Origin of the sequence: Eubacterium ruminantium (genome assembly GCF_900167085.1) — a bacterium.
In the GTDB taxonomy this organism is placed as follows: Bacteria; Bacillota; Clostridia; order Lachnospirales; family Lachnospiraceae; genus Eubacterium_Q; species Eubacterium_Q ruminantium.
This window is the reverse complement of record NZ_FUXA01000003.1, coordinates 1-57,671: the sequence shown is the minus strand read 5'-3', so window position 1 is coordinate 57,671 and position 57,671 is coordinate 1. Positions and strand designations below refer to the sequence as shown.

Here is a 57,671-nt window from a genome sequence, read left to right as displayed (position 1 = left end):
TTTCATCTATGGAACAATAGGTTTTATCGGACTTATCTTTATTGCATATATTCTAAGGCTTTGCATGTCGGATTCTCTGAGTGAAGAGAGAGATACGGAATATTTGTTCTTCCTTGATCCGAAGAGAATGACAAGGAGTCCTTTCTTCTGGGCAGCAATTTATCTGTTGGCAAATTTCATCTCATTTCTTGGCGCAAAAGATAAGACGGCTGCATGGACCGGAGAACAGGGCAGAAGACTTGGTTTAATGATGATTCTTGTTTTCGTCATTATGTTTTTTGCTGTAGGATATAAAGCGCATGTGAGTGTTGTGATATATATAGTGCTTACGGTTGTTTCGTGCATAATGTTCTACATCGGTATTGTTCAGCATTTTGGAACTGACTTTGGCGGATGGAGAAAAGATATTGTAGATAATCAGAAGACAATATTTATGTCAACCATAGGGAATATGAATACCTTCGGTGGATATATCTGCATTTTCCTTTCTATTTCGGTGGCCATTTTAATATTTGCAAATAATCCTATACTTAAATGTTTTTCGGGGATTGGACTTTTTGCGGCTGCATTCACTGTTATGACATCTAAGAGTGATAATGTTTATATCGGAACATGTGCGGCATTTATAATCCTTTTCTATTTGGCGGTTCACTATAAGAAAATCGTCGAATGGGCAGCGGCGCTTCTGGTTCTTGCATCCGGATTCTTTGCAATGTCCATCTTTAATGAGGTTAAGAAGGGCAGTAAAGGTCATCTTAACGGAATAGCGGAAATAATCGGAAATAAAAAGATAATGGGTATATTTTTCTTTGCAGCTCTTATCATTTTTGCGGCATTAATGTATGTAAGAGTTAAGAAAAATCCGGTTTATGAAAAATTTCAGAGTAAAAAGTTGATGCTGATAGTTACAGCGGCAGGATTTGTGGGAATGATCATTGTTCTCATCATTGGTTTTAATTCAGGCCATGAGTATTTTACATTTAACGACAGATGGGGCGAATTTAGAGGATTCATCTGGGATAGAACGGTGAAATCTTATAACAAAGGAAATATTTGGAATAAGTTTTTTGGATTTGGAAATGAATCTGTGAGAGATGTGGTTTCGAAGTGGTATCTTGAAGATATGCGAACCATTCCAAAGAAGATTTATGATAGCAGTCATAATGTAATCTTACAGCAGCTTCTTACAACAGGTATTGTGGGCGTTGCTGCGTATGTCGGATTTGTTGTGAGCAGTATTGTTTATATGATAAAGAATGCGGCGGAAAATCCTGCGGTTATGGCATGTATTGCCGGTGGAACAGCATATTTTGCTCAGGCTATGGTTAATCCGGAACAGCCTATAATAACACCGATTTTCTATGTGCTCTTAGCATTGGGTATAGGAGTCGCAAGAGATAAAAAAGCTGATAAGATATATCATAAAGCTACTTCAAAAAAACGTTAGAAAATGATATAATATTTAAAAGTGTGCGAAAATGCACTTAAAAGCTGATTGATCGGCTTTTTATATATAAAGTATTAAGGAGAGACATGATGGAGTTATACGAAGAGTTAGTTGCCCGTGGCCTTATTGCTCAGGTGACAAATGAAGAGGAGATTAAAAAACTTATAAATACAGGAAAAGCAACATTTTATATAGGATTTGATCCTACAGCAGACAGTCTTCACGTTGGTCATTTCATGGCGCTTTGCCTTATGAAGAGACTTCAGGAAGGCGGAAATAAGCCGATCGCTCTTGTTGGTGGTGGAACCGGTATGATCGGTGATCCTTCAGGAAGAACAGATATGAGACTTATGATGACCAAAGAAACAATCGATCATAACTGCGAATGCTTCAAGAAGCAGATGAGCCGTTTTATCGATTTCTCAGAAGGAAAAGCTCTTATGGTCAATAATGCTGACTGGCTTATGGATCTTAATTATATTGAATTTATCCGTGATATCGGATCACAGTTCAGCGTGAATAAAATGCTTGCGGCTGAGTGTTATAAGCAGAGACTTGAGAGAGGTCTTAATTTCCTTGAGTTTAACTATATGCTTATGCAGAGTTATGATTTCCTTATGCTTTACGAAAAGTACGGATGTAATCTTGAGTTCGGTGGAGACGATCAGTGGTCTAATATGCTTGGTGGTACTGAACTCATCAGAAAGAAACTTGGTAAGGATGCTCATGCCATGACAATAACACTTCTTCTTAACTCAGAAGGTAAGAAGATGGGTAAGACAGCTAAGGGTGCTGTATGGCTTGATCCAAATAAAACATCACCATTTGATTTCTACCAGTACTGGAGAAATGTTGATGATAAGGATGTTATCAAGTGTCTTAAGATGCTTACATTCCTTCCGATAGAAGAGATTCAGGCTATGGAAGTTTGGGAAGGCGCAGAGCTTAATAAGGCTAAGGAAATTCTTGCATATGAACTTACAAAACTTGTTCATGGTGAAGAGGAAGCTGAAAAGGCACAGAGTGCAGCTAAGAATATTTTCTCGGCAGGATCTTCAGAAAATATGCCTGAGACATCACTTTCCGACGAAGATTTTGTTGATGGAAAGGTTGACCTTATCGGTATTCTTGTAAAGGCCGGACTTGTTAAATCAAGAAGTGAAGGAAGAAGAGCTATCGAGCAGGGCGGCGTTGTCGTTAATGATGAAAAGATAGTTGATGTATATGCTTCATACACGAAGGATGCATTTGGTGCTGATTTCATAGTAAGAAGAGGAAAGAAGAACTTTAGAAAGATTACTCTTTAATTATTGTTTAAATGTGGGGAACGCGGGGTGAAATAATGCCAATAATTATTATTACCGTCATTGCTGTGGTGGTATATGTTATTTACAGAAAATTTAACCCTAAAAATGTGCAGCATGCTGTTTATGATGTTAATGAAATTCCGGTATATAACAGTACCAGAACGGGTCCTGTAAGGAACAATGAAAATGGTGATTCCGATGATAAAGAGTCAGGAAATGATACGACTGCCGGATCATCGGGAAAGTCTTATTCATCATTTAACAATGCTACGCTGGAAATAAATGGATTTGTGGTTCGTGATGCTGAACCAAAGCAGGTTTCGGCTGCTCAGCTTCTGAGAAACAAGGAAGCGGAAAACTCTTCGGAGTATTGGGCAGAGGTGGCAAGGCGTGAAGCTGCTGCCGCGGCACGAGCTGATCAAACCAGGGGGACTGTTGGAATTCCGGCTACAGAAACCGGGAATCTCATCAGTTATGCTCAAAAGGAGTTTAATTTTGAGGGCGTAGAGACGGATATGTTCACCGGGAATCAGATTCATCCTTTTGAGGATACATCCTCATATAAGTCTGATTCGCCTGAAGGTGGATGGTCTGACGCTGATAGTTTTGCAGGCACTGTAGTTCTTCCTGAAAACCATAATATGGTTGAAGAAGAAAATAAAAAAGAGCCGGAAACTCCGGTTTATACAATGGAAGAGAGAGCGACTAATAAGGCGGAAGATATGGCGAAAAAAGCTAAGAAAAAACTCGGGAATTTAAAGGACAGTATTCTTATTGGGGTTTTCAAGAAAAATGAAGTGAACTTTGGGGTTGATGTAAATACCGAAGGTACTATCATCAGAAAACCATTTGTTCTTAAGAAACCATTATCCATTCTTGCTGTTTCGGATAATCCCGATGATATTGAGAAATTAAGGACGATGGCAGAATCTGCCGGAGCAAAGATTGATTTTGTTGAAAATGGAATGAAATGCCTCGATACAGTTAAAGGCAGTGAATATGACATACTTTTCATTCCGAGATATATGCCGAGAATGGACGGTATTCAGACTATTAAAAATCTGAATAATATGCCTATGAATCGATGCTATAACTCGAAAGTATACGTTATTATCTCCGAAGGCTTTGAAGAGAATGAGAATGAAGAAGTTCTTAAAGCTAAGGGATTCACAGGCGTTATAAGAAAACCTTTTGGTAAGTATGTTTTTAATAATCTTCTTATCAAGAATTCTGAAGAGTCAGCCCTTCCTGATGATATTGAACTTGTGAAGATCATCAAAGCTGTTGCTGTTCAGGAAGAGAAGCTTCAGATTGGTGGAGTTCTTCTTAGTAAAGGTCTTGAAACCTTTGGTGGAAATATCAAGAATTACAGGCGCGCGGCTTGCAAGTTCTGCAGAGATTTTGAGAAGGATTCATCGGCGCTGCTTAGAACACTCAATGAAGAAGATCAAAATGGTTATATGAATACAGCGAGAGATCTCAGAGATAAGGTTGATGGTCTTGGGGCTGCTTATCTTGCTGATATGTTCGATGATCATGTAAATATAGCAAAGGAAGATTCGCTTGAAGTCGCTGCTATGAACTGGCGTAATCTTGTTCAGAAGTGGCGTGAAGTTACTGACAGTTTTGAAATATGGCTTGGCATTCATGAGACAGGTGCTAAGTATGAATATCCTACAGGAACAAACGGCATTCTCATATGTGACAGAGATTTAAAGGCTATGCTTTATAAGGCTCTTGTTTCAATGGATCAGGGAAATATCACATCAGAAGCCAGAGATATTCTGGAAACTGCCGCTGATTATGATATGAGTGATGAGAAGAGAAAGATGCTTTATGATATACTTCATAACATCAATCAGAAGAAGTTCCAGAATGTTAAATCAATAACCAGAAAGTTTGTTCAAACATTGTCATCATAGGATGGCATGCCTGAACAGATGATTTAATCATCAAATTCAATATTTTCAGGAAAGATTTTATGAATCTTTTTCCTGACACGTTCATATCTGCCGGAAGTAATATCAGGAGATGAGGGCATAGAGTATTTGAACTCGTGCTGCTCTGACACATATTCTTCCGGCAGATATTTCATTATATGCTCAAAGAGATTGATGTCATAAATATTGGATAGGATGGCTATCATTTCAGGTGTCGGATGAGTTCTGCCTGTTTCATAACTACTGTATGTTTGTCTCGAAATGTGAAGCACGGCGGCAACTTCTTTCTGTGTGAGATTTCTGGCAACTCGGGCTTTCCTTAGGATTTCACCCCAAAATATAAGATTATCCATGTATTTTTCTCCTTTTACTCCTTTTTTTTGATTGAAATTTATGTTAACATATAAAATTAGAATTAAAGCATTTTGGGATCGAAATGTACAAAAATCGGATCGAATTCTGTGAAAAATTGATTATTAACGAATTATATCCTGTTAAAAATACATATTTCCGGATTGAATCCGGGAAAAAGTAAGATCGATTTTTCAAATGGAAAATTATCGGTCACAGGAGTCTGGAAAAAGGAGAATATTATGAGCCGCGCTGATAAATTATTTATAGATATGTGTACTGACATCATTGAGAATGGATATAGCACTGAAGGAGAAAAGGTCAGGCCGAAATGGGAAGACGGAACTCTTGCATATACCATAAAAAAATTCGGTGTGGTCAACAGATATGATCTTGCGGAAGAATTCCCGGCAATTACTTTAAGAAAAACATATATTAAATCGGCTATTGATGAAATATTATGGATATGGCAGAAAAAGTCCAATAATATCCATGATCTTAATAGCGAGATATGGAATGAATGGGCTGATCCGGATGGCTCTATTGGTAAGGCTTACGGTTATCAGCTTGGAATTAAGCATCAGTACAAAGAAGGCATGTTTGATCAGGTTGACAGAGTGATCTATGACCTTAAGAATAATCCTTACAGCAGAAGAATCATGACCAATATGTATGTTCATCAGGATCTTCATGAGATGAATCTTTATCCGTGTGCATACAGCATGACATTTAATGTTACGGGAGACCGCCTTAATGCTGTTCTTAATCAGAGATCTCAGGACGTTCTTGCGGCGAATAACTGGAATGTTGTTCAGTATAGCGCCCTTCTTATGATGATAGCGCAGGTTACGGGATTTAAACCGGGTGAGCTGGTTCATGTCATTGCGGATGCACATATTTATGACAGACATATTCCTATCGTTAAGGAACTCATAAAGAGAGAAACATATCCGGCGCCAAAGGTAACACTTAATCCGGATATCAAGGATTTCTACGAATTTACAGTTAAAGATTTCACTATAGAAGATTATGTTACAGGACCTCAGGTAAAAGATATACCTATAGCTGTATAATCTTATAAATCAGTTTGACGGAGGATGAAAAATGAAAGCAATAGTTGCTGTTGATAACAATTGGGCAATCGGTTTTGAAAATGACCTTTTGGTAAGAATCCCAAGCGATCAGAAGAGGTTCAGAACCATAACCACAGGGCATGTGGTTGTACTCGGAAGAAAGACATTGGATGGATTTCCAAATGGACTTCCGCTGAAAAACAGAACCAATATCATACTTTCTAAAAATCCGAATTTTAAAGTGAAGGATGCAATCGTTGTTGATGGCATTGATTCTCTTAAAGAAGTGCTGAAAGATTATGATGATGATATCTTTGTTATCGGTGGTGCTAGTGTCTATAAAATGCTTATAGACTACTGTGATGAGGCATTTGTAACAAAGCTTGATTATGAATATCAGGCGGATGCTTATTTCCCTAATCTAGACGAACTTCCGGGCTGGGAAATGGTAGAGGAGAGCGAGGAAGAAACATGCTTCAGTATTGAATATACTTACCAGAGATATGTTAATAAAACTCCTCAAAGATTAGTATAAACGGGTTGGTTTTTTGACTGAAATATGATATAATAATTTATCGTTTGCAGATATGAGTTGAAGGGTCTGCCGGCGTTGGAATTGAAGCTTTATATGATTTGGGGAGGGAAGTAAATGGCAGATCTGTTACTTACAACCGGTGATAATTTTGAAGGGTATGAAATAACCGATTACCTGGGCTTTGTAGTAGGTCAAGCGGTTTATCAATCAAGTTTTATAAAAGGTATTGCAGCTGATATACCGGGATCTGAAAATCAGGATCTTGGCGATCTTAACGATTGCGATGATGAGGTTAAGAAAAATCTCATTAAGAATGCAAAGTCAAAAAGAGCAAATGCCATCATTGGTATCGAGATGAAATATGCTCAGCTTGCATCAGGTTCATTTGCTGTGCTTATGACAGGTACAGCTGTAAGAATCAAGAAGAAAGAAAATGTGATACCGGATGTTCACAAAGAATTATTTGTAACGAATTATTATACGAGACTTGTCCCTAGACCTGTTAAGGTAGTGGCAGAATGCAGAAATGATGATGTAAATCTTTCGGTATGGTTTTACAATTATAATCTTGACGATATAAATGCTGTAAGAGCTGATATAGAACTTACAAACTTATATGATGAAAAACTTGTTATAAAGGGTGTGGATCTGGTGATTGATAAGGGCAACATTTCCCTCATCAAATCAGATTATGTACCATGCGATCTTTCGGCAAATGATATTAAGCTTTTGAAAGATGCAAAAGTAATTATCAATAAATATGTTACACCGCGAGGTGTATTTGCTTGTAATGACAGTCCGATCAATGTATCGATGAGCACAAGAAGACTTGAGGCGCTTAAAGCTAAGAGAGGTATTGATGCTGTAGAAAAATATAGAACTGACGGAATGATCTGGACTTGCAACTGTGGTCATGTTAATGAAGCCGGCAATACTGAATGTATCGTCTGTGGTCGTAAGCAGGATGATATCAGACTTAATACCAAGTTTGATTACGAGAAGATGATCGAAGAGATGAAGGAAAAAGAATATGTCAATGAACTTAAAGATGTGCTCATGAGTTACATCAAAGATATTGATACTAAGTACAGACTTCAGCTTCTCGAAATTATGGAATCAGGGCAGATATACGAAAGAACTCGAGGCAACATGAAGGATAGTGTTATCGAGAAAGTTGAGAAGGTTTTCGAAGATAATTAATAATAAAGACTTGATATGAGGTGATTCTAAGTGGGTTCAGGATTAAGCATGGCCAGCGTAAATAAAATAAAAGAACTGGCTGCGGCTCGCAACTATGATGTTGCAGTCGATATCTTGGATGCGCAGGATCTTGAGAAGTCACTCAATCCACAGTTTGTCAGAACTTGCGGAGAGATATATGAAAATGTAGGCCGTTATGCTGATGCCAGAAAACAATATGTAAGAGCGCATATTATGGCGGACGGTAACAGCAAAGTTTTGCAATCTCTTGTGGTTTTGTATTTAAAAAGAGGCTTTAAAGATCTTGCTCAAAAATATTATGAACATTATATTTTCATCGAGAGCAGTTCCCAGAGAAAGATCGATGACCTTACCTATATTATGAAAAAAGCAGATAAGGCTCCATACGAGGAGCTTTATGACCTTCTCTATCCATACTACAGAGACAATATGGATGAGGATTGGAGCTTTGAACTGATTCTGTTATGTCTGCTTATGGATAAGGATGACATAGATGTTGTTATTTCAGACTATATGGCAACATTTAAGACAAGTAAGAATATAGATATTCTTTACGAAGTTATCCAGAATAGGGTTAAGATTGCTAAGTATTTCGATATTTTTAATGCGGAAGAAACGGAAGATGATGATCCGGAAGAGGAAGAGGTAAGAAAGATTGAAGCTGCACAGCTTGAGAAAGATTACCTTGTCAGAAATCCTAAGGATCCGGAAATACTTCTCATGGTAGATGACCAGTTTGCGGAGTTGTCTAATAAGCAAAAACGTAAGTATCGTAAGAAGAATCTCAAAGAGGTTCTTGGCAATAAAAAAGATGCTGATTCCAATCAAACATCAGAAGACGGTGAACCAGTAGAAGGTGAAAATGCAGTTACGAGTGCTGCAGAAAACCTTAAAAAAGGATTTAAGAGGATGATTAAGCGAACATTGAAGCGTGATGAATCATCCGATGAAAATACAGAAGAATCAGAAGCATCCGAATCAGAGGAAGGAAAAGCTTCCGAAAAGTCGAAGGAAGATATTTCTGAGAAGAAAAATGAATCAGAGAAGACCGGTGAGGCTTCGCCAGAAAGTGATGATGAAGTCAAAACAGGACCTGTTGGTGAAGTGTTTGCAAAGACGGCAGTTTATACTGATGAGATGGCAGGTGCGATAGTCTTTGAAGAAGCTGAAAAAGCAAAACAATTAGCTGAAAAAGCCAAGAGTGCTAAGAAATCCGAGAAAGATAAAAAAGCACAAGAAGATAAGGCTGAAGAAAAGAGAGAAAAAAAGACTAAAGAAAAGACTAAAGAAAAGACTGAAGAAAAGGCCGAAGAAAAGGTTGAAAATACAGCTGAAAATTCAGGGAAAGCCGGCCAAGAAGAGTCCAAGTCAGAAGATGATTCTTCGGGCGATGAATCTTGGAAGAAGGCATTTGAAGAAGTATATAGTCAGGTTATGGGCAAGTCTCTTGGTGAAGAGATTTATCCTGATAAAGAATCCGGCGAGAAAATATCCGGTGCTGAATATATAGATGATGCTGAAGTGAGACTTAAAGAAGAAGCTGAAGCACGTCTTCGTGAAGAGGCAAGACTTCGAGAAGAAGCAATGCTTCAAAGACTGGAAGCGGAGGCGAGAGCCCGCGAAGAAGAAAGACTCCGTGAGGAAGCACGTCTCAGAGCGGAAGCAGAAGCAAGAGCCCGCGAAGAAGAGAGACTCCGTGAGGAAGCACGTCTCAGAGCGGAAGCAGAAGCAAGAGCTCGCGAAGAAGAGAGACTCCGTGAGGAAGCACGTCTCAGAGCGGAAGCAGAAGCAAGAGCTCGCGAAGAAGAGAGACTCCGTGAGGAAGCACGTCTCAGAGCGGAAGCAGAAGCAAGAGCCCGCGAAGAAGAAAGACTCCGCGAGGAGGCTCGTATTCGTGAAGAGGAAGAAAGGGCTCGTGAAGAGGCTGAAATCCAGGCAGAGGTACAGAGACGATATGAAGCTCTTATTAATGCCGGACTGAATATTGAAGACAACTCTGAAGAAGAGGAAGATTATTCCGATGCAGAGTTTTATGAAGAATATACCGGAACATCTAAAACTGAGATGATTTCGGATGATGAAGAAACTGATGATACATTATATTCCGGCAAGTCATATGATGGAAATGTTGAGGATTCCGATGAAGAATCCTTGGATGATCATATAACAAAGGAAAGTATCTTTAAGGTGGGTGATGAAAGCACTGAAGAGGAATTAAGTTCTGACAGAGAGAGCATTTTCAAAGTTGGAAATGATTCCGATGAAACAGTGGATGATATTAAATCTGAGGATTTAAATGAATCGGCTGAAGAATCCGGCGATAACAACACAAGCTCTGACGATATGAGAGACTATTTCGCTAAATTCGTTGCTATCATGAACAGACAAGAAAATGATGATGACGATTCAGAAGAAAGTAGTGAGTTGGGTGAGACTGAAGATTACTTAAAAGAGCAAGTTGTAAAACAGGATACTGTAAGTTCTGCCGAAGAAAATGAAAATACTAATGAAAACTATGGAAATACTGAATCAGTAAGTGATGAGGAACCGGTTGAAAATGACGGTGCTGAATCAGAGGTTCAGGATGAGAGAAACTATGAAAGTGATAGCTCAGCTGCTGAAGAAACAGGTGAGTCAGAAGAAGAACAAGGTGACGAAGAGAGCATGAGGGAATTGAAACCTGAAACAAATATTGACGATCTTATTTCGTATGATTTTGATGATGGATTTGCTCCGGAATCCGATTCCATAGCGGAACTTGATGATGAAGGAAGTCTTGATTTTGCAAATCCATTTGACAGCATTAATGCTTATAAAAAGGATGAGGAAGAGAAGAAGATTTCCGAATCTGAAAGTTCTGATAAGTCGTTTGATGATCTTAGGATTGGACTTGAGATTGATAATGTTGATAAATCAACATCATATTATGAGCCTGATGAACAAGAAGAAGACATCAGAGATGTTATAGAAGACGAAGATAGTATCCTTGAGAAGATTAAGGCTGCAGCGCTTTATAATACTGCAAGTATTGAACTTGAGTATGGCGATGACGAAAAAGACGAAGACGAATCCGAAGAAGTAAATAGTTTGGATGAAGATCAGGAATCTGCTGCCTCTGAAGATTATTCATCAGAAGCAAGTCATGAATCTGAAGAAGGAACATCAGAGGAGTATAGTACAGAAACAAGTTATTCATCAGATGCAAGTTATGCATCGAAAGATGGAACAACAGAAGAATATGCTTCAGAGACAAGCTACTCATCAGATGCAAGTTATGCATCAGAAGATAGCGCAACAGAAGAATATGCTTCAGAGACAAGCTACTCATCAGATGCAAGTTATGCATCAGAAGATAGCACAACAGAAGAATATGCTTCAGAGACAAGCTATTCATCAGATGCAAGTTATGCATCGGAAGATAGCACAACAGAAGAATATGCTTCAGAGACAAGCTACTCATCAGATGCAAGTTATGCATCAGAAGATAGCACAACAGAAGAATATGCTTCAGAGACAAGCTATTCATCAGATGTAAGTTATGCATCAGAAGAATATGCACAGGAAGAAAAGAGTTATACATCTGAACCTGTAACAGAATATGATTCGCATAAATCGGATGTAACAGAGAATGCTGATCATGTAGATGATAATAAATTTGAGAGTTCTGTTGGAAAGGTTGACAGATTATTTGAAGCCTCGGCTGATTCGGATGAGGTAAAAGATGATTACGATTCAAGTGCTGGCCTGAATGGATTATATTCCGGCGGGTCAAATGGATTTTTCAGTGATAGAAACGGTAAGTCGTTTGATGCGGATTCAAGTGATAGTTACAGCTATCAGGGAGATGGAACATCTATTGGTATATCGGGATTTGATGGAATCCTGAAGGCATCACCTAAGGGTGACGATTATCCGGAATTCAGTTCATCTTTATTCCCTGGTCTTGGCAGGGGAACTGTTGAAATCAAAAATGATTTTGATGAGGTTGCTAAGAAGGAAAGCGAAAAGCTTGATGAACAGCTGAAAAAAGAAGAAGAAATGCAAAAACAGGCAGAGGAACTGCTTGCATCACTTGGAATTAAACTGTAATTGGTATCATATAGATCAGAAGGAGGTAACTTAGGTGGCGATCGATCAAAGAGAGGCCCTGATTGAGGCAATCAGGAAACAGGTTGAAAAAGAAAGGGCAGAAAAGGCGGCGAAGCTTAAAAAAGAGCAGGAATCTATGATGTTTGCGAAGGGCGGAGCGGCTGTTAAAGAAAAGAAAGAGTCATCAAAGCAGAAGTTTAAAACTCTTTCGGCAGAAGATCTTGCACGTATCGAAGAGAAAAAGAGAAAGAAACGTGCGGAAGCAATGGGTATGACACTTGAGGAGTATGAGAGAAATATGAATGCTCCGCTTGAGCCTGAACCGGCACCGGAAGAGAAGGAAGCAGCAGAAGAAGCTGAAATGATGAGCAAGATAGCCGAAAAGGCTAAGGCAGATGCCAAGGCTAAGGCTGAAGAAGAGGCTAAGGGCGGAATTGGTCTTAAGACTAAGCTCGATGGTGGTCTCGGACAATATAAAGAAAGTGGCGACGGTCTTGGTAAGATTGGCGGAGGCGGACTCAACGCTGACATCGACGTTAAGGTTGTCGATGATTCTAACAATAAATTCTCTTCTGATGGTACTAGAACCATAAGTGGAAATAAATCCGGATGGGTTGCATCTGAAGATGGAACTAGGAAGAAAGAAGAACTTGATAGTATTCTTCCGGAGAATAGAACTACACCTACAAGCGATGTTAATACAATGTATGACATTGATGATGAGGATACACAGTTCGAAGATCAGCTTAAGAGTAATAATTACGAAGCTGCATTTGATAATAAGACTGTTGAAGATATCATTCCGGATGAACCTAAGAAGAAGGCTGAAGAGAAGAAGGATGATAAGATTAGTGCAGCAGATGCTGCAGCTGAAGCAGCTAAGAAGGCAACTTCAGGTATTGAACGTGCTGAGGCTGAGAGACAGCGTATAGAAGCTGCAAGACAGAAAGCAGCAGCTAAGAAGAAGGCTGAAGACGAAGCTAAGAAGGCAGAGGAAAAGGCTAAAGCTGAAGCAGAAGCTAAGGAAAGAGAAAGACTCCTTAAGGAAGCTGAAGAGAAGAGGAAAGCTGCAGAAGAAGCCAGACTCAAGAAGAAAGCTGAAGACGAAGCAAATAGAAAGGCTCTTGAAGAGAAACGTAAGAAGGCTGCAGAGGAAGCAAGAAGGAAGACTGCAGAAAAGGCACGTAAGAGAGCAAGAGAAGAAGCTGATAAAGAGATCGAAGAAGCACGTAAGAAGGTCGAGTCAGCTAATAAAGCTATCGAAGAAGCAAGAAAGAATGAAGCAGAAGCAACTAAGAATCTTGGAGGCATGCTTAAGGGTATTGATGATGAGATCAACATCCTTTCAGCTGAAGAGTCAGGTATAGATGCTGAAGCTGATATCACAGCTAAGAAGCTTGCAGAAGCTAAGAATAGATATGAAGCTGAGAAGAAGGCTGCTGCAGAAGCAGAAGCTAAGTTAAAGGCAGAAGCAGAAGCTAAGGCAAAGGCGGAAGCGGAGGCAAGAGCTAAGGCAGAGGCTGAAGCAAAGGCTAAGGCAGAGGCTGAAGCAAAGGCAGAAGCAGAAGCTGAACGTAAGCTTGAAGAAGAAATAGCTAAGAAGCATGCTGAAGAAGATAAGAAGATTGCGGCTGATGAAGCTTTATATGAGAAGGTTATAAAAGAAGGTAAGGCTAAGGCTGAAGAAGTTAAGAAGAATATTGCAGATTCTGAGAAGAAGATTGCTGACAGTGAGAAGGCTATTGCTGAACTCCAGAAGACTATCGCTGCTCAGAAGAAAGCTATCGAAGATGCTAAGAGTGCTGACGCTGAAACAGCTAAGGCTGTTGACGCAGCAGAGAAGAAACTCGAAGAGTCTAAGAATAAGAAGGAATTCCTTTCAAAGAAGCGTGCTGAAGAAGCAGCTAAGAGAAAGGCAGATGCTGAAGCAAAAGCTAAAGAAAGAGCTGCACAGAGAATCAAAGCAGCTGAAGCAGCTAAGATGGCTTCTGAAGATAGTACTAAGAAAGTATCTGATGAAGAAACAAAGCTTAAGGCTGCAAATGCCGCTAAGATTAAGGCTATAGAAGAAGAGTTAAAGAAACTCGCTACAGAATCAGTTAAACTTGCTGATCAGGCTTCGAAGAAGAAAGAAGAGCTGAAGGCTAAGAAGAAAGCTGCTGAAGATAAGAAGAAGGCAGCTCAGAAGAATGCAGAAGATAAGGTTGCTGAGTTCAAGAAGAAAGCTGCTGAAGCTATGAAGATTCTTGATGAAGCAAAGGTTGCTCTTACAGCTGCTGAGAAGAAGGCTGAAGAAGCAGAAAATGCAAGTATGGATCTTACAAGAGTAGTTGGAGGAAGCGGACTTCCACTTGCTGCATACTATCTTGAGAAATACACAGCTACTGAAATCGGTCAGGAAATCATCGATGCATTTAATGAAGTTGCCGATAACCCAACAGACAGAGACCTTGTAATCCTTGGTCGTCAGGGATTCGGTTCTATCGGAGTCGGAGAAGATTTCGCGCGAAGCTTCTATGATATGGGAATCTGCAATTCTAAGAATATTGCTAAGATTAAGGCTCAGGCTCTTAATAAGCTTGATATGACAAAGCTTGAAGGTGCTATGAAGAAGCTTGAAGGTGGATGTATGGTCATCGAAAACGGCGGTCTTTTAACACCATCAAGACTTGAAGAAGTAATAGCATTATCAAAGGCTGACAAGCATGATGTAGTTATCATACTTACAGGTGAATTTGATTCTGTTTCAAAACTCCTTGTTAAGTCAGATGTTATCGAGTCTGAATTTACTAACCTTATTCAGCTTAACATGATCGATAATGATGACATGGTTGGTATCGGTAAAGGATACTGCGTACAGAGAGGATACTCAATCGCTGAAGATCTTGAGAGCAAGTTAAGTAATATATTCCTTGCAATGGAGACAGGAAATATCGACAGACTTATGAAGACTGTTGATGATGCGATTGCTAAGTGTGACGAAAGAGAGAAGGCGAGCGGAAACGAGAAGAAACTTCTTCTTGTTGGAGACTTTGCTTAAAAATAAGAAATCATTTATTGAAAAAGAGTACGCCGACACGTATAATGGATGTGCCGGCGTTTTCTTTATGCTTTTTTAGATAAAAACGCCTTATTAAGGATAATTCTAAGAGGATTTCATAATGTATAGAATAGATATAGGTATAGATCTTGGTACCTCTAATGTGCGCATATTTATGAGGGACAAAGGTGTTGTTGTTGAACAGCCTTCATATGTTGCATACGAAGAAAAGACCAAGAATATTATAGCGGTAGGAGCTAAAGCAAAGAGAATGCTTGGCAAAACTCCGGAGGGAATCTGTGTTGGAAAACCTATTCAGCATGGTGTTATTTCGGATTACAGTCTGGCCGAGAGAATGATCAAAGCATTCGTTAAAAATGGACTTACCAAGAGAAAAATCTGGGGACGTCCGAATATTTGCGTATGCATTCCGGCCGGAGTAACCGAAGTAGAAAGAAGAGCTGTGGAAGATGCGGTTGTAAGAACCGGTGCGAAGCAGGTTTTTATTCTGGAATCGGCTATGGCAGCAGCTATTGGTGCGGATATGGACATAGTTGAAACTTATGGCCATATGATAGTGGATATCGGTGGAGGAACAACAGATATAGCTGTTATCTCAGCCGGTGGTATCGCTGAAGGAATGTCACTTAAATGTGGTGGTGACGATTTCACAGAAGTTCTTATAAGATATGTAAGAAGAAAATACAATGTCGAACTCGGGATTTTATCTGCTGAAGAAGCGAAAGAAGCGGTGGGTTCGGTTATGAAGAGAAAAAATGATATTTATATAGAAGTTAAAGGTAAGAATCTTCTTACCGGACTTCCTGAAACTATCAAACTTTCCGCTGATGAAACAGTTGAAGCATTTGAAGAAGTCAGTGGTCAGATCATAAATGCGATCAATTCTGTTCTTGAAACTGCACCGCCTGAGCTTATAAATGATATTTCCAAAGAAGGCATTATGCTTACAGGTGGAGGAAGTCATATCGCAGGTATGCAGAAACTTATAGCGACAAGATCGCAGATAAAAGTAGTTGCAAGCGAAGATTCTGAAAGCATGGTTGCGCTTGGTACAGGGCTTGCTGGTAAGTACATTATGGTACAGGAAGAAATCAGAAAGAGTCAGATGGAAGAGGAATAAGCAATTAGTTATTGCTTGCGAATAGATATCATTTGTGTTATGATTCAAAAAGGCTTGTCGGCTCATTCCGCAAGTATATATTTTTGTGAAAATCTATACTTATCACGGGGTTTGACGACTGAATTATAAAGTATACTTTTTAACGGAGGATTTATTATGGCAAAGAAAGTAGTTATAGCTAGTGCATGCCGTACAGCTATCGGAACAATGGGTGGAACACTTAGTACTACACCTGCAGCAACACTTGGTTCAATTGTTATCAAGGAAGCTCTCTCAAGAGCTGGAGTAGCTCCAACAGAAGTTGATCATGTATATATGGGATGCGTTATCCAGGCTGGTCTTGGACAGAACGTAGCTCGTCAGGCAGCTCTTAATGCCGGACTTCCAATCGAAGTACCTGCAGTTACAATGAACGTTGTTTGTGGTTCCGGTCTTCACTGCGTTAACGCAGCAGCTTCTATGATCCAGAACGGTGATGCTGATGTAGTTATAGCAGGTGGTATGGAAAATATGTCTATGGCTCCTTATGCTATTCCTCAGGGACGTTACGGATATAGAATGAACAATGGTGTACTCGTTGATACAATGATCAAGGATGCTCTTTGGGATGCATTTAATGATTATCATATGATCAAGACTGCTGACAACATCTGCGAGCAGTGGGGTCTTACAAGAGAAGAACTCGATGAGTTTGCAGCAGCTTCACAGAACAAGGCTGTAGCAGCTCAGGAAGCAGGCGCTTTCGATAAGGAAATCGTTCCTGTTGAAGTTAAGCAGAAGAAAGCAGTTATCACATTCGCAAAGGATGAGGGTCCTCGTCCTGGAACAACAGTAGAAACACTTGCTAAGCTTCGTACAATCAATCCTGATGGATTCGTTACAGCTGGTAACGCTTCAGGTATCAATGATGGTGCAGCAGCAGTTGTACTTATGAGCGAAGAGAAGGCTAAGGAACTTGGTGTTAAGCCTATGGCAACATTCGTAGCAGGAGCACTTGCAGGTGTTGATCCTTCAATCATGGGTATCGGTCCTGTAGCAGCTACAAAGAAAGTTATGGCTAAGACAGGTCTTACAATCGATGATTTCGATGTTTATGAAGCAAATGAAGCTTTCGCAGCTCAGTCAGTAGCAGTAGGAAAGGATCTTGGATTCGATCTTAATAAGCTTAATCCAAACGGTGGTGCTATCGCACTTGGACATCCGGTTGGTGCATCAGGATGCCGTATCCTTGTTACACTTGTACATGAGATGGAAGCACGTAATCTTAAGAGAGGTCTTGCTACACTTTGCATCGGCGGTGGTATGGGCTGTGCAACAGTTATCGAGAGAGACTAATTAACAGGAGGAAACAACGTGGAATTTATTACATATGAGCAGGAAGGCTTTGTAGGAATTATCACAATTAACAGACCTAAGGCTCTTAATGCACTTAACAGCCAGGTTTTAGATGAATTATCAGAAGTATTTGATAATGTTGATCTTGCAACAGTTAGAGCGCTTGTTCTTACAGGTGCCGGAGATAAATCATTTGTTGCCGGTGCAGATATCGGAGAGATGTCTACACTTACTAAGGCAGAAGGTGAAGCATTCGGTAAGAAGGGAAATGATGTTTTCCTTAAGATCGAGAACTTCCCAATTCCTGTTATTGCAGCAATCAATGGATTCGCTCTTGGTGGCGGATGCGAGATTTCTATGAGCTGTGATATCAGAATCTGTTCTGACAATGCTGTATTCGGACAGCCTGAAGTTGGTCTTGGAATCACACCTGGATTCGGTGGAACACAGAGACTTGCAAGAACAGTTGGTATCGGAATGGCTAAGCAGCTTATCTATACAGCAAGAAATATCAAAGCTGATGAAGCACTTCGTATCGGTCTTGTAAATGCAGTTTATTCTGCAGTTACAGATGAAGCAGGAAATGTTACAGCAACTGCACAGGAAAATCTCCTTGCACAGGCTAAGAAGCTTGCAAGCATCATCGCTGCAAATGCTCCAATCGCTGTACGTAACTGCAAGAAGGCAATCAATGATGGTATTGCTCTTGATATTGAGAAGGCTGTTGAAGTAGAAGAGAAGCTTTTTGGTGATTGCTTCGAATCATACGATCAGACAGAAGGAATGGCTAACTTCTTACGTAAGAAGGATGATCCTGCTAAGGTTAAGGTTGTTGCATTCCAGAATAAATAAGTATTTAATGTGAGAAACTGCTACGGCAGTTTCTCGGTAAAATGATATATTATTAGGAGGATATAAAAATGGTAGTAGGTGTAATCGGTGCCGGAACAATGGGTTCAGGTATTGCACAGGCTTTCGCTATGACAGACGGATATGAAGTACGTCTCGTTGACATCAAGCAGGAATTTGCTGATGGAGGAAAGGCAAAGATCGAAAAGAATATTAAGTTCCTTGTTGGTAAGGAAAAGATCACTGCTGAAAAGGGTGAGGAAATCCTTGGAAAGATCAAGACAGGACTTAAGGATATTTGTACAGATTGTGATCTCGTAATCGAGGTTGCTCCTGAAAATATGGAAATCAAGAAGAACACATTTAAGGAACTTCAGGCTATTGTTCCTGCAACATGTAAGTTTGCTTCAAATACATCATCTCTTTCAATCACAGAGATTGGTGCAGGTCTTGACAGAGAGATCATCGGTATGCATTTCTTCAACCCAGCTGACAGAATGAAGCTTGTTGAAGTTATCGCTGGTGAGAACACATCAGATGCTTATGTTGAAGAGATCAAGAAGATTGCTACAGAGATCGGTAAGACACCTGTTCAGGTAAATGAAGCTCCTGGTTTCGTTGTTAACAGAATTCTTATCCCAATGATCAATGAAGCGGTTGGTATCTACGCTGAAGGTATTGCTACAGTTGAAGATATCGATACAGCTATGATGCTCGGTGCATCTCATCCAATGGGACCTCTTGCACTTGGTGATCTTGTAGGTCTTGATATCGTACTTGCTATCATGGAAGTACTTCAGTCTGAGACTGGTGATTCTAAGTATCGTCCTCATCCACTTCTTCGTAAGATGGTTCGTGCAGGTAAGCTTGGACGTAAGACAGGTAAGGGATTCTACGACTATTCAAAATAACATAATGTAATTAATAGACGGCAAAGTGGATTATTTATGATTCACTTTGTTGTCATGTAATAATATATAAATGGAGGATAAATTCATGGATTTTACACTCAGTAAACAGCATGAAATGGCAAGAACTCTTTTCAGTGAGTTCGCTGAGAAAGAAGTAAAGCCTCTCGCTCAGGAAGTTGATGAGACAGAAAAGTTTCCTAGAGAGACTGTTGAGAAGATGGCTAAAGCAGGATTCCTTGGAATTCCGGTTCCAAAGGAACTTGGTGGACAGGGTTGTGATGTTCTTACATACGCTATGTGCGTAGAAGAGCTTTCAAAGGTTTGCGGTACTACAGGTGTTATCGTTTCCGCACATACATCACTTTGCGTTGATCCTATTGTTACTTATGGTACACCAGAGCAGAAGGCTAAGTATGTTCCTGATCTTGCTTCAGGAAAGAAGCTTGGTGCTTTCGGTCTTACAGAGCCGGGTGCAGGTACAGATGCTCAGGGTCAGCAGACAAAGGCTGTTCTTGATGGAGAAGAGTGGGTTCTTAACGGATCTAAGTGCTTCATCACAAACGGTAAGGAAGCAGACGTTTATATTGTTATCGCTGTAACAGGTACTGTTGAAAAGCGTGGCAAGACAATGAAGGAAATTTCAGCATTTATCGTTGAAAAAGGAACTCCTGGGTTCACATTCGGAACAAAGGAGAAGAAGATGGGTATCCGTGGTTCATCAACATATGAACTTATTTTCCAGGATTGCCGTATTCCAAAGGATAACCTCCTTGGACAGAAGGGTAAGGGCTTCAATATAGCTATGCATACTCTTGATGGTGGACGTATCGGTATCGCTGCACAGGCTCTTGGTCTTGCAGAAGGTGCTCTTGAGAGAACAATTGCATACGTTCAGGAAAGAAAGCAGTTCGGACGTGCAATCGGAGCATTCCAGAATACACAGTTCCAGCTTGCTGATATGGCTACTAAGGTTGAAGCTGCTAAGATGCTTGTTTACAAGGCAGCTAAGGCTAAGGATCAGTTCAATGCAGACGGAAAGACTTCTTACAGCGTAGAAGCAGCTATGGCTAAGCTTTACGCAGCAGAAGTTGCTATGGAAGTAACTACTAAGGCAGTTCAGCTTCACGGTGGATATGGTTACATCAGAGAGTACGATGTAGAGCGTATGATGCGTGATGCTAAGATTACAGAGATCTACGAAGGAACAAGTGAAGTTCAGCGTATGGTTATCTCTGCTAACTTACTTAAATAAGGAGGGTACAAGTCGTGAAAATTATAGTTTGTGTAAAACAGGTACCTGATACAAAGGGCGGAGTTAAGTTTAAAGCGGACGGAACACTTGATAGAGGAGCTATGCTTACAATCATGAACCCAGACGACAAGGCAGGTCTTGAGGCTGCACTTCGTCTTAAGGATCAGTATGGAGCAGAAGTTACAGTAGTAACAATGGGTCTTCCAAAGGCAGCAGATGTTCTTCGTGAAGCACTTGCTATGGGTGCTGATAAGGGCGTTCTTGTTACAGATAGAGTTCTTGGTGGAGCTGATACATGGGCTACATCACAGACACTTGCAGGTGCAATCAGAAATCTTGATTATGATCTTATCATCACAGGTCGTCAGGCTATCGATGGTGATACAGCTCAGGTTGGACCACAGATTTCAGAGCACCTCAACATTCCTGTAATTTCATATGCACAGGAAATCAAAATCGAAGGTGATTCAGTAGTAGTTAAGCGTCAGTATGACGATAGATATCATATGCTTAAAGCTAAGATGCCATGTCTTGTAACAGCTCTTTCTGAATTAAATGAGCCACGTTACATGACTCCTGGTGGAATCTTTGATGCATGCAAGGATGATGCTCCTATCACAACTTGGGGTAGAGCAGATCTTAAGGATGTACTTGATGAGAACCTTGGTCTTAAGGGTTCACCTACACAGATCGCTAAGGCTTCTGACAAGGTTAAGAAGGGTGCTGGTGAGAAGGTTGTTCTTGAAACACCTGATGAGTCAGCAGATTACATCGTTGCAAAGCTTGCAGAGAAGTTCGTTATATAGTTAATAGATTAGGAGGATAACAGTAATGGCATTAGAAGAATATAAGGGCGTATTTATTTTTGCTCAGCAGGTTGATAATGAAATTAGCAACATTGCATTCGAATTGCTTGGTAAGGGTAAAGATCTTGCAGCAGATCTCGGAACAGAAGTAACAGCTGTTCTTGTAGGTTCAGGCGTTAAGGGTCTTGCTGATCAGCTTGCTGAGTATGGTGCAGATAGAGTAATCGTTGTTGATGATCCGGAACTTAAAGAGTACAGAACAGAGCCATATACACATGCAATTGCATCTGTAATTGACAAGTTCAAGCCGGATGTATTCCTTATCGGAGCTACAGCTATCGGACGTGATCTTGGTCCTCGTGTTTGTGCACGTGTTCATACAGGTCTTACAGCCGATTGTACATCTCTTGATATCGGTGATTTCCCACTTGTTGCAATCCCTGGAAGAGAGCAGAAGCACAATCAGCTTCTTATGACTCGTCCTGCATTCGGTGGAAATACAATCGCTACAATCGCTTGTCCAGACTTCAGACCACAGATGGCAACAGTTCGTCCTGGTGTTATGCAGAAAAAGGAAAAGGTTGCAGGAGCTAAGGCAGTAGTTGAAGAGTTCAACCCTGGATTTACTCCAAATGCAAATTATGTAGAGATTCTTGAAATCGTTAAGGAAGTTTCTGACGTTGTTGATATTCAGGATGCTAAGATCCTTGTATCAGGCGGACGTGGAGTTGGTTCTGCAGAGAACTTCAAGCTTCTTGAGGATCTTGCAGCAGCTATCGGCGGTGAAGTTTCATGCTCACGTGCTGTAGTTGATTCAGGATGGAAGCCAAAGGAACTTCAGGTTGGTCAGACAGGTAAGACAGTTCGTCCACATGTATACTTTGCAATCGGTATTTCAGGTGCTATCCAGCACGTTGCAGGTATGGAAGAATCTGATATCATCATTGCTATCAACAAAGATGAGACAGCTCCTATCTTTGATGTAGCTGATTATGGTGTAGTTGGTGATCTTAACAAGATCGTTCCACTTCTTACAAAGCAGATCCTTGCAGCTAAGGCTTCAAAGGCTGAAAACTAATATAATCTCGAATTATATATTTTTAAGCAGCGCTGATTATTCAGCGCTGTTTTTTGTGAAGAAAAATAAGTGAATTTAAGTGCTTTTTAATTTCAATAAATTGACAGATATGATATAATTTTATTGGATAAAACCTTAAAGTTAAGGCTTTATTTATAATGAAATGACTTTAGGAGGTAAGTTTTAGTGATCGGAATTATTGGCGCTATGGATAAAGAGATTGATGATCTTAAAAGTGTAATGAAAGATGTCTCTGAGGAGAAGATATCCGGAATGACATTTTATAAAGGTGCATTAAGCGGGAAGGACGTAGTACTTGTAAGATCCGGTATTGGTAAAGTAAATGCAGCTATGTGCACAGAAGCACTTATCATAAAATATAATGTTGAATGTGTTATCAATACAGGTATTGCAGGAAGTCTTAACAGCAAGATCGATATAGGTGATGTCGTTCTTTCCACAGATTCTCTTGAACATGATATGGATGTATCAGGTCTTGGATATGATAAAGGAGTTGTGCCTGATCAGGAATGTTCTATATATCCGGCAGCTGATAACATCAGAAAAATTGCAAAAGAAGCCTGTGAAGCCGTTAATCCTGATATCAAAGTATTTGAAGGACGAGTTGTAAGCGGAGATAAATTTGTATCTGACAAGGAGACAAAGGACTTCCTTGTAAATACATTTAACGGTATGTGCACCGAGATGGAGGGTGCGTCTATAGCACACACAGCTTATTTGAATAATGTGCCATATCTGGTTATAAGAGCGATTTCTGATAAGGCAGATGATTCTGCTGATATGGATTATCCTTCATTCCAGAAGAAGGCAATCATTCATTCTGTACGACTTGTTGAAGAAATGATGCGCAGGATGTAATTATATTTGAACAATAAGGGCGTTTTGCTGATTGTTTCATGGGTGAAGCATGGAAGATAAGCAAATATTTGTAAATGTAAATAAAGAGGGAAAAATGGAACTTAAGAAAATAGCTAGTTTTACAGTTGATCATACCAAACTTCTTCCGGGAATATATGTTTCCCGTAAAGATTATATAGGACAGGAAGTTATTACAACATTTGATATAAGGATGACAAGACCGAACGTTGAACCGGCACTTAATACATCTGATATTCATTGTATAGAGCATCTTGCTGCAACATTTCTTAGAAATCATCCTGTTTGGGCGGAGAAGACAATTTATTTTGGACCTATGGGTTGCAGAACAGGATTCTATGTAATATTTGCCGGAGATCTTGAGTCGAAAGATATAGTCGGAATAATGACAGAAATGTTCGAATTTGTGCGAGATTTCAAAGGTGAGGTTCCGGGACAGTCGGCTCATGATTGTGGAAATTATCTTGACATTAATCTTAATATCGCAAAATATGATGCTAAAAAGTATCTTGATGAAGTGCTTTACAATATTTCGGAAGAAAGATTGGTATACCCTAAGTGATGTTTTTGAAAGGGTGATTAAATGAAAAAAATAGGAACACTTAGCATTTCACTTGCGCTCATGATGGGGCTTGCAACCGGGAATATTCCTGCAGTACAAGGGAACAATCAGTATACACAGGGGCAGGCTTATGATGAAGAGAGTGTTGTATCAGAAGAAAGTACAGAAAGTGACGAAGTGATAGAAAACACAGAAGACACAGAAAGTACTGAAACAGACGGAGCAACATATGGCGCGGATGGAAACGATAGTGACGATCTTATTGAAGTGGAAGACTTTTCTGATAAAGTCTATATAGAAGACGGATTCGTAAAGAACAATATCATGGCTATTGATAATAGGGATGATGTTGTGGTAGAGACAGATGAAAAGCTTCCGGAGAGTAAAAGGATTTATTCGGCAGAAATAGCAGAAGATTCAGAGGTGGATGTTGATGTGAATAAGGCATCATCAATTCCGGATAAATTTACTCTCGGAAAACTTTCGGGGATCAGATATCAGGGGCAATACGGTGTGTGCTGGGCATATTGTGCCAATACATGTCTTGAAACAGCATATCTGAATCAAGGTCTCGGAGATTCTATCAATTATTCGGAATATCAGCTTCTGTATGCAACGTTTCATGGTGAAAAAGATAAGTTTGTTTCGAGTGTAAATCCATGGTATGACCAGGGTGGATTTAATTATATGGCAATCGGAACTCTGGCAATGAACAGGGCTATGGCGCTGGATAGCAAATATCCGTTTGATACAAGCAAAACCTTAACGAAGGAAGATATAGGAACCGGAGTCAATAATATCAAAGAAGCAGTTCTTCTTCCGGATTTCCCTGAGGATTACAGTAATTATGCGGGAGATCAGTGGTTTGCTGTTATAAATAATATCAAGAAAGAGATAAATAACGGTCACGCAATTGGAATTGCACTTGATGCATCAACAAGTAAATATGATTCGAGTAAAAAGTCATATTATACTTCATGGAATGGTGGAGACAAACCTGGAACAAACCATGAGGCGGTTATAGTAGGATGGGATGATTCAAAGATAACATCTGCCGGAAGTAATAAGCCGGGTGCATTCTATATACATAATAGCTGGAGTACAAATCATGGTGAAAATGGATATGACTGGATATCATATTACGATGCCTCACTCAGCAGTCCGGGATATTATACAGTAAGTTCGGATCCTGTAGATAACGAAGAGTGTGTATATTCGCATTCTGAAGCAGGTTGGATGGGCAAAGGTCTTTCCATGAGTAAAAATACATTTGAAGGCGTAAATGTATTTGTTGCTGAAGAGGAGTTCACCATCAATAAAATCGGTTTCTATACCAATTATGAAGCTGATTACGTAATAGACTTTATTACGGATATTCCTTCAAATAATAATTTTCATATGGGTGCTACCAGAGGAACTGTTTCCGGACATGTTGATAATGCAGGCTTTTATAAAGTTGATTATGATCATGGATTTACAGTTAAAAAAGGTGAAAAATTCGCAATAAGCATCAATCTGAAAGATATGAATGGTAAAAACCGTATTTTCTTCGAAGGCGGTAACAGAAGTCTTAGCAGTGACGGCCTTTCAAGAGTTACGACTATTTCAAGCGGAGAATCATTTATATTTGCCAATAATACATGGATAGATTGTTCAGATGTTTTTGGTAATTTCAATCTTGGACAAGATTTCAGAAATATCTGTGTATATGCTTATGGTAAGAAAGCTTCATCCTCGAATAGTGAGCAGGGTGGAACACAGCCACCTGTGATTTCAGGAGTTTCAGCAAAAGAGGCAACACTTTATAATCCGGGTAATATCGCATTTTATATTTGTGACGGTAAGAAATATGCTGATGCCGAATGTACTAAAGAATTAAAAGATTCGGATATAGTTACTTATCTTTTTGATAAGGATCTTGTCGGACCTGCAAAATACAACGGAAATATTTACTATGTTAAAAACGGTATTGTTGATAAAACCTTTGAAGGTATAGTGAAATATAACAACCTGTATTATGCATTTAAAGAAGGTGTTATAGATAAGTCCAAGAAAGGTGTTATCTTCACCAATAAAACATATATACTTTTTAGGGATGGTGCACAGCGTTCTGATTATTCGGGTCTCTCAGCTTATAATGATAAATTTCTTTTTATGAAAGAGGGACATTTTTATAAATATACCGGATTCTCAAAGAGAAATGATTCATATTATTATGTAAAAGAAGGCGTTACGGGAAAAGCCACAGGATTCAGAAAAGGAAAAATCAATAAGGTTGATGCGTGGTGGTATATCAAAAACGGAACAGCATTTCTTACAAGTAATGGATTTTTCAAGGGAACAGTAGAGGGTAAGTCCGGATGGTGGTATGTTAAGAATGGTAAAGTCATTACAACTACAACAGGATATGTCAAAGGAACTGTAGACGGAGTGAGTGGCTGGTGGTACGTGACAAACGGAAAAGTCAGTACAGGAAAGTCGGGAATATTCAAAGGTACTGTTAACGGCAAGACAGGAAAATGGTATGTCAAAGCCGGAAGAGTACAGTTGGAATATTCAGGAACAAGAATAATCAGCAATAGTAAATTCGTCATCAAAAATGGTCTTGTTCAGTAGCATTTTCAAGGATTTTGGGCTGCATATTTTACTGATTGATTAATACATATTAATATGATACAATGCTATGCAGATTGCGCTTTACTATGGAAAAATTTATTCCGAAAGCGAAAAAAGAGAAAATAATGTGTAGAAAGATTACACATCAGGAGGAAAGAAAAATGAGTTTAACAGCAGAAAAATTAGACGGTAATATGGCTAATCTTACTATTACGGTACCAGCAGAAGATTTCAGCAAGGCAATGATTGATGCTTATAAGAAAAATAAGAGCAAGTTCTCTGCACCTGGTTTCCGTAAGGGAAAGGTTCCTATGAATTATATTGAGAAAGTATACGGCGAAGGCGTTTTCTATGAAGATGCAGCTAATGACCTTATCAATAAAGTTTATCCTGAAGAGATCGAAAACTGTGATCTTGATATCGTATCTAACCCTGAAATCGATATCGTACAGATCGGTAAAGGAAAAGATTTCATTTTCTCTGCAAAGGTTGCTACAAAGCCACCTGTTAAGCTCTCTGAGTATAAGGGTGTAGAGATTGAGAAGGTAAATGCAGAAGTTACTGATGAAGATGTAGAGAAAGAGATTGAAAAGACTCGTAAGGAAAATGCGCGTAAAGTAGATATCACAGATAGAGCAGCAAAGCTTAATGACGAAGTTAATATCAACTTCGAAGGTTTTGTTGATGGCGAAGCATTCCCTGGAGGAAAGGGTGAGGATTACAAGCTCGTTCTTGGATCACACAGCTTCATTGATACATTTGAAGATCAGATAGTTGGTAAGAATATCGGTGATGAGTTCGATGTAAATGTTACATTCCCTGAAGAATATCAAGAGGCATCTCTCGCAGGTAAGCCGGCTGTATTTAAGTGTAAGCTCAATTCAATCACAGAAGAAGTTCTTCCTGAACTTGATGATGATTTTGCAAGCGACGTTTCAGAATTCGAAACAGTAGCAGAATATAAGGAAGATGTTAAGAAGACTCTTGAAGTAAAGAAGAAAGATGCAGCTGAGAAGGAAAAGGAATCTAAGGTTCTTGAGAAGCTCATCGAGTCATGTGAAATTGATGTACCTGAAGCTATGCTCAGATACAATCAGGAGAAGATGCTTGGTGATTTCGAGCAGCGTCTTGCATATCAGGGACTTAAGCTTGAGCAGTATCTCCAGATTACAAAGCAGACTAAGGAAGATATGCTTGAGCAGGTTAAGCCTGAAGCTTTAAGAAGAATCAAGTCTAGCCTTATCATCGAAGAGATCGCTAAGACAGAAAATATCGAAGTTTCTGACGAAGAAGTAGATAAGGAAATCGAAAAGACTGCAAGCATGTATCAGCTTGATGTTGAGAAGTTTAAAGAACTTGCAGGTGAGAAGGAGATAGAGGCAATAAGAATGGATGTCAAGATGAACAAGGCAATCAAGCTTATTGCAGCTGAATGTAAGGAGGTATAAGAATGCCATTAGTACCTACAGTCATTGAGACTAGTAGTAGAGGAGAAAGAGCATATGATATATATTCTCGTCTTCTCAAAGAAAGAATTATTTTCCTTGGGGATGAGGTAAATGATGTAACAGCAAGCCTTGTAGTTGCACAGTTACTTTTCCTTGAGTCTGAAGATTCAACAAAGGATATTAATTTCTATATAAATAGTCCTGGTGGTTCAGTTACAGCAGGAATGGCTATTTATGATACAATGAATTATGTGAAATGTGATGTTTCTACAATATGTGTAGGAATGGCAGCTTCTATGGGTGCATTTCTTCTTGCGGGTGGAGCAAAGGGTAAGAGATTTGCTCTTCCAAATGCAGAGATTATGATCCATCAGCCACTTGGCGGAGCTCAGGGTCAGGCAACTGATATTAAGATTACAGCTGATCATATAATCAGAACACGTACAAAACTCAATACTATCCTCAGTGAGGCTACCGGAAGATCACTTGAAGAGATTGAAAGAGATACAGAAAGAGATAACTGGAAGACTGCAGAAGAGGCACTTGAGTATGGTCTGATTGACAAGATAGTTACAAACAGAAAGTAAGAGGTGGTTGAATGGCTACTCATACAGAAGAAAAAGGAAAGTTAAGATGTTCCTTCTGTAATAAATCTCAGGATCAGGTAAAAAGACTTATTGCAGGTCCTAATGTATATATTTGTGACGAATGTGTAAGTATATGCCAGGACATAATTGATGAAGAGTTTTCAGATATCGATTCTTCAGAAGTAAATCTTATGAAGCCGAAGGAAATCAAGGCATTTCTTGACGAATATGTTATCGGACAGGAATCAGCCAAGAGAGCACTTTCAGTAGCGGTTTATAATCACTATAAGAGAGTTCTTTCAGACAAGAGTCTTGATATTGAACTTCAGAAAAGTAATATCGTTATGGCAGGACCTACAGGTTCAGGTAAGACATATCTTGCACAGACACTTGCAAAACTTTTAAATGTACCTTTTGCAATTGCAGATGCAACAACTCTTACTGAAGCTGGTTATGTAGGTGAAGATGTTGAGAATATTCTTCTCAAACTCATTCAGGCTGCTGATTATGATATTGAAAGAGCAGAAAAAGGTATCATCTATATAGATGAGATTGATAAGATCACCAAGAAGTCTGAGAATGTTTCTATAACAAGAGATGTTTCAGGTGAAGGTGTACAGCAGGCGCTCCTTAAGATAATCGAAGGTACTGTCGCATCTGTTCCTCCTCAGGGTGGACGTAAACATCCTCATCAGGAATTTATCCAGATCGATACTACTAATATCTTATTTATCTGCGGTGGTGCATTTGATGGTCTTGATAAAGTTATCGAGAGCAGAATCGGTAAGAAATCAATTGGTTTCAATGCTGAAATCGATTCTAAGAATTCAGACGATGAGAATGAGCTTCTTAAGCAGGTAGAACCTCAGGATCTTGTTAAGTATGGTATTATTCCGGAGTTTGTAGGACGTGTTCCGGTTATAGTAACACTTGACCAGCTTGATGAGGAAGCTCTTGTAAAGATACTTACAGAGCCTAAGAGTGCGATAATCAAGCAGTATCAGAGACTCTTTGAGTTAGATGATGTTGAGCTTGAATTCGAAGAAGATGCACTTATTGAGATTGCTAAACTTGCTATGGAAAGAAATACAGGAGCAAGAGGTCTTCGTGCAATCATCGAAAAAACAATGACAAATATTATGTATGAACTTCCGTCAGATGAGTTTGCTGAGAAGTGTATCATCACAAAGGATGTTATCATCGGTGACAGTGAGCCGGAAGTAATACGTAATGAAACAAGCAAAGCGAAGAGAAGTACCTCTTCAAACAAGAAAATGATAGTAGCGGATAATGGTATAGCATAATGATCATAAAAAGTTCCCAACTTGAATCGGTTTGCGGTATAACAAGCAAACTTCCGGAGAATCTTTTGCCGGAAATAGCATTTGCAGGAAAGTCAAACGTTGGCAAGTCCTCATTAATTAATGCGCTTCTTAACAGAAAGAATCTGGCAAGAACTTCTTCGCAACCGGGAAAAACTCAGACCATTAATTTTTATAACATAAATGAAGCACTTTACTTTGTTGATCTTCCGGGATATGGCTATGCAGCCGTATCAAGGGAGATTAAGGCAAAGTGGGGTAAGATGATTGAAAAATATCTTAAAAAGTCAGAAAAGCTGGTTATGGTATTCCTTCTTGTGGATATCAGACATGATCCTTCTGAGAATGATAAGCTTATGTATGACTGGATAGTATCTAATGGTTATGAACCTGTCATTATTGCTACAAAACTTGATAAGATCAAAAGAAGTGAGCTTGATAAAAAGCTCAAAGCTATACGCATAAAGCTGGGCGGAAATGATATTAAGATTATTCCGTTTTCAGCAACAACTAAAAAAGGTCGAGATGAAATCCTCGACCTGATTGAAAGTCTTATATAATATTTTATTATTTGTCTTCGTTGGTAAAAAGTTCGTTGATCAAGTATGAATATACATCAGCGCTCTTTTCACGCCAACTATCGCATATTGATGTGGCCAGACTTTTCGTCGGAACACTAAGTTTAAGATCAAGAACTATATCTTTACGTTCTTTGATGATACATTCAACGGTATATTCCTGATTATCATTAAAAAAATAATCCGAATAAATCTGAGATTCATTTTTAAGATTTATTCTTTGTTCTGCAAAATAATCCAGAATGTCCTGCTTAATTGCTATAGGCAGACGATTTTCAAAATATGACAAAGCCTCTTCACCGGCATTTGTTATCTTATAATGTGTTGTATCTCGAATGACGTTTCTGGAGATAAATCCTGCATCAATTAGCTCACTCAAAGATTCATGAATATTAAAAGGGTTATTGGTATAGCCCTTATCCAATATAAAATCATTTAACTGAGTATTAGTAAGCATATATTCATCTATACGGTCAAGCATATATAAAATTATTAATTTGTATAAAAATAGACCTTCCATAATGAACTCCTGTGTAATTTTTTGCAATGTTATATTTGCAGTACGGTATAAAGAATACGATAAAATAAGTAAAAATGCAATAAAGAAACGATCAAAGAAAGGGAAACGAATGGATTACAGTAAGCTGAAAATAGGCGAACTGAAAGAAATCGCCAAAGAAAAAGGATTAAGAAATATTTCAGCGCTGAAGAAAGGTGAACTTGTAGAACTTCTAGCAAATGTAGACCAGATGATCAATCGTCCGGTAGCAAAAAAACAGCCGGAAAATGAAAATGCAAGTTTGGACGTAACTAAGGCTGAAAAAGCTGCAAAAGAAAAGAATGAGGATAAGTCTGAGAAGAAGAGCAATCCTGAAAAAATCCAAAAGGTCGAGAAAGTAGCCGGTAAAAATTCTAAGCAGAATACTGAAGATAAAAACGCCGGTAAAGCTACCAAGCCTGCAAAAAAGGCTGACGGAGCGAAAGGTGCAAAGAAGCCTGCTGTTAAAAAATCAGATAACGCAAGCGGGAATAACAGCGGCAATAAGAAGAATGCAGACAGAAGAGCAAAGGATTCAAAGCAGGGTGATCCTAAAAATCAGAATCAGGTAGAAAAGTCTTCTGATAAGAAGATGAAATCTGATATTCAGGCTAAATCCGATATTCAGGCTAAATCCGACAATAAGAATAATGAAAGTAAGCAGGGCCAGAAGCAGGCTCAAAAACCGACTCAAAAGCAGGCTAAGAAGGTTGTGCAGAAACCGGAAGCCAGAAGAGCTCCGGCTAAGAGCGAAAATGAAGTGAATGAGCAGGTTGATTCAGCAAATGCAGCAGCTGAGGTAAAGGCAGCTGACATACAGGCTGAAGAGAATAATGCTATGAAGGTTTATGATGGCCAGGAATACAATGCAAACCTTGCAAGTGGTGAATATACCGTCGGAATCTTAGAAGTCCTTCCCGAGGGCTATGGATTCATCAGAAGTGATAATTATCTTCCGGGAGAGAAGGATATTTATATAGCGCCTGCCCAGATCAGAAGATTTGGTCTTAAGACAGGAGACGTTATAAGAGGTCCTATTAAGCAGAAGATGGGTCAGAATGAAAAGTTCAGAGCGCTTCTTTACATTGAAGCAGTAAATGGAATGTTCCCATCTCAGCTTTCTTCGAGAATGAATTTCGAAGATATGACACCGATATTCCCAAATGAAAGAATCAATCTTGATTACAATAATGCACCTGTTTCACTTAGAATAGTTGATCTTTTTTCACCTATCGGAAAAGGCCAGAGAGGTATGATCGTATCACCTCCAAAAGCAGGTAAGACAACTCTTCTTAAACAGATTGCAAAGAGAATAAGCGTTGCATATCCGGATATGAACCTTCTGGTTCTTCTCATTGATGAAAGACCTGAGGAAGTAACAGATATCAGGGAATCTATAGAGGGACCAAATGCAGAAGTTATTTATTCTACTTTTGATGAACTTCCTGAACATCATAAAAAGGTATCCGAAATGGTTATTGAAAGAGCTAAGAGACTGGTTGAAAGTAAGAAGGATGTTGTAATACTTATTGACAGTATTACAAGGCTTTCAAGAGCTTATAACCTTACAGTTCCACCAAGTGGTAGAACTCTTTCGGGTGGTCTTGATCCTGCAGCTCTTCATATGCCTAAGAAATTCTTTGGAGCAGCCAGAAATATGCGTGAAGGCGGAAGTCTTACAATACTTGCAACTGCCTTGATAGATACAGGAAGCCGTATGGATGATGTTGTATTCGAGGAATTCAAAGGAACAGGTAACATGGAACTTGTTCTTGATAGAAATCTTTCTGAGAAGAGAGTGTTCCCTGCAATAGATATAGCTAAGTCAGGAACAAGAAAAGACGATCTTCTTCTTTCAAAAGAAGAGCAGGAAGTTCTTGACGCAATCCATGCTCAGTTAAGAGGACTTAAGAGCGACGAAGTAACCGAGGATATAGTAAAGATATTCTCTAAAACAAGAAATAACAGAGAATTTCTCGAATATTGCCGTAAAATATTTATCAGACGATAGATTGGGCGCGAGAAATTTTGACAATAATCATATTCAATTCCTAATTTGGGGTTGTGTTATCCGGCGTTAGATAATATAATAACCGATAGGGGTATAGAATGACTGGCTTTATTGTTTCGAAGGTTAGAGTATTGTTTTGAAACAAGTTTGCTGATAATAATGATATACGAGGGGCTGCCTTGACCGAATACGTCAAGGTAGCCTTGTTGTGTATATTCTCATTCTAACTCTCAGGATATAACTGTCTTATTTAAAAGTAAATAAAGGAGGGATGCATAAAGGCCTGATATGTACTTTCGGTCCAAGTTTTATTCATTCAAAATGAGTAGCAGGATATTTACGGGATATATATATTGATAAAGTCTTCGCATTGTAAAGATAATGCGATGAAATGATGTATCATGCATATAAGCAGTACGGAAAATTTGACGAGTGTACATGCCCAAAGTGTATAGATATAAATACAATAACAATACTATAAAAAACTAAAAAACTATTACGAAAAACTACACTACAAAATTTAAATGCACAAATTATAAAAACCAAAGCAGGATATTGTAATATTGTGAATTCAAAAATTTACTATGAGAAATGAAAATGTAATACTATGAAAATAAGACGTTGAACACCGTTGACGCGTGATTAAACCGCAGCAAACGTTATTTGGTTATATCCTTATGATCGTAAGGATAAGATTAAATCACTATTTTGAAATATAATAACTGGATATATATAAATGAAACGGGCTTGCACACGGCCGGATTTCATTTAAAAACTCCGGAGGTTTATCCTTACGGGGGTATTTAAGCATAATCATTTAAAGTATTTACCGGATCATATACAAAGTTTCTTTAGCAGTATTCTGGGCTGCTTAAGATTACGGTGTATAAAATGCGGTTCTGCGATAATTGGTGGTGTTTGAATACTTTTAATGTAAATGTCATAAGCCTGATTTCTTTTCTGCCCCCTCGGAAAAGGATCGGTTTGTGGCATTTATTTTTTGCAAATATCAAATAGAAAAAACTCTTGAAAAGGCTTTACTTATATGATATCATTTGAAATGTTGCTGGTATGGGATCGAGGTACAGCATAGTCGGATTTTAGGAAACCGGCTAAGGCGGTATAGTGTCTCATATACGTTAATATTAAAGGAGAAAAGAAATGAGAGAAGGAATCCATCCGGATTATTATCAGGCAAAGGTTGTTTGCAACTGTGGTAATGAGTTTGTAACTGGATCAACAAAGGAAGAAATTCACGTTGAAATCTGCTCAAAGTGCCATTCATTCTACACAGGACAGCAGAAGAGCATTAAGGCTCGTGGCCGTATCGATAAGTTCAATAAGAAGTACGGTGTTCAGTAGTATATATTGTTTTATAAAAATGTGGCAGTCCGGCAGTAAGCCTGATTGCCGCATTTTTGTTAACGAAGAGTTAGTGAACAGTTAACGTGGGGAAGTTGAGACAGAAAGGAACTTTTTATGAAAGAGGTTCATATAGGCGGACAGGCTGTACTTGAAGGCGTCATGATGAAGGGACCTGATAGTTATGCCTTATCTGTAAGAAAACCGGATAATGAGATAGCGGTAACTGTAACTGAATATAAATCATTTGGAAGTAAGTCCGTTTTATTCAGAATTCCGATCATAAGAGGGGTTGTTAATTTCATAGAATCGCTTTATATCGGAATGGGTACTTTGATGAAGTCAGCAGAATATGATGATACTGACGCCATTGAAGAAGAAAAATGGGCCAAGGAAAAGCTCGAAGAAGCCGAGGAATTAAGGAAAGCAGGAAAGACACAAAAGGCTGAAAAAATTGAAAAGAAGGTCGAGAAAAGAAAGGCTGATCTGGAGAAAGATAAAGCAAAAGAGGGAACTTCAAGCGAACTTATTTTAACACTTATCATTTCACTTGGATTTGCAATAGCTGTATTTATGCTTCTTCCTACATTTGTTGCCGGTCTTCTTTATAAAGTGACGGATAACAGCATTCTTGTAAACCTTTGCGAAGGTGTTCTGAGACTCGCTATATTTATTACATATGTCTGGGCAATCTCTAAAATGAAGGAGATTAAAAGGACGTATATGTATCACGGAGCCGAGCATAAGACCATAAATTGTCTCGAAGCAGGTGACGAGCTTACACCGGAAAATGTTCTGAAGCATACAAGATTTCACAGAAGATGTGGAACAAGTTTTCTTTTTATTGTAATGTTCATCAGTATCATTTTATTTATGTTTATAAGAACCAAGCTGCTTTGGCTTAGGATTTTATCAAGACTTCTTCTGATACCGGTGATAGCAGGACTTTCTTATGAAGTTATAAGATACGCAGGAAGCCATGAAAATGCATTTGCCAGGGCGCTTAGTCAGCCTGGATTCTGGGTTCAAAGGCTTACAACAAAAGAACCTGATAAGGATATGTGCGAGGTGGCTATTAAATCTGTTGAAGCAGTTATTGATTGGCGCGAGTATATCAGTTGTGTCAACAATAATTCATTTGAGAAATAATATTAGAACCATATTTAGTTTGTGTAAAGAACTCGTTTAAATAACGAATAAATACTTGAAACCGTTCGTAAGGAATAATGAAATAAACATTTGAGAAGTGTATATGAAGATAAAAGAATTGCAGATAGAAGGGGCGAAGATCCTTCGGGAAAATAATATCGACAATGCTGTATTTGACAGTAAAGAACTTCTTAAATATGTATTTGAACTAAACGAGACAGACCTTTTTCTAAGGACCTTCGATGAGGCGGCTCCTGAAAAAGAGAAAATGTATCTTCAGTATATTGCCCAAAGAAGTACGCATTATCCGCTTCAGTATATAACACACTCAGCGGGATTTATGCATTTTGATTTCTTTGTGGACGAAGGAGTTTTAATACCTAGACAGGATACGGAAATACTCGTTGAAGAAGCACTTAAATACGTATCAGAGCATTATGGAAAAAATCCTGTAAAGGTTCTTGATATGTGCACAGGTTCGGGATGCATAGGCCTAAGTTTTCAGCTGGAGAGAAAAGCCGAAGGATGTAATGACGAGGTTTATCTTGTTGATATTTCAGAGAAAGCACTGAAGATTGCCGAGAAAAATAAAAGTAAACTTGGAGCTGACGCAACGATAATTCAGTCGGATTTATATTCTGCACTTGATAATTCTCTGAAATTTGATATTATTTTAAGCAATCCGCCTTATATCAGAAGGGATGTTATTCCGACGCTTATGGAAGAAGTAAAGGATTATGAACCGATGCTTGCTTTGGACGGAGATGAGGACGGACTTAAGTTTTACAGAAAGATTATAGAAAATGCACCGGATCATCTTAATCCGGGTGGAAGTATATATTTGGAGATTGGATTTGATCAATATGAAGACACGAGGAAACTTCTTGTAGATAATCATTTTACAGACATAAGATTATATAAAGACTTGGCAGGGCTTGACAGAGTGGTCTATGGACGACTTGCGGAAAGTTAGCCGGGCTTAAACTTACAGAATGTGTGTTAAAATATTAGATTTAGATAAAGGGAGAATAACATGTTTGATAAATTAGATGATCTTGTAGAAAAGTTAAATGAGATATTAAAGGAGCTTTCTGATCCTTCAGTTGTAAATGATCAGGCAAGATATAGAAAGCTTATGAAGGAGCAGAGTGATATCGCTCCTATCGTTGAGAAATATAATGAATATAAGCAGGCAAAGCAGGATGTTGCTGACAGTCTTGAGATAATTGACCTTGAGTCTGATGAAGAAATGAAGGAAATGGCTAAGGAAGAGCTTGCAGATGCAAAGAAGCGTGTTGAAGCATGTGAGCAGGAACTTAAAATACTTCTCCTTCCTAAGGATCCTAACGATGACAAGAACGTTGTTGTTGAAATCAGAGCAGGTGCAGGTGGAGACGAGGCTGCGCTCTTTGCTGCAGAGCTTTTCAGAATGTATCAGCATTATGCAGAAAGTAACAGATGGAAGATAGAAGTTATCGACAGTAATGAAAGTGGTATCGGTGGTCTTAAGGAAATCATTTTCAATATTATCGGTAAAGGCGCATATTCAAAGCTTAAATATGAAAGCGGTGTTCACCGTGTACAGCGTGTACCTGAGACTGAATCAGGCGGACGTATTCATACATCAACAGCTACAGTTGCTATCATGCCTGAGGCTGAAGAAGTTGACGTTGTAATCGATGAGAAAGATATTCGTATCGATGTTATGCGTGCTTCAGGAAATGGTGGTCAGTGTGTCAATACAACTGACTCGGCTGTTCGTCTTACACATATTCCTACTGGAATCGTTATTTACAGCCAGACAGAGAAATCTCAGATTCAGAACCGTGCTAAAGCATTTGCACTTCTTCGTACAAAACTTTATGATATCGAGCAGCAGAAGGCACATGATGCAGAAGCAGAAGCAAGAAGAAGCCAGATTGGTACAGGAGATCGTTCTGAGAAGATCAGAACATACAACTTCCCACAGAGCCGTGTAACAGATCATAGAATCAAGCTTACACTATACAGACTTGAAGAGATCATGAATGGTGACATTCAGGAAATTATTGATAGTCTTACAGCAGCAGATCAGGCAGCAAAGCTTGCAAATGTTGAAGAAAAGCAGTAAGAAGAATTAACATATAAGAACTATAAGAGAACTATAAGAGAACTATAAAAGAACTATAAAAGTGAATTATACGGATTGTCACCTTGTAGGTAAAATAAGGTTGACAATAGCGGGGCTGTATTATAATATAGTCTTCGGGCAGCATATTGGGAGAAGTAGAGATTACTTTCATTGCCTAATATGCTGCTTTTGTTTTACCAAATGTATGCCGCTTGATGCCAAATGGTACCTATGACACCTGCGTCATATAATAAATATATCAAAGGAGGAATATCTATAATGGATAAAATATTTTTGACGATCGCACTTATTGTCTACCTTGTTGTACTGATCGTTATTGGGATTATAGATATCAAAAAAACAAAAGACTTTTCAAACTTTGCTGTAGCAGGAAAGAAGCAGACTTCATTTGTGGTAATACTATCACTTCTTGCGACGATCATCGGCGCTTCAACAACCATGGGAATTACAACTACTGTTTACAATATTGGATTTCCGGGTATATGGTGGCTGCTTTTCGGAGCAATAGGATTATTTCTTCAATCAGTATTTATTTCAAAAAAATTCAGAAGTTTAAATGCAGACACTCTGCCTCACGCAGCAGGAATTATGCTCGGCAGACCGGCAGAAATCATAATAGCACTTATCATTGTCGTTTCATGGATCGGAGTTATCGCAGGCCAGCTTGTTGCAATGAATGGTGTAATTTCATTTATTACAGGAAAGAGCAGTAAGACTGTATTTATAATAGTTTCTGTTGCTGTAATTCTTTATACAACAATCGGCGGACAGATGTCAGTTGTTAAAACAGATGTGATCCAGTTCTTCATAATAGTGCTCGGCGTAATCACATGTTTCATTTATCTTTATTTCTTTGCAGATGGAAATACCGGAATGATATTCGATAAAGTTGAGTTGTTAAATAATAGCTATAAACCAATCAATTTGGTCACTCAATTTTTTATAATAGGCGGTGTATATTTCCTTGGTCCTGATATTATGTCCAGAAACCTTTTATCGAAGGACAGTAAAACTGCAAAACGTTCGGCACTGCTTGGTGGATGTGTGCTCGTTGGATATTCACTTATAATCGTGTTAATAGGTATGTGGATTAAATGTAATATCTCGCCTGAAGAGTTAAATAACATGAATGCACTTATGTACATTATCCAGTCTAAGATTCCTTCAGTAGTTGGCGTTGTACTTTCGCTTGGTCTTGTTTCGGCAATCCTTTCATCCATAGATACATGCGTTATAAATGCATCATCGATACTTGTAAAAGATATATTTAGAAAAGACAGTGTAAAGCTTATAAGAATAGTGATAATCTTTATGGGTGGTCTTGCCCTCGCCTTTGCACTTATGGGAAATGGAGACATCATAACATTTTTAAGCAATGCTTATTCTGTATATACTCCTGGCGTTATCTTCCCACTTCTTATAGCTATACTTTGCTATAAAAAGAAAATGATCCATGTTGGAATCTGGGTTGCGGCAGTAATATGCGGAGGAGCATTCGGATTCATAGGTTCTTACTTCCCGAAGGTTGTTTCCGGCCTGAATCTTCCGGATTTCCTTGCAAATAATTTTGCATTGATAGGAATGTTTGTTTCGCTTGCTGTAGCACTTTTATCAGTGAGATGGAAGCAGCAGGATATTAATGAAAATCATTGATATTATTATGATATAGCTATCGGTCACAATAGAGAAGATACAAAAACTAAAAGAAGCAACCGCTCGTCACAAGGTTGCTTCTTTTAGTTTGCTATAATTTAAAACTTTGAAAAGTCATAATCTCTAAAGACTTTATCAATGTCTCTTACGATATTTGCATCGATTTCATTCTTTTCCGCACAAGAATTCATGATTGCGATAATCTTATCATGAGGATAAGCTTCTTTGTAGATACGTTCCTCAGCGAGAGCTTGATAAATATCGCAGCATGTCATAAGTCTTTCTTCGTGTGAGAGTACATCGCCGGTGAGGTGGAAAGGATAACCTGTTCCGTTCAGCTTCTCATGGTGATGAGATGCCCAAACAGCTATATCTTTCATTCCTTTGATATCTTTAAGAATGCTGTATGTATAATAAGCGTGGCTCTTCATTTTTTCAAATTCCTGGTCGCTCAGTCTGTCAGGCTTATCAAGGATATCGATAGAAACCATGAGCTTTCCGATATCGTGAAGAGCACCTGCAAGATAGTACTTTGAGACCTTGTCATCAGGGAAGTTGTAATATTCAGCCATTACCTTTGCTTTCTGTGCAACACCGATTGAATGACGGCATGTATAGTGAGATTTGAAATCAACTATACGAGCAAGAAGTGTGGCAAGGTTATCAACTTCACTGTATGAATATTCGTCATCATGACGTTTGATTGAACTTCTAAGGAAAGAGTTGATATTTGCAAATGAAAGAAGACCTAAAACCTTTGGTTTAAATATCTTCAAAAATGCAGCTGAAACATCAACAGAGAAGAGCATTCCTGAATTAGCTCTTACATAATCACAGATTTCCTGATGATTTTCCTTGGAAATAGTAGTTAAGTCGCAATGTGTATCAACATTATTTGCAAGATGAATAATCTGAGCCTTAATAGGCGTATTCTCATAATGTCTTCCAAATGGACCTGAACCGTCTGCATTTTCATTATGGAATAAAATGACATCTCTGTTATTGGTTCTGAATGGAAGAAGAGAAGTGTTCTTCTCACCGATAGTTGAACAGCGGATGTTGTAATCTTCATCGCTGTAACCGATGCCATTATTATATATCTTATACTGATTCTCTTCCTGAATAACTTCAGTCAGGGCGTTATCATGAAGAACAGCAAAAGCAGCAAGGTCAATGAGTTTCTTATCATCAAGCCCCATTTCCTTGCCTATCAAAATAGATAATGCAGCAATACGCTTACTATGACCAACGGTAACAACAACGTTCCTATGATCCTTATAACTGAATCTAACATTGTCAGCACGAAGAATACTTGTTTCTCCGATAGTGCTGATACCGTTGTTACGTATTCTTTCATAATATTCCGCCTCTGTTGCATCAAACGCAAAAGAAACAGCATATAAAATTTCATTTAAATTAATTCTCATCTTTTTGAACACATCCTTATTCACTAATAATACAATAACCTGTGTGAACTGTAAAGAATTCTAGTTATAAAAAAAAATAGATGTTTTTAGTGTATAATGCTCATTTTTTTGCAAAATTAACACAAAAAAATGGGAAATTTATTTTCTCCTTGACAATATCTTGTATTTGAACCATACTACATAAAGATAATAACGGTGCGTGGCTCAGCTTGGTAGAGCGCTGTTCGGGCGCGGAGGGTGCTGGTGCCCGGTGGGCACCGTTTAGCACCGACCGAGCCGGGAGGCGAGACCGCTGGTGCCCGGTGGGCACCGTTTAGCACCGACCGAGCCGGGAGGCGAGAACGTGGGTTCATCGGTTGAAAAAAATAGTAAATAATGTAACAAAAATAATAACGGTGCGTGGCTCAGCTTGGTAGAGCGCTGCGTTCGGGACGCAGAGGTCGTGGGTTCGAATCCCGTCGCACCGATACGAAAAGGAATGCTTTGGCATTCCTTTTTTTGTGCTGATATATTAAAATTGAAACTGAGTTCTCATTGTGACAAAAGTGCGTTCAGACGCAGAGGGTGCTGGTGCCCGGTGGGCACCGTTTAGCACCGACCGAGCCGGGAGGCGAGACCGTGGGTTCGAATCCCGTCGCACCGATACGAAAAGGGATGCGATTGCATCCCTTTTTTTATCTGTATACGTTATAAAATTTATTATTCAGACATTTCAACTACATTTAATTCCTCAATACTGATATTTATGTATTGTGAAACTATTGAATGATGGTTTTACCTAAATCACCTCACGCCCCATTTCTTTTAGCATCTTTCTGTCGTACTTAATAGTTGAGCCCGAAGTTGTGAGCATATTTCCTGTTATAGTTGCGGCAGCACCAAAATGAAATGCATTTTCGCCGTTTCCTTTCATTAGAACTCTACCGGCAGCAAGACGGATATTTGATGTTGGATTGATATACTTGAAGATAGCGATAGTACGTAGGATTTCTTCCTCAGTCAGTATGCGATTGTTATGTAAAGGTGTTCCCGGAATTGGAGTAAGACTGTTGATCGGGATTGAAGAAATTCCAAGCTCAGAAAGTGTTAATGCCATATCAATTCGGTCTTCCCATGTTTCGCCCATTCCTATAATTCCACCGGAACATACATAAAGACCTGCAGCCTTAGCTCTTTTTATATTTTCAATCTTGTCATCAAATGAATGAGAAGTGCATATTTGTGGGAAAAATCTTCTGGATGTTTCAATATTATTGTGATAACTTGTTACACCCGCTGCTTTAAGTTCCTTAAACTGCTCAAGTGTCAGGAAACCGAGAGAAGTGCAGAGGTCGAGTGTAAGCTCTTTACTCATACGTTTATAGCATTTTATGATACGCTCAAAATCCTCGGGTTTCGGACTTCTTCCCGCTGTAACTATAGCAAAACGGTCAACGCCTTCTTCCTGGTTAGATCGTGCTTCTTCGACGATTCGATCCTCATCCAAAAGGTCATATACTTCACAGTTGGTATCGTTATGTGCCGACTGGGCGCAGAATTTGCAATTTTCACTGCATTTTCCGCTTTTACCATTGATGATGGTGCATAGATCGACCTTTGCTCCGCTGAAATGTTCTCTAATCATATCGGCACCTTTGCCGAGTTCCTCCAGATTACAAGTGATAAAAAATGAAAGGTCGTCATCCTTATTAAGTCGGCGACCACTTATAATTTCCTTTGCAAGTTCAATAAGATTTTTTTGTTCTGACATATGTTGATGCTCCTTACTTCCGGCGCTGATTTTTGTGTGAAATACAGATAAATAGCTGCGCCATAAATATTCGTTCGGGAATTATCATAGAAAAATGATTGAAAATGATTTCTTCAAATCCGAAACAAAAATAATTATAAATTCATCAAAACAAAAAGTCAACCTTTGAATTAATAAAGGTTGACAATGAAATGCCGATAATCAAAAACTATCAACAATAAAAGTAGTTATTTAAAACAACAAGCAAAATTTTATATGATCATTTTTCTGATTTAATAGTACAGACAGAATAGATATAATCATCAAAAGACTCTGTAATTACTGCCACATCATCCGGAAGATCCAGAACATTTATTTTTGTAATGTCGCAGACAAGGCCTGTTCCGGTGCATTTTGTATAAGCTTCCTTTTTGGTCCAGATGGTAAAGAAGCGTTTATTTATTTCATTTTGATCGAAATCATTTATATAATTAATTTCTTCAGGATGAAATACAGTAGACATGACCTGAAGAGGTGCAGCAGTTACTTTTTCTATATCCACGCCGATTTTTTCATTTGTAACAATTCCGGCTAACACCGCATTTTCAGTATGAGATAAGCTGAAGTCGATAATTCCCGCGTCAGGATGACAGTGGGCTTTAAGAAATGGTTTATGCCCCGGAGTCATATCGAATTCAAGAATTTCTGCAGGGCAGTTAAGGAGTTCGGATATTCCGAGCTTAACAAGAAGAGCACCGTTAAGGGATAAAATCTTATCCTTATCAAACTTGTAACGATTGATCTTTGACTTTCTTTCGGCTGATATATATGTCATAAGTTTTTCATGAGCAGGCAGCCAAGTGTCGCCTGTATTTTTCATAAGATATAATTTTTCCGTGTTTGGATAATTCATAATGCCGCTCCGTTTATCATTTCCTAGTTAAAGTATAATTATATAAATAGAAATGTCAATTTATGAAAATATGTATTAAATACATTCCTGATCCGCAGAAAATTTTTGTCTGTTTTATCAATAATATGGATATTTTTGATGTTAAAAATCATCATTTGTAGTATAATCTTTCTATGGGGTACTTTATTTGTTTGGGATTCATTTGATTGTTCGGGGGAGGCATAGATGACTACAGACAAAATAAAACGGGTTACATATATTATTAATACAGTCATTTTGTTGATGGTCATTTTTCTTATGACGTTCTTTATTATCTTTAAAGCAACGTTTATGATCTATTTCAGCATACCAACCATGCTTGTGTATATTGCGGGTTATTTTCTTGTTTTTAAAGACCGGCTTGATATATATGTTATCATGGTTTATTTCTGGCTGACTATCTATATGAGCGTTTCTACAATATGCATGGGAAATGAATACGGCTTCGAGTTGTACACCATGTCAATGATCCCGATTATTTTTATGTTAGAATATATTGCATTTAAGATTAAGAGAGCGAAAGTTAAAGCTTTTCCATTCAGTATAGCCATAGTAGTTATATATATGGTCAGTACATTTTATGTATTTCATTTCGGTTCGGTTTATGAAGTCGAAAAAAACGCTGCTAAAATTCTTTGGATATGCAATAGTTTAATAGTACTTTCATTCCTTATCTTTTATTCATCATTTTCTGTAAGAAATATCATCGAGTCTGAAAAGCGGCTTAATTACATGGCTAATCTTGATAATCTGACAAAACTTTATAACAGACATTATATGATGGATAAGCTTGAAAATATAGAATCAGCTGAAAATACTGCATTTCTTGCCATGATAGATATTGATGATTTTAAACAAATAAATGATATTTACGGCCATAATGCAGGTGACTATGTACTTGTTCATATTGCAGATATAATGCGAAGTGTCTGCAAGAAATGTACTGTTTCCAGGTGGGGAGGAGAAGAGTTCCTCATTCTTTATGAAGATAAGATAGATAAAGAGAAGAATGTTTTTGAGAAACTTAGGAAAGCTGTCGATTCCGAAAAGTTTGTATTTGATGATCAGGATATCAAGGTTACAGTAACTATCGGACTTGCGGAAAAGACAAGTGATGAATCTATAGAAAAATGGGTTCAGGCTGCAGATGAAAAACTCTATAGTGGCAAGAAATCAGGTAAAAATAAAGTTGTTATCTAATAGCTTTGTTCATTTTAACAGGGTGGAAAAGGTGTGGATACTGATTTCGGAAAACCGGCCAAATATATGCACAAGATTGAGAAGGCTCCGTTCTGGGGAGCAAGAAAACTTATAAGGGTTTCGGCTGAGGTTTCCGGAGTTGTTATAAATGAAAACGGTCAGGCACTTGACGAGAGTGACAGACCTATACCGGGGCTTTATTGTGTAGGAAATCTCGGAGGACCTTTCTATGGAGGAAATGATTATCCGTTCCATCAGACAGGGCTTTCACTTGGCAGATGCTACACATTCGGTATGATTGCTGCAAAACATGCTTTAGGAGCATTATGATCATTCGCCGGCTGGATTTATATATTTAGTTCCGGTTGATCAGGAGCATGGGTTTTCTTACGGACTGATAATTTAATATGGAGGTGGTTGCATGAATGTATTTACAACGGACAAAATTCGTAACGTTGTTCTGCTTGGTCATGGGGGATCGGGCAAAACATCACTTGTCGAAGCTATTGCTTATCTTGCGGGTATGACAAAACGTATGGGCAGTATTGATAGTGGAAATACTCTCAGTGATTATGACAAAGAAGAGATTAAGAGGAAGATTTCTCTTAAGACATCGGTCATTCCTATTCCTTGGGAAGGATATAAGATAAATATTCTCGATACTCCGGGATATCAGGATTATATCGGTGAGGTTGAAGAAGCTATTTCTGTTGCCGATGCCGCAATCATTGTTGTTTCAGGAAAATCCGGCATAGAGACGGGAACAAAGCGTGCGTGGGATTTATGTGAAACAAGAAATCTTCCGAGAATGGTATTCGTTACCGAAATGGATGATGACAAAGCAAGCTTCAGAGAAGTAGTACAAAACCTCCAGGAAATGTATGGGAAGAGGATAGCTCCATTCCACCTTCCTATCAGAGAAAATGAGCAGTTTGTAGGATATGTTAATGTAATTCAGAAGAAAGCCAAGAGATGGAATGATAAAGGTACGGTAGATAAATCTGATGTACCTGATTATTCATATGAAAATCTTGGTATATGCAGAGATGTTCTTGTTGAATCTGTCGCAGAGACCAGTGATGAATTCATGGAGAGATATTTTAATGGGGAGGAATTCTCTGAAAATGAGATCCGACAGGCACTTCGTGTAGGAGTGACTGATGGTTCGGTTGTTCCTGTTCTTATGGGCTCCAATACATTAGCCAGAGGAATGTATACTCTTATGGCTGATATAATTAAGTATTTCCCTAGTCCTGACAGATGTAAATGCGCCGGAATCAATACTATCAGCAATGATGTATTTGAAGCTGATTATGATTTCGCAAAACCGAAGTCGGCTTATATTTTCAAAACCATAGCAGATCCTTATCTTGGAAAATATTCACTTATTAAAGTTAATTCGGGAGTCATTAAAACAGATGATGTTCTGTATAACTATCACCGTGATATGGAAGAAAAGATAGGAAAGCTGTATGTAATCAGTGGAAATAAAGTTGAAGAAGTAGAAGAACTTCATGCAGGAGACATTGGGGCATTGGCAAAACTCGGCGTCAGTCTTACCACAGATTCTTTATCAACAAGGAAGAATCCGGTAACTTTTATCAGAGCAGCCATATCGAAGCCTTATGTTTACAGACAGTATAAAGCGGTAAAAAAAGGGGATGAGGATAAAATTTCACAGGCACTTTCAAAGATGCTGATGGAAGACCTTACCCTTAGAAATGTTAATGACAGTGAAAATGGCCAGACTCTTTTATATGGAATAAGTACTCAGCATCTTGAGACAGTTCAAAGTATTCTTCAGGAAAAATACAAGGTGGATATTGAACTTATGAGACCTCGTATAGCCTTCAAAGAAACAATCAGGAAAAAGGTTGATACGGAATATAAATATAAGAAACAGTCAGGCGGCCACGGACAGTACGGACATGTAAAACTTGTTATAGAACCTTCAGGGGAAATGGACAAAACATATATTTTCGAGCAGACAGTTGTAGGAGGGGCAGTTCCGAAAAACTATTTCCCTGCGGTAGAGAAAGGTATTATGGAAGCTGTTAAAAGCGGACCATTGGCAAAATATCCTGTTATCGGTGTTAAGGTAACTTTATATGATGGAAGTTATCATACAGTCGATTCATCCGAACTTGCTTTTAAAGTTGCAACAGAGCAGGCGTTTAAAACGGGATTTATGGATGCATCCCCTGTTCTTCTTGAACCGATTGCTTCATTAAAAGTAATTGTACCTGAGGCATATACGGGAGATGTAATGGGAGATCTGAATAAGAGAAGAGCCAGAGTTATGGGAATGAATCCGGTCGAGGATGGCAGCAATGAAATCCTTGCGGACATTCCGTATGCAGAGCTTTATGAATATGATACCAGACTTTATTCTATGACCAGCGGATGTGGCACATTTTCATACGAATTCGCACGTTATGAGCAGGCACCTGATGACGTTGCGGCTAAGGAAATTGAGGGCTCGAAAGAGTAATATTGAGACTTGCACCGGAAATAATTTGCTTAAAAAGACCATTGGATGTATTTCACAAAAACAAATATCATTTTCGTTAAGTAATACGAATTGACACATTTAGTAAATTTGAATACTCTTTAGTTATAGTCGTATAGTAGGTAATTTTATGGTTTATTACGAGAGGTAATATTATGAATGGTTTATGCAGAATGGCAGATGTATCCATGGGTGCAAATAAGGAGGAACTCAATGCACTTAAGACAAAAGGTCTGGATACTATACTCACTACAGTAAGTATATCAACTGACGGATGTGAAGGGCTTGAATCTGTAGCAGGTTATGGAAGCGATATTATGTCCATTGGTCTTAAGTGGTGTATTAAACTTGATATGGAAGGTTTATATCAGAGCGTTTTAAGTGAAGTTGGCGCAGACAGCAGAATGTTTATCAGAAAGGCTGAAAGAGCAAGCTTTGAAAATGTTCATAAGCTTTTTTCAAGAGTTAAAGAAGTTGGTGCCGTTCCGGAATTTGTAATGATTAATATTGATATTTACGCCGAACTCGGTGGATTATCATTAAGATTTGAAGAGCAGACAAGAGTTATAAATGCAGTTATAAATGCAGTTAAGGCAGCATGTCCTAATTGTAAAGTAATATTCAGCACTAAGGACAGTACTGATAATGAGAAGGCAAAGAAGTGGTTTAATCGATACCAGGTTGCCGGAGGAAAGGGATTTGATATTATCTCTTTATCATATGAGCTCAACTCTGAAACCTTCTATGATCTTAGCTGTAATATGAGTGATCTTTCAAGAAGATTTGATGCATTTATCATTGTTGATATTTCAAGTCAGGATGATGTATCTTCGTCAGATATCGGTCTTGCAGATCTTGATAGCGCAATTTCGATTGTTCCTATGGATAAAGGTTTTGGTACAATTTATTCAGATAAGCTTCTTGACGTTGTTGGTCAGGTTGCTTAAAAACATAGGATATTTAAATAGTCCTCAACATTTTTAAAAAGGCGCATGTGCAGTTTTCTGTACATGCGTCATTTTTTTTTAACCAAATCGATTAAATTGTCTAATAAAATCGGCTGTTCAGAGGTCTATCGAGGGTTGTTATTTCATCTTGTTCTGTTATAATTTTACGTAGGGTTTTGGAGAAGTTGGAACGAGAATCTTTACTTGAAACGAGAGGACATATGAATAGAGAAGTTTTGGATGGTTATACATTTGCAAACATGCTCAGGTCTGGCGCGGCTTCACTTAGGACTAATAAAGAAGAAGTTAATTCACTTAATGTTTTTCCGATTCCTGATGGTGACACAGGCGATAATATGTTTATGACTATAGAGTCTGGTGTTACTGAAGTTTGTTCGGGCGATGAAATGTCGATAGAAGAAGTTGCTTCAAGAGCAGCCAGAGGAATGCTCCTGGGAGCCAGAGGTAATTCCGGGGTTATATTATCGCGCATTTTTGCCGGCGTTAATCGTGGCTTAAAAGGCTGCGATAAGATTAATATCAATGATTTCGCGGAAGCGTTGAAATGTGGTGTGGAAGAATCTTATAAGGCTGTTTCGGTGCCTGTAGAAGGAACTATCCTCACTGTCTATAGGGATGCGGTAAGATATGCATCCGGTAAAATCACAGATAAAAGTACATTTGAAGATTATTTTGATGATATTTTAGAGGAAACTCGTAACTCACTTGAAAGAACACCTGACCTTCTTCCTGTTTTAAAGGAAGCCGGTGTTGTTGATAGTGGAGGAGCAGGAATCTTATATATCGTTGAAGGAATGAGGGATTTTCTGAAAGGGGATATCTCTGCTGATACGGACAATGAGCCTGAATCAGACAGCGGTACGACTAAGAAGAATATAGATCTCTCTCTTTTTGGTGAGGAAACAGACCTTATTTACGGATACTGCACTGAATTCCTTCTTAGAGTTCAGAGTAAGAGAAATGATAAGGAATTTTTTGATATGGATGAACTTATCGATTATCTGAATTGTGTCGGAGATTCCGTTGTATGTTTCAGAGATGGTTCGATAGTTAAGGTTCATGTTCACACCAAGAGGCCGGGTGATGTATTCAACCATTGTCAGAAATACGGAGAATTCCTTATGGTTAAAGTTGAAAATATGACCTTGCAGCATCATGGAAATGTTAGCAAACAAAGCCGTGAGCTTAAGAATAAGGTCAGAAAGAAATATGGAATAGTAACAGTGGCAGCGGGAAAAGGAGTGAAAGAACTATTTTCTTCTCTGGGATGTGATACCGTAGTTGATGGAGGACAGAGCATGAATCCGTCAGCAGAAGATTTTATAAAAGCATTTGAAGAAATAAATGCGGATAATATTTTTGTATTTCCTAATAATTCAAATATTATCCTTACGGCAAAGCAGGCGGCTATGTTATATGAAGCATCGAATATAATCGTTATCCCAACCAAGACTATTGGAGAAGGATATGCTTCTATTTCTATGATAGATTACAATTATGAAAATCCGACGAAGATTGAAAAGGAACTCACAGAGGTCGCTGAGGGGGTAAAGACCGGGATGATTTCCAAAGCAAACAGAGCATCTTCGAAGGATGGGATTAATATAAAAAATGGAGACTATATAGGTTTTTGTGATGATAAAGTACTTATAGATGATCCGACAAGGTCTTCTGCAGTAATGGAACTTGCAAAGATTCTAAATGCAGGAGATTGGGATGTAGTACTTTTGATCGCCGGTGACGAAGCAGATGCGGATGAAGCCAATATGCTTAAGGAGAATCTGCAGGAGAGCTTTCCTTCGACAGAAGTTATATTGATTGATGGAAAACAGCCGGTATACGACTATATGCTTGTGTTGATGTAAGTTACAAAGGAGGGTTAAATGTTAGTTTTATTTACGGATACAGATACAGATATCACACCGGAAGAAGCGAAAGAGTATGAGTATACGCTTATTAGTATGCCGTATTGCATTGACGGAAAGACATTTTTTCCGTATGTGGATTATCCGGAATTTAAACCTCATGAATTCTATGAGCAGTTGAGAAATGGAGTTCTTCCGACAACAAGTGCAATTACCAAAGAAAAATATATTGAATATTTTGAACCAGTATTTGCTGAAGGAAATGACATTTTATATGTTCATTTTTCAAGAGCAATGTCATCAACTTTCGATGCCATGGATAAGGCAGTGTGGGAGCTGAAGAAAAAGTATCCGAAAAGAAGATTCTATGAGATCGATACAAAGGGGATTACCATAGGCAGCCTTAACATAGTTAAGGAGGTTGGTGAATTATATCTAAAAGGAAAATCCATAGATTATATTCTCGATTGGGCTGATAAAGAAGTGGAGCATTTTGCGGTTTATTTCTTTGCGGATGATCTGAAGTTCTTTAAGAAGAGCGGACGAGTATCGGGAGTAGCAGGAACTATGGGAACACTTTTAGGTGTACGTCCTATAATTCATATGGATGATAAAGGTAAGATGGTAAGCATAGGTAAAGAAAAGGGAAGGACAAATGCATTGGCAAGGCTCCTTCAGTATGTCAGAGAACTCGGAGATGTTTACGGACATAGAGTCATAGTGGCACATGCAGATGCACCTGAACTTGCCGAAAGACTGGCGGAAATGCTTAGAAAAGAATATGGAAATGACATGATTCTCGAGATTACAAATGTTAATCCTACAGCAGGCAGTCATTGCGGACCGAATACCGTTGGCGTGAGTTTTTACGCAAAACATAGATAAAAGATTTATTTGTTGGGAAGATATAGATATTGGAACTGATAGGTTAAATCTGGGGGAGACCGGGATTTCGGAAAATAGATCCGGAACCGGGGAAGGGATTATTTTTTAATGATTGAGATTAAAGAAGTCAGGACTAAAAAAGATCAGAAGATGTTTCTGGATTTCCCATTAAGGATGTATAAGGGAAACAAATATTTTGTTCCACCATTATATGCAGATGAGAAGAAAATTTTCAGTAAAGACTATGTCTACTATGAAACATGTGAAGTCGTTTATTATCTTGCATTCAAAAATGGAAAGATTGCAGGAAGAATATCCGGAATTCTTCAAAAAGCAAGTAATGAAAAAAGAAATGAAAAAAGGATCAGATTCACAAGATTTGATTCCATAAATGATATCAAAGTCGCGAAGGCTTTATTTGATGCAGTAGAAAAATGGGGAAAGTCTAAAGGAATGGACACTATCTGCGGACCGCTCGGGTTTTCAGACCTGGAGAGAGAAGGTCTTCTTATAGAAGGATTCAATGAACTTTCTACATTTGAAGAGCAGTATAACTTTGAATATTACGGAAAACTGATTGAAAAATGTGGCTATAAGAAAGAGGTTGATTGGGTAGAGAGTAAAATCTATCCGCCTGAAAAAGATGATGGTTCCCTTCGTAAAATGGCCGATTTTATCATGAAAAGATACAATCTTCATTTTGGTCCTGCGAAGGATACCGAGGATTTTATCAATAGATATTCTGAGCAGTTTTTCGCTCTTCTGGATGTGGCTTATTATGATATTTATGGAACAGTTCCGTTTACGGAAGGCACCAAAAAGATGCTTTTGGATAACTTCAAAATGGTTATAGACATTAATCATGTTGCAGTTGTTCTTGATGAGAATGACAAGGTGGTTTGTCTTGGACTTTGTTTTCCATCTCTCGCAAGGGCTGTCCAGAAATCATATGGACACTTAACACCTGCAGCGGCATTAAGACTTATAAGAGCTATTAAACATCCGAAAATTCTGGATCTTGGACTTATTGCCGTTGATCCTGAATATTTAAATAGAGGCGTAAATGCCATAATTACAGCCGAACTTTTGAGAATGCTTAAAGAGGACGGCATTAAATATGCTGAAACAAATTTAAATCTTGAAAATAATTATGCCATCCAAAATCAGTGGAAGAGATTTAAAGCAGTACAGCATAAAAGAAGAAGATCATATGTCAAAAAATTGACTGATGTATAAATACGGCAGCATTTGGAGGAACTATGAAGATAATTGTAGATTGTATGGGAGGAGACAATAGCCCTGATGCGAATGTCGAAGGCGCTATACTCGCCCTCAGAAAATTCTCTGATTTATCGGTAATACTCACAGGTGATGAAACCGGTATAAAAAATATTTTAGATAAAAGAAATCAAAATATGGACAGAATAGAAATAGTTTCTGCTCCAACAGTTATCACAGGCGATGACAAACCTACGGATGCGATAAGACTGAAAAGAGACAGCTCCATGATGAAGGGGATAAAACTTCTTAGAGAAAATGATGATATAAGTGCAATCATTTCAACCGGAGCTACCGGAGCGCTTGTTGCAGCGGCGACTCTAAGGATAGGAAGAATAGATGGGGTCAGACGCCCTGCATTTTGCCCGATCCTGCCAACTATGAAGGGCGGTATCGTCGGAATATGCGATAGCGGTGCCAATCCAACTGTTACCAAGGAACTGCTCGTTCAATTTGCCATCATGGGAAGTAGATATCTCGAGTCGGCATATAAGATCAAAAATCCAAGAGTCGGACTTCTGAATATAGGAACAGAAGCTGAAAAAGGCGATGACTTAAGAAGAGAAACATATGAAATATTATCCGGAATGAAAGATATTAATTTTGCCGGAAATATGGAAGCAAGAGATTTGCTCTCAGGAGACTTTGACCTGGTTGTCTGCGATGGTTTTTCCGGAAATGTACTCGTTAAATCTGTAGAAGGAACGGCAATGCTTCTTATGAAGAAGATAAAAGACGACATTTATTCCCGTAGAAGATATAAAATTGGTGCTTTATTCATGAAACAAATGTTCAAAGAAGAGAAGGAATTCATGAATTACCAGAATTACGGCGGTAGTGTAATGCTCGGTACCGAGAAGATAGTTGTAAAAGGACACGGCAGCAGCGACCGAAAGGCTGTATATAAATGTATAGCTCAGGCTTACCGAATGGAAAAGAGCGGTCTTAATAAGAAGATTTCAAAATCAATTGCTGAGTCTTGTATAGATGATACAGATAGTTAAATTATAAATATATAAGGATGATTATGAAAAAGACTTTATATGTTACAGACCTTGATGGAACACTACTTAATACACATGATAGAGTAAGTGATTTCAGTATCAGGACAATAAATGAAATGGTAGATAAGGGAATGATATTTACCTATGCAACAGCAAGATCGCTTGTGTCTGCCTCGAAGGTTACAGAAGGGCTTAATGCAAATATCCCGGTTATAGCGTATAACGGAGCATTTATATTTCAACCATCAACCGGAGAGATTCTTTCAAAAGAAGATTTTAATGATGAAGAAAGAAGCTACGTTAAAGAGATTCTGGTAAAGCACGGGATAAGTCCTATGGTTTATGCATTTGTGGACGGAGTTGAAAAAGTGTCTTGGATCCCGGCAAATGAAAATGATGGCGTGAAGCGTTATTTGAGTTCGAGAAAAGGTGATAAGAGATTTAGAAGTGTAGAAGATATCGAATCATTATATTCGGGGGATATGTTCTACTTTACATGCATAGGAGAAAAGGAAGAACTCCAGCCAATTTATGACATCTTTTCAAAAGATGATAGATACAGATGTACAATTCAGCAGGAATTATATCGACCGGAATACTGGTGCGAAATCATGCCTGCTCTAGCATCAAAGTCACATGCTATAAAGAAATATAAGGAAATGTGGGGATGCGATAAGGTAATCTCCTTCGGGGATGCTATTAATGATATTCCTATGTTTGAAATGTCAGATGAATGCTACGCAGTAGAAAATGCAGTGCCGGAATTAAAGAAAGTTGCTAACGGTATTATAGCAAGCAATGAAAATGATGGCGTAGCTAAATGGTTACTCGAACACGTATCCTTATAATCGAACCGGTTTTTCCTTAGACATAATATCCGGTTTTAAAAAAGAATTTTCATAAGGGTTTGAGTGTAGTAGATCATCTAACAAATAATGATCCGTAGGTTTTAAAAAAGAATTTTCACAAGGGTTTGAGTGGAAGAATTTTGTAAAACAGAAGGATTTTGTAATAAATTAAATATGATAACAAGATAAAAAAACAAGAAAATACAAGATAAAAAAATAAGAAAATGCAAGAGAAAAAATAAGATTAGATGCGATAAAAGAAAGATAAATGGAATTAAATGAGAAAGAACAAGAAATAGTGTTCAATAGTGTTAATAGTTTAGGTTAAAAAATGGAAAAAAGAAATAAAAGGGTAAACTAAAAATATGAGTCATATAAATATTAGAGAAAAGACACAAAAAATATAAGCAGGGAGATTTACTATGTTTGAAGAAGTTAAAAAGATTCTCATTAAACAACTGAAATTAAAGGATGTGGATGTGCGTCCCGAATCAAAGATTAAAGATGACTTAGGGGCAGATTCTATTGATATCCTTCAGCTTCTCATGACAATTGAAGAAGAACATGGAATCGTAATTCCTGATGAAGAGCTTGCTCGCTTTGAAAAAGTTCAGGACATCGTAGATTATCTTGAAAAGCACAATAAATAAAATCACAGAATTAATAGAACGAAAAACAAAAAATTATAATCAAAGTACCAAACCAAAAACAGGAATAGAACAAACAAAAAAATAAAAAGAATCAGTAGTAACACAGAGATAAAAGAAATGATAAATAGATTAAAAAAAGATTGGGCTTATCGTGGCTTTAAAATCGGAATGATCACGCAGCATGAATATAGGCATATATTTCTGCTTCTGTTCTGGCCATTTTATATAGTGACATTTTTTGCGATTGGAAAGCTTGCGATGAGTGATTTCCATGTTATTCATTGCGGGCTTGATGATATCATACCGTTTTGCGAATATTTTGTAATACCATATGCATTCTGGTATCCATTCTGGATCTGTATGCTTGCATATACATTTTTCTTTGAAGTTCCGGTATTCAAAAAAGCCATGAAATATTTCATGATCACGTTTTCTATTTCCCTCGTAATTTATGCAGTCTGGCATACAGGTCATAACATGTGGCCGACGACATTTCCAAGGGAAAATGTATGCACCTGGCTGGTTAGACGGATCTACGCAGCGGACTACAATACAAATATTTGTCCGTCGGATCACGTGATAGGAGCATTTGCGGTTGTATTCATCGCAAAGGAAACAAAAAGATTTTCAAAGATGAGCAGATGGATTGTTATTCTGGCAATAGCCATTCTTATAACAATATCAATATGTTTTGTGAAGCAGCATTCTGCCCTTGATATCCTCGGCGCAGTCCCTGTGATATTGATAGGATATATTTTTGCTTTTAAGAGTAAAAAATAAGTATGAAAATAGCAAGTGATTTGGTATAATATAAAGCAGTGACAAATCCGTTTACATTTATACGGGATGACACTCAAATACGAGAATGATTGTTTTATAATACAATTTTAAGGAGGACTAAAATGAAGGTATTTAAATGTGCAAAATGTGGGAATATTATTACATACCTCAACAAGCTTGGATGTGATGTTCAGTGTTGTGGAGAAACTATGATCGAACTTATTCCAAATACATCAGACGGAGCAGGTGAGAAGCATGTACCTGTTGTTAATGTAAATGGAAATACAGTTGAAGTTAAGGTTGGTTCAGTGGAACATCCTATGTTGGAAGTTCATTATATTCAGTGGATAGCTCTTGAAACTACAGAAGGAATCCAGATTAAGAAGCTTAAGCCTGAGACAAAGCCTGAAGCTGTTTTCGCACTTGCTGATGGTGAAAAGCCTGTAGCAGCTTACGAATATTGCAATCTTCATGGACTTTGGAAGACAGATATATAAAATCATATTTTAACTAAGTCAATTATTTTGGCCCGCTCTACATAATAGAGTGGGCTTTTAAAATTTGTCATATGATAACTCTTGAAAAAACAAACACCCCGAAGCATAATACTATATGCTATATTTTGTTTTGATCAGGATGGTTGTGTAATATATAACAATATATGGAAAAATATATATGACAGCGTTGAGAAAAATATATGGTAGTATCGAGAAATGTATATATGGCAGCCTCTGTAAATATACGTATGACAACATTGGGAAATATATATATGTCATCATCTGAGAATGAAAATGACATCGTTGGGGAATATATGTCAGCATCTGAGAATGAATATGACATCGTTGGGGAATATATGTCAGCATCGAGAAATGAATATATGGAAGCATTAGGAAATATATATATGACAGCGTTGAGAAAAATATATGGTAGTATTTGGAAATGAATATATATGACAACATCAGGAAATGAATATGTATGACAGAATAAAGTATTATAAATAAGAAAAATGTCATACAACAAATATATTATATGAAAAATGAGGAACATCATGAATTTCAAATTAGAGTGGAAGAAGATTATTATATGTTTTATAGCAGTGTCCGGTATGGGCTTTTTTCTGTCGTTTTTAATTCTGTGTAATCTGGGAACGGACCCATGCACATTTATGAACCGATCAATCGCAGCAAAAGTTGGGCTCAGCTTTGGCAATATGCAATTTATCGCCAATCTGATAATGTTTATAATAGTATTGATCTTTTCAAGAAAACTGATAGGAATAGGAACTTTGTTCAATATGGTTCTTATAGGATACTATGCCGACTTTTTCTGTTGGTTATGGAAAATGATTCTTCCACAGAATACATTTACAAATGATCTCAGCAGATGGATCATTTTTTTCATTGCTATTTTTGCATTTATAATTTGCGCCGCTGTATATATAAATACAAATACAGGCGTTGCTCCTTATGACGGTCTGCCAATAATTATTTCGGATAAGATCAGAAATAAATTTGCATCATTTCCTAGAACGCTTGTCAGAATGATTTGGGATGCCCTTGTAATAGTAGTAGGTATCCTTATGGGAAGTACACCTGTGATAGGCGTAATTCTTATGGCAGTATTCCTGGGACCCGCAATCACATTTGTCGGAAAAATATTTGGGAAGAATTAAACTAACAATAGGGGAGCGTATTATACTCACCATAAACATCATAGAAGATAATAAATAGAATTTTGCATAAACAATTGAAATATATTTTTATGCAAAATTTTTTTTGAAATAAATGATAATATCACAATAAAATCAGGAAACTATTCAAGAAAATAAAATGCATAAACCACGCATTTTAGCCATTTGCAAGGGAACGAAAAGTTCTTGAAAAAATTTTTAAAAAAATTGCAAAATATGTGTTGACAAAGTGGGTACCTGGTGGTAATCTATAGAAGCTGTCGCTGATACAGACAACTTGAAAACACACAAAACACTAACGTTGAAGCGACTTTTATAATGCACATTAACAACTTAACAACATGACAACCCCGAAGATTCTTTTAAGACATTTTACTTATTCTAAATAAGAATAAGAGAGATGAAAATCTCAAAAGATATTCGGATTTGAACGAAATCCAAACACAGTAAGTTTTAGGACAGGATTTTTAAGCTAACGTTTAAAATACTGACTAAGGACGAACAAAATTTTTATTGAGAGTTCGATCCTGGCTCAGGATGAACGCTGGCGGCGTGCTTAACACATGCAAGTCGAACGGAGTACTTCTCCCGAGACTGAGGAAGCTTGCTTCTGAAGAATCATTTGAAGTACTTAGTGGCGGACGGGTGAGTAACGCG

Annotated in this window: 47 protein-coding genes, 1 tRNA gene and 1 rRNA gene (1 of these 49 running past the window's edge); 44 read left to right on the top strand and 5 right to left on the bottom strand. The window is 38.2% G+C overall.

What is annotated here, in order from left to right:
- The 3 genes from B5D25_RS00255 to B5D25_RS00245 all read left to right on the top strand — a co-directional run.
- On the top strand, nucleotides 1–1,447 hold the 3' portion of the coding sequence (locus tag B5D25_RS00255) for an O-antigen ligase family protein (RefSeq protein WP_078785746.1). The gene continues 152 nt to the left of window position 1, outside the view; only the last 1,447 of its 1,599 coding nucleotides appear in the window; its start codon lies beyond the left edge, outside the window; its stop codon occupies nucleotides 1,445–1,447.
- Between the two features lie 89 nt (nucleotides 1,448–1,536).
- A complete protein-coding gene (gene tyrS / locus B5D25_RS00250) occupies nucleotides 1,537–2,754 on the top strand; it encodes a tyrosine--tRNA ligase (protein ID WP_078785745.1) in 1,218 nt (405 codons plus the stop codon).
- 35 nt (nucleotides 2,755–2,789) lie between these two features.
- Nucleotides 2,790–4,676 (top strand): response regulator, encoded by a 1,887-nt coding sequence (locus tag B5D25_RS00245; protein ID WP_159444038.1) that lies wholly within the window; start codon nucleotides 2,790–2,792, stop codon nucleotides 4,674–4,676.
- A 23-nt stretch (nucleotides 4,677–4,699) separates the two neighbouring features.
- On the opposite strand, the gene B5D25_RS00240 is transcribed toward B5D25_RS00245, so the two are convergent.
- Entirely contained in the window at nucleotides 4,700–5,047 is a 348-nt protein-coding gene (locus tag B5D25_RS00240) for a helix-turn-helix domain-containing protein (RefSeq protein ID WP_078785743.1), read from the bottom strand.
- A 240-nt stretch (nucleotides 5,048–5,287) separates the two neighbouring features.
- Between B5D25_RS00240 and thyA the strand changes: the two genes are divergently transcribed.
- The 19 genes from thyA to yihA all read left to right on the top strand — a co-directional run bounded on the left by thyA (nucleotide 5,288) and on the right by yihA (nucleotide 30,367).
- Nucleotides 5,288–6,118 (top strand): thymidylate synthase, encoded by an 831-nt coding sequence (gene thyA, locus B5D25_RS00235; protein ID WP_078785742.1) that lies wholly within the window; start codon nucleotides 5,288–5,290, stop codon nucleotides 6,116–6,118.
- 31 nt (nucleotides 6,119–6,149) lie between these two features.
- Nucleotides 6,150–6,653 carry a dihydrofolate reductase gene (locus tag B5D25_RS00230; protein ID WP_078785741.1) on the top strand — a complete coding sequence of 168 codons (504 nt, stop codon included), beginning with the start codon at nucleotides 6,150–6,152 and terminating at the stop codon, nucleotides 6,651–6,653.
- Between the two features lie 114 nt (nucleotides 6,654–6,767).
- Nucleotides 6,768–7,853 carry a heavy metal-binding domain-containing protein gene (locus B5D25_RS00225; protein WP_078785740.1) on the top strand — a complete coding sequence of 362 codons (1,086 nt, stop codon included), beginning with the start codon at nucleotides 6,768–6,770 and terminating at the stop codon, nucleotides 7,851–7,853.
- A gap of 30 nt (nucleotides 7,854–7,883) precedes the next feature.
- The gene (locus B5D25_RS00220) at nucleotides 7,884–11,963 is read left to right on the top strand and encodes a tetratricopeptide repeat protein (RefSeq protein ID WP_078785739.1); all 4,080 of its coding nucleotides are present in this window, start codon (nucleotides 7,884–7,886) and stop codon (nucleotides 11,961–11,963) included.
- Nucleotides 11,964–11,997: 34 nt separating this feature from the next.
- On the top strand, nucleotides 11,998–15,003 hold the full coding sequence (locus B5D25_RS00215) for a hypothetical protein (RefSeq protein ID WP_078785738.1): 3,006 nt from the start codon (nucleotides 11,998–12,000) through the stop codon (nucleotides 15,001–15,003).
- Nucleotides 15,004–15,124: 121 nt separating this feature from the next.
- The gene (gene mreB / locus B5D25_RS00210; protein WP_078785737.1) at nucleotides 15,125–16,144 is read left to right on the top strand and encodes a rod shape-determining protein; all 1,020 of its coding nucleotides are present in this window, start codon (nucleotides 15,125–15,127) and stop codon (nucleotides 16,142–16,144) included.
- Between the two features lie 156 nt (nucleotides 16,145–16,300).
- Nucleotides 16,301–17,479 carry an acetyl-CoA C-acetyltransferase gene (locus B5D25_RS00205; protein ID WP_078785736.1) on the top strand — a complete coding sequence of 393 codons (1,179 nt, stop codon included), beginning with the start codon at nucleotides 16,301–16,303 and terminating at the stop codon, nucleotides 17,477–17,479.
- Nucleotides 17,480–17,497: 18 nt separating this feature from the next.
- A complete protein-coding gene (locus B5D25_RS00200; protein ID WP_078785735.1) occupies nucleotides 17,498–18,331 on the top strand; it encodes an enoyl-CoA hydratase-related protein in 834 nt (277 codons plus the stop codon).
- A gap of 68 nt (nucleotides 18,332–18,399) precedes the next feature.
- Nucleotides 18,400–19,239 carry a 3-hydroxyacyl-CoA dehydrogenase family protein gene (locus B5D25_RS00195; RefSeq protein ID WP_078785734.1) on the top strand — a complete coding sequence of 280 codons (840 nt, stop codon included), beginning with the start codon at nucleotides 18,400–18,402 and terminating at the stop codon, nucleotides 19,237–19,239.
- 85 nt (nucleotides 19,240–19,324) lie between these two features.
- Nucleotides 19,325–20,491, top strand: coding sequence for an acyl-CoA dehydrogenase (locus B5D25_RS00190; RefSeq protein ID WP_078785733.1), 1,167 nt, complete (start codon nucleotides 19,325–19,327; stop codon nucleotides 20,489–20,491).
- A gap of 14 nt (nucleotides 20,492–20,505) precedes the next feature.
- Nucleotides 20,506–21,297 (top strand): electron transfer flavoprotein subunit beta/FixA family protein, encoded by a 792-nt coding sequence (locus B5D25_RS00185; RefSeq protein ID WP_078785732.1) that lies wholly within the window; start codon nucleotides 20,506–20,508, stop codon nucleotides 21,295–21,297.
- A gap of 25 nt (nucleotides 21,298–21,322) precedes the next feature.
- Nucleotides 21,323–22,375 carry an electron transfer flavoprotein subunit alpha/FixB family protein gene (locus tag B5D25_RS00180; RefSeq protein ID WP_078785731.1) on the top strand — a complete coding sequence of 351 codons (1,053 nt, stop codon included), beginning with the start codon at nucleotides 21,323–21,325 and terminating at the stop codon, nucleotides 22,373–22,375.
- A gap of 186 nt (nucleotides 22,376–22,561) precedes the next feature.
- Nucleotides 22,562–23,254 carry a 5'-methylthioadenosine/adenosylhomocysteine nucleosidase gene (locus tag B5D25_RS00175; protein ID WP_078785730.1) on the top strand — a complete coding sequence of 231 codons (693 nt, stop codon included), beginning with the start codon at nucleotides 22,562–22,564 and terminating at the stop codon, nucleotides 23,252–23,254.
- A gap of 94 nt (nucleotides 23,255–23,348) precedes the next feature.
- A complete protein-coding gene (locus tag B5D25_RS00170; RefSeq protein ID WP_078785965.1) occupies nucleotides 23,349–23,834 on the top strand; it encodes an S-ribosylhomocysteine lyase in 486 nt (161 codons plus the stop codon).
- A gap of 21 nt (nucleotides 23,835–23,855) precedes the next feature.
- Nucleotides 23,856–26,450 carry a lectin like domain-containing protein gene (locus B5D25_RS00165; RefSeq protein ID WP_078785729.1) on the top strand — a complete coding sequence of 865 codons (2,595 nt, stop codon included), beginning with the start codon at nucleotides 23,856–23,858 and terminating at the stop codon, nucleotides 26,448–26,450.
- Between the two features lie 161 nt (nucleotides 26,451–26,611).
- Complete coding sequence (gene tig, locus B5D25_RS00160; protein ID WP_078785728.1) at nucleotides 26,612–27,898, top strand: trigger factor; 1,287 nt, start codon at nucleotides 26,612–26,614, stop codon at nucleotides 27,896–27,898.
- A 2-nt stretch (nucleotides 27,899–27,900) separates the two neighbouring features.
- The gene (gene clpP / locus B5D25_RS00155; protein WP_078785727.1) at nucleotides 27,901–28,485 is read left to right on the top strand and encodes an ATP-dependent Clp endopeptidase proteolytic subunit ClpP; all 585 of its coding nucleotides are present in this window, start codon (nucleotides 27,901–27,903) and stop codon (nucleotides 28,483–28,485) included.
- An 11-nt stretch (nucleotides 28,486–28,496) separates the two neighbouring features.
- Entirely contained in the window at nucleotides 28,497–29,789 is a 1,293-nt protein-coding gene (clpX, locus tag B5D25_RS00150) for an ATP-dependent Clp protease ATP-binding subunit ClpX (protein WP_078785726.1), read from the top strand.
- Nucleotides 29,789–30,367 (top strand): ribosome biogenesis GTP-binding protein YihA/YsxC, encoded by a 579-nt coding sequence (gene yihA / locus B5D25_RS00145; RefSeq protein WP_078785725.1) that lies wholly within the window; start codon nucleotides 29,789–29,791, stop codon nucleotides 30,365–30,367. Before clpX ends, yihA begins: the two co-directional genes overlap by 1 nt.
- Before the next feature lie 7 nt (nucleotides 30,368–30,374).
- Here yihA and B5D25_RS00140 read toward each other — a convergent pair whose 3' ends face one another.
- Nucleotides 30,375–30,905, bottom strand: a complete 531-nt coding sequence (locus B5D25_RS00140; protein WP_173472798.1) for a DUF4364 family protein — start codon at nucleotides 30,903–30,905, stop codon at nucleotides 30,375–30,377.
- A gap of 109 nt (nucleotides 30,906–31,014) precedes the next feature.
- On the opposite strand from B5D25_RS00140, the gene rho reads away from it, so the two are divergent.
- The 6 genes from rho (at nucleotide 31,015) to B5D25_RS00110 (ending at nucleotide 39,229) form a co-directional block, all read left to right on the top strand.
- Nucleotides 31,015–32,934, top strand: a complete 1,920-nt coding sequence (gene rho / locus B5D25_RS00135; protein WP_242870152.1) for a transcription termination factor Rho — start codon at nucleotides 31,015–31,017, stop codon at nucleotides 32,932–32,934.
- 1,161 nt (nucleotides 32,935–34,095) lie between these two features.
- Nucleotides 34,096–34,296, top strand: a complete 201-nt coding sequence (gene rpmE, locus B5D25_RS00130; protein ID WP_078785722.1) for a 50S ribosomal protein L31 — start codon at nucleotides 34,096–34,098, stop codon at nucleotides 34,294–34,296.
- Nucleotides 34,297–34,413: 117 nt separating this feature from the next.
- Nucleotides 34,414–35,445, top strand: coding sequence for a DUF1385 domain-containing protein (locus B5D25_RS00125; protein WP_078785721.1), 1,032 nt, complete (start codon nucleotides 34,414–34,416; stop codon nucleotides 35,443–35,445).
- A 103-nt stretch (nucleotides 35,446–35,548) separates the two neighbouring features.
- Nucleotides 35,549–36,418 (top strand): peptide chain release factor N(5)-glutamine methyltransferase, encoded by an 870-nt coding sequence (gene prmC / locus B5D25_RS00120; RefSeq protein WP_078785720.1) that lies wholly within the window; start codon nucleotides 35,549–35,551, stop codon nucleotides 36,416–36,418.
- 60 nt (nucleotides 36,419–36,478) lie between these two features.
- A complete protein-coding gene (gene prfA, locus B5D25_RS00115) occupies nucleotides 36,479–37,555 on the top strand; it encodes a peptide chain release factor 1 (protein WP_078785719.1) in 1,077 nt (358 codons plus the stop codon).
- A 279-nt stretch (nucleotides 37,556–37,834) separates the two neighbouring features.
- Nucleotides 37,835–39,229, top strand: a complete 1,395-nt coding sequence (locus tag B5D25_RS00110; RefSeq protein ID WP_159444037.1) for a sodium:solute symporter family protein — start codon at nucleotides 37,835–37,837, stop codon at nucleotides 39,227–39,229.
- 98 nt (nucleotides 39,230–39,327) lie between these two features.
- Here B5D25_RS00110 and B5D25_RS00105 read toward each other — a convergent pair whose 3' ends face one another.
- Nucleotides 39,328–40,656: an HD-GYP domain-containing protein gene (locus B5D25_RS00105; RefSeq protein ID WP_078785717.1), complete on the bottom strand. Its 1,329-nt coding sequence runs from the start codon at nucleotides 40,654–40,656 to the stop codon at nucleotides 39,328–39,330.
- Nucleotides 40,657–41,049: 393 nt separating this feature from the next.
- Between B5D25_RS00105 and B5D25_RS00100 the strand changes: the two genes are divergently transcribed.
- Nucleotides 41,050–41,123: transfer RNA gene (locus B5D25_RS00100), tRNA-Pro, on the top strand.
- A gap of 311 nt (nucleotides 41,124–41,434) precedes the next feature.
- Here B5D25_RS00100 and bioB read toward each other — a convergent pair.
- Nucleotides 41,435–42,406, bottom strand: a complete 972-nt coding sequence (gene bioB, locus B5D25_RS00095) for a biotin synthase BioB (protein ID WP_078785716.1) — start codon at nucleotides 42,404–42,406, stop codon at nucleotides 41,435–41,437.
- A gap of 259 nt (nucleotides 42,407–42,665) precedes the next feature.
- Nucleotides 42,666–43,298, bottom strand: coding sequence for a 4'-phosphopantetheinyl transferase family protein (locus B5D25_RS00090; RefSeq protein WP_078785715.1), 633 nt, complete (start codon nucleotides 43,296–43,298; stop codon nucleotides 42,666–42,668).
- Nucleotides 43,299–43,820: 522 nt separating this feature from the next.
- Between B5D25_RS00090 and B5D25_RS00085 the strand changes: the two genes are divergently transcribed.
- The 15 genes from B5D25_RS00085 to B5D25_RS00015 all read left to right on the top strand — a co-directional run.
- Nucleotides 43,821–44,537, top strand: coding sequence for a GGDEF domain-containing protein (locus B5D25_RS00085; RefSeq protein WP_242943578.1), 717 nt, complete (start codon nucleotides 43,821–43,823; stop codon nucleotides 44,535–44,537).
- A gap of 33 nt (nucleotides 44,538–44,570) precedes the next feature.
- Complete coding sequence (locus B5D25_RS00080) at nucleotides 44,571–44,867, top strand: FAD-binding protein (protein WP_242870154.1); 297 nt, start codon at nucleotides 44,571–44,573, stop codon at nucleotides 44,865–44,867.
- Nucleotides 44,868–44,958: 91 nt separating this feature from the next.
- Nucleotides 44,959–47,028, top strand: a complete 2,070-nt coding sequence (locus tag B5D25_RS00075; RefSeq protein ID WP_078785713.1) for an elongation factor G — start codon at nucleotides 44,959–44,961, stop codon at nucleotides 47,026–47,028.
- 173 nt (nucleotides 47,029–47,201) lie between these two features.
- Nucleotides 47,202–47,993 carry a glycosyl hydrolase 53 family protein gene (locus tag B5D25_RS00070; protein WP_078785712.1) on the top strand — a complete coding sequence of 264 codons (792 nt, stop codon included), beginning with the start codon at nucleotides 47,202–47,204 and terminating at the stop codon, nucleotides 47,991–47,993.
- Between the two features lie 221 nt (nucleotides 47,994–48,214).
- Complete coding sequence (locus B5D25_RS00065) at nucleotides 48,215–49,879, top strand: DAK2 domain-containing protein (RefSeq protein WP_078785711.1); 1,665 nt, start codon at nucleotides 48,215–48,217, stop codon at nucleotides 49,877–49,879.
- 18 nt (nucleotides 49,880–49,897) lie between these two features.
- Nucleotides 49,898–50,764 (top strand): DegV family protein, encoded by an 867-nt coding sequence (locus B5D25_RS00060; RefSeq protein ID WP_078785710.1) that lies wholly within the window; start codon nucleotides 49,898–49,900, stop codon nucleotides 50,762–50,764.
- Between the two features lie 108 nt (nucleotides 50,765–50,872).
- On the top strand, nucleotides 50,873–52,000 hold the full coding sequence (locus B5D25_RS00055; protein ID WP_078785709.1) for a hypothetical protein: 1,128 nt from the start codon (nucleotides 50,873–50,875) through the stop codon (nucleotides 51,998–52,000).
- Nucleotides 52,001–52,023: 23 nt separating this feature from the next.
- A complete protein-coding gene (gene plsX / locus B5D25_RS00050) occupies nucleotides 52,024–53,046 on the top strand; it encodes a phosphate acyltransferase PlsX (protein WP_078785708.1) in 1,023 nt (340 codons plus the stop codon).
- A gap of 23 nt (nucleotides 53,047–53,069) precedes the next feature.
- A complete protein-coding gene (locus B5D25_RS00045; RefSeq protein WP_078785707.1) occupies nucleotides 53,070–53,894 on the top strand; it encodes a Cof-type HAD-IIB family hydrolase in 825 nt (274 codons plus the stop codon).
- Between the two features lie 422 nt (nucleotides 53,895–54,316).
- Nucleotides 54,317–54,544 (top strand): acyl carrier protein, encoded by a 228-nt coding sequence (acpP, locus tag B5D25_RS00040; protein ID WP_078785706.1) that lies wholly within the window; start codon nucleotides 54,317–54,319, stop codon nucleotides 54,542–54,544.
- A 117-nt stretch (nucleotides 54,545–54,661) separates the two neighbouring features.
- Nucleotides 54,662–55,324, top strand: coding sequence for a hypothetical protein (locus tag B5D25_RS00035; protein WP_078785705.1), 663 nt, complete (start codon nucleotides 54,662–54,664; stop codon nucleotides 55,322–55,324).
- Nucleotides 55,325–55,446: 122 nt separating this feature from the next.
- Nucleotides 55,447–55,821, top strand: a complete 375-nt coding sequence (locus tag B5D25_RS00030) for a desulfoferrodoxin family protein (RefSeq protein ID WP_078785704.1) — start codon at nucleotides 55,447–55,449, stop codon at nucleotides 55,819–55,821.
- A 200-nt stretch (nucleotides 55,822–56,021) separates the two neighbouring features.
- Nucleotides 56,022–56,267 (top strand): hypothetical protein, encoded by a 246-nt coding sequence (locus tag B5D25_RS00025; protein WP_078785703.1) that lies wholly within the window; start codon nucleotides 56,022–56,024, stop codon nucleotides 56,265–56,267.
- A 105-nt stretch (nucleotides 56,268–56,372) separates the two neighbouring features.
- Nucleotides 56,373–56,996 (top strand): YczE/YyaS/YitT family protein, encoded by a 624-nt coding sequence (locus tag B5D25_RS00020; protein WP_078785702.1) that lies wholly within the window; start codon nucleotides 56,373–56,375, stop codon nucleotides 56,994–56,996.
- A gap of 527 nt (nucleotides 56,997–57,523) precedes the next feature.
- A 16S ribosomal RNA gene (locus B5D25_RS00015) occupies nucleotides 57,524–57,671 on the top strand; the annotation flags it as partial.

Coding starts and splice junctions, on each gene's coding strand:
- tyrS (WP_078785745.1), top strand. CDS start 1,537: ATGGAGTTATACGAAGAGTTAGTTGCCCGTGGCCTTATTGCTCAGGTG.
- B5D25_RS00245 (WP_159444038.1), top strand. CDS start 2,790: ATGCCAATAATTATTATTACCGTCATTGCTGTGGTGGTATATGTTATT.
- B5D25_RS00240 (WP_078785743.1), bottom strand. CDS start 5,047: ATGGATAATCTTATATTTTGGGGTGAAATCCTAAGGAAAGCCCGAGTT.
- thyA (WP_078785742.1), top strand. CDS start 5,288: ATGAGCCGCGCTGATAAATTATTTATAGATATGTGTACTGACATCATT.
- B5D25_RS00230 (WP_078785741.1), top strand. CDS start 6,150: ATGAAAGCAATAGTTGCTGTTGATAACAATTGGGCAATCGGTTTTGAA.
- B5D25_RS00225 (WP_078785740.1), top strand. CDS start 6,768: ATGGCAGATCTGTTACTTACAACCGGTGATAATTTTGAAGGGTATGAA.
- mreB (WP_078785737.1), top strand. CDS start 15,125: ATGTATAGAATAGATATAGGTATAGATCTTGGTACCTCTAATGTGCGC.
- B5D25_RS00205 (WP_078785736.1), top strand. CDS start 16,301: ATGGCAAAGAAAGTAGTTATAGCTAGTGCATGCCGTACAGCTATCGGA.
- B5D25_RS00195 (WP_078785734.1), top strand. CDS start 18,400: ATGGTAGTAGGTGTAATCGGTGCCGGAACAATGGGTTCAGGTATTGCA.
- B5D25_RS00190 (WP_078785733.1), top strand. CDS start 19,325: ATGGATTTTACACTCAGTAAACAGCATGAAATGGCAAGAACTCTTTTC.
- B5D25_RS00180 (WP_078785731.1), top strand. CDS start 21,323: ATGGCATTAGAAGAATATAAGGGCGTATTTATTTTTGCTCAGCAGGTT.
- B5D25_RS00170 (WP_078785965.1), top strand. CDS start 23,349: ATGGAACTTAAGAAAATAGCTAGTTTTACAGTTGATCATACCAAACTT.
- B5D25_RS00165 (WP_078785729.1), top strand. CDS start 23,856: ATGAAAAAAATAGGAACACTTAGCATTTCACTTGCGCTCATGATGGGG.
- tig (WP_078785728.1), top strand. CDS start 26,612: ATGAGTTTAACAGCAGAAAAATTAGACGGTAATATGGCTAATCTTACT.
- clpP (WP_078785727.1), top strand. CDS start 27,901: ATGCCATTAGTACCTACAGTCATTGAGACTAGTAGTAGAGGAGAAAGA.
- clpX (WP_078785726.1), top strand. CDS start 28,497: ATGGCTACTCATACAGAAGAAAAAGGAAAGTTAAGATGTTCCTTCTGT.
- yihA (WP_078785725.1), top strand. CDS start 29,789: ATGATCATAAAAAGTTCCCAACTTGAATCGGTTTGCGGTATAACAAGC.
- B5D25_RS00140 (WP_173472798.1), bottom strand. CDS start 30,905: ATGGAAGGTCTATTTTTATACAAATTAATAATTTTATATATGCTTGAC.
- rho (WP_242870152.1), top strand. CDS start 31,015: ATGGATTACAGTAAGCTGAAAATAGGCGAACTGAAAGAAATCGCCAAA.
- rpmE (WP_078785722.1), top strand. CDS start 34,096: ATGAGAGAAGGAATCCATCCGGATTATTATCAGGCAAAGGTTGTTTGC.
- B5D25_RS00125 (WP_078785721.1), top strand. CDS start 34,414: ATGAAAGAGGTTCATATAGGCGGACAGGCTGTACTTGAAGGCGTCATG.
- prmC (WP_078785720.1), top strand. CDS start 35,549: ATGAAGATAAAAGAATTGCAGATAGAAGGGGCGAAGATCCTTCGGGAA.
- prfA (WP_078785719.1), top strand. CDS start 36,479: ATGTTTGATAAATTAGATGATCTTGTAGAAAAGTTAAATGAGATATTA.
- B5D25_RS00110 (WP_159444037.1), top strand. CDS start 37,835: ATGGATAAAATATTTTTGACGATCGCACTTATTGTCTACCTTGTTGTA.
- B5D25_RS00105 (WP_078785717.1), bottom strand. CDS start 40,656: ATGAGAATTAATTTAAATGAAATTTTATATGCTGTTTCTTTTGCGTTT.
- bioB (WP_078785716.1), bottom strand. CDS start 42,406: ATGTCAGAACAAAAAAATCTTATTGAACTTGCAAAGGAAATTATAAGT.
- B5D25_RS00090 (WP_078785715.1), bottom strand. CDS start 43,298: ATGAATTATCCAAACACGGAAAAATTATATCTTATGAAAAATACAGGC.
- B5D25_RS00085 (WP_242943578.1), top strand. CDS start 43,821: ATGTTAGAATATATTGCATTTAAGATTAAGAGAGCGAAAGTTAAAGCT.
- B5D25_RS00075 (WP_078785713.1), top strand. CDS start 44,959: ATGAATGTATTTACAACGGACAAAATTCGTAACGTTGTTCTGCTTGGT.
- B5D25_RS00070 (WP_078785712.1), top strand. CDS start 47,202: ATGAATGGTTTATGCAGAATGGCAGATGTATCCATGGGTGCAAATAAG.
- B5D25_RS00065 (WP_078785711.1), top strand. CDS start 48,215: ATGAATAGAGAAGTTTTGGATGGTTATACATTTGCAAACATGCTCAGG.
- B5D25_RS00060 (WP_078785710.1), top strand. CDS start 49,898: ATGTTAGTTTTATTTACGGATACAGATACAGATATCACACCGGAAGAA.
- B5D25_RS00055 (WP_078785709.1), top strand. CDS start 50,873: ATGATTGAGATTAAAGAAGTCAGGACTAAAAAAGATCAGAAGATGTTT.
- plsX (WP_078785708.1), top strand. CDS start 52,024: ATGAAGATAATTGTAGATTGTATGGGAGGAGACAATAGCCCTGATGCG.
- B5D25_RS00045 (WP_078785707.1), top strand. CDS start 53,070: ATGAAAAAGACTTTATATGTTACAGACCTTGATGGAACACTACTTAAT.
- acpP (WP_078785706.1), top strand. CDS start 54,317: ATGTTTGAAGAAGTTAAAAAGATTCTCATTAAACAACTGAAATTAAAG.
- B5D25_RS00035 (WP_078785705.1), top strand. CDS start 54,662: ATGATAAATAGATTAAAAAAAGATTGGGCTTATCGTGGCTTTAAAATC.
- B5D25_RS00030 (WP_078785704.1), top strand. CDS start 55,447: ATGAAGGTATTTAAATGTGCAAAATGTGGGAATATTATTACATACCTC.
- B5D25_RS00025 (WP_078785703.1), top strand. CDS start 56,022: ATGGTAGTATCGAGAAATGTATATATGGCAGCCTCTGTAAATATACGT.
- B5D25_RS00020 (WP_078785702.1), top strand. CDS start 56,373: ATGAATTTCAAATTAGAGTGGAAGAAGATTATTATATGTTTTATAGCA.